We start from the raw sequence: 57,033 nt of genomic DNA, 5'->3' as shown, positions 1-57,033 counted from the left end.
GCCACCAATACCGTGCGCCGCCTCGCCGCGCCGCAGGCGTTCCTGATGCCTGCCGAGACCGCGCTCGGCCATGCGATCGAGGTCGTGGCCGGCCGCGAGGAGGCGCGCCTGGTCTACCTCGGCGTAGCACACGCGCAGCCGCCCAAGAACGACCAGCGCCGGCTGGTGATCGACGTCGGCGGCGGCTCGACCGAATGCATCATCGGCCGCGGATTCACCACCATCGAACGCGAGAGCGTGCAGGTCGGGTCGATCGCCACCACGCGCCGCTTCTTCTCCAACGGCCGCCTGTCACGGCGCAAATGGCGCGATGCCCTGATCGAGGTCTCCGCCGAATTCCAGCAGTTCGCCAGCGCCTACCGCAGCCTCGGCTGGCACGAAGCGATCGGCACATCGGGCACCAGCAAGGCGATCGGCGAGATCTGCGCCACCATGAAGCTCACCAAGGGCGCGATCACCGCCGAGGCCCTGGCCACCGTGCGCGAGCGGCTGCTGCGCGCAGAGCTCATCGACGACATCGACCTGCCGTCGCTGTCGGCCGACCGTCGCCCGATCATCGCCGGCGGACTGCTCGCACTGGAAGCCGCGTTCGACACGCTCGGGCTGCAGCGCATGATGGTCAGCAAAGCCGCGCTGCGCGAGGGCGTGCTGTACGACATGCTGGGACGCGCCGGCGATGCCGATCCGCGCGAGGCGTCGATCGCGGCACTGGTGCTCCGCTATGGCATCGACCAGGCGCAGGGCGCACGGGTCGCGGCCACGGCCCTGGCGTTGTTCGACCAGGTCGCGGCGGCGTGGTCGCTGTCCCCCGACGACCGGCTGATGCTGGACTGGGCCGCACAGCTGCACGAGCTGGGGCTCTCCATCGCGCACAGCCAGTACCAGGTGCACGGCGCCTACGTGGTCGAGTATTCCGACATCGCCGGCTTCTCGCGCCAGGAGCAGCAGTTCCTGGCGGCGCTGGTGCGCACGCATCGGCGCAAGGTCCCGAAGTCGGCGTTCGAGGCACTTCCCGACCGCCTGTTGCCCGAGGCGCGGCGCCTGGCGATCCTGCTGCGCCTGGCGGTCCTGCTGCACCGCGGCCACGAAGAAGCCCATATCCCGGGCCTGCGCGTGGTCGCCGAAGGCAGCATGCTGTCGCTGGACCTCCCGACGCGCTGGCTCGGCGAGCGTCCGCTGCTGCAGGCCGACCTGGACGGCGAGCCGGGCGAGATCGGCGCCCTCGGCATCGTGTTCCGGATGGGCTGAAACGTGGCGCGGGAGCCGCGTGCGGCGCTTGCGCGCCGATCAGTCCTTGGCGCGCGCCGAATAGATGCGCACTTCGGTCCTGCCGTCCGGCTTGGGCACGAACACCATCTGCGTCTGCGACAGCACGTCGCCGCCCGCGGCGGTGATGTAGAACAGGCCCCAGTCCTGGGCATCGCCCATGCGGTCGAAGCTGCCGACGATGCGACAGCTGGCCTTCCTGCACGCGATGTCGACGTTGCCCGGCGTCAGCCCGGTCGCAGCCATGGTGTCCCCGGAGATGGTGGCCACCAGCGTGCGTTCGGTGGACGGCCCGGTCGCCGGATCGGCGACGTCGCGCGCGAACTGCGCCTCGAGCTCGCGCAGCTGCCGGTCGCGCGCCGCCGCCGCCTCTTCTGCTGATTGCGTCCGTCCCATCGCGGTCGCCTCATCGCCATCGCGCGCGCCCATGCCCACGCCCAGACCCGGATCCGGTTGCGCCGGACGGCGTCGCAGCCCGTCGGCGCCACCGGTTTCCAGCGCGGCCATGCGCTCGGTCAATTGCGCGATCGCGTCGGCGTCGGGCTTGGCGCGGTCCTTCGGCCCCCACACCAGTGTGGCCACCAGCGCGATCACCGCGAGCGCCGCGATCATCCACGGCAGGCGTTCCCGGAAACCCTTCTTGTTCGGCTCGACGCTCATCGTTGCTCCTGCGGACCAGGGCCGTGGTGGCCGAGGCAAGGCATGCACTTTAAACGCAAGCGAGCCACGGATTCCGCCACCTCACCAGCCCGCCGCGCCTACCATCCGCTACCGTATCGCCCGATGCTATGCTCGGCGCACCCGTCACAGGAGCATGGAATGACGCATCGCGTTCTGCTCGCACTGGCCTTGGCCTGCCTTGTACTCGCGGGCTGCACCAGCGGCCCGGTGCGCCGGGTCTCCGAGCCCGCCGCCAGCATCCAGCAGCTCACCGTGGCCGCCGACGGGAGCTGGTCGGTGGAGCTGAGGCTGCAGAACTACAGCAGCGTCCCGATGCGCTTCGACAGCCTCACCTTGGATGTCCGTATCGGCGACCAGGCCGCAGGCAAGCTCCTCCACCAGCCGGCGTTGACCGTCGGGCCCGAGTCCGCCGACGTCGTCAGCGTCACGATGCGTCCCGACGCGGGCGCACGCATGGTCCTGGCCGACGCACTCGCCTCGCGGCGCGGCGTGGATTACGCGCTGGAAGGCAGCATCGACGCCGCGCCTGCAGATCGCGGCTCATCCCGCAGCTACAGGATCCTCCGCAAGAGCGCGCTGAGCCCGATGCCGGGCCTGCCCGGCGTGCTGCGCTGAGCGCCTGCGACAGGCACGACGCACCCCACCCAGACCAGGACACCGCGCGAACCCATGAGCAATTACCAGGCCCCGATCGACGATGTGCGTTTCGTGCTCAACGACGTGTTCAACGCCCAGGCGTTGTTCGCGCGCCTCGGATTCCACGATGCCAGCGCGGACGTGGTGGATGCCGTGCTCGAGGAAGCCGCGCGGTTCACCGGCAGCGTGCTCGCCCCGCTCAATGCCGTCGGCGACCAGCAGGGCTGCCACCACGACCCCGCGACGGGCGATGTCAGCACGCCGGACGGCTTCAAGGCGGCCTATGCTCAGTTCATCGACGCCGGCTGGCCGGGCCTCACTGCCGACCCGGCGTTCGGTGGACAGGGAATGCCGCACATGCTCGGGCTGTCGGTCAACGAGATGGTCAACGCGGCCAACCTTGCCTGGGGCAACTTCCCGCTGCTGTCGCACGGCGCGGTGATGGCCATCGAGCGCCACGGCGAGGACTGGCAGCGCGACGTGTTCCTGAAGCCGCTGGTCGAAGGCCGCTGGACCGGCACCATGTGCCTGACCGAACCGCACTGTGGCACCGACCTGGGCCTGCTGCGGACGCGGGCCGAGCCTGCCGCGGACGGCACCTACGCGATCCACGGCACCAAGATCTTCATCACCGCCGGCGAGCACGACTTCACCGACAACATCGTGCACCTGGTGCTGGCGCGGTTGCCCGACGCACCGCCCGGGCCCAAAGGCATCTCGCTGTTCGTGGCGCCCAAGCTCAAGGTCGGCCGCGACGGCAGCATCGGCGCACGCAACGCGCTGCGCTGCGGGTCGATCGAGCACAAGATGGGCATCAAGGGCTCGGCCACCTGCGTCATGAATTTCGACGGCGCAGAAGCCTACCTGGTCGGCGAGGCGCACGGCGGCCTCAAGGCCATGTTCACCATGATGAACTCGGCGCGCATCGGGGTGGGCCTGCAGGGGCTGGGACTCTCCGAGCGCGCGTACCAGAACGCACTGCGCTACTCGCGCGAGCGCCTGCAGTCGCGTTCGCTGTCCGGGGCGAAGTTCCCGGACAAGCCCGCCGACCCGATCATCGTCCACCCCGACGTGCGGCGCATGCTGCTCTCCATCAAGTCGCTGGTGGAAGGCAGCCGCATGCTCGCGCTGCAGGCGGCCAGCCTGCTCGACATCGCCTCGCATTCCAGCGATGCCGACGAGCGCGCGCGCGCCGAGACCCTGGTCGGGTTCCTCACGCCGATCTCCAAGGCCTGCCAGACCGAATGGGGCATCGAAAACACCTACAACGCGCTGCAGTGCTTCGGTGGCCACGGCTACATCGTCGAGCACGGCATGGAGCAGCTCGCGCGCGACGCGCGCATCACCACGCTGTATGAGGGCACCACCGGCATCCAGGCGCTGGACCTGATCGGGCGCAAGACGGCGTCCTCGCAGGGCGCCGGCCTGAAGCTCTTCCTGGCCGAGGTGGAGGCGTTCTGCGCCGCCCATGCCGATGATCCGGAACTGGGCGCCGATGTCGCCATCCTGCGTGCCAAGGCCGCGGAGTGGACGGTGCTGACCAGGAACGTGCTGCAGCGCGCGGCCGAGAATCCGGAGGAGCTTGGCGCGGCCAGCCACGACTACCTGTTCTATTCCGGCTACGTGGTGCTGGCCTACTGGTGGCTGCGCGCCGCCGCCGCGGCGCGTGAGTCGTCGCGGAGCCAGGCGTTCAAGGACGCCAAGCGCGAGACCGCGCGCTTCTATTTCGCGCGCATCCTGCCACGCACCCTGGCGCACGCCGAGGCGATGGCTTCGGGCGCCGCATCGCTGATGACGCTCGAGGCCGACGCCTTCGACGCCTGACCTGCGTCTGCCGCCCCGCCGCCGGCCAGCTCCGGCGGCGCTACACAAGCCGTAGTCGAGGGCGTATAAGCTGTTGTTCCCATGGAACCCGACAGAGCGAAACTTCGCCTCGTCCGCGGCATGGGCCCCGCCCCGCCGGCCGCCGTTGGCCTCCCGGCAGGCGCCGGCCGACATGCGCTTGACCGCGTACGCCTGCTGTCCCTGGATGCCCACGGCCGCGCCCTCGACTGGATGAGCTGGCAGGACGCGACCTGCCTGTACGTGCGCGGCGCCGTGGCCTGGACGCTGGGCGATCCCTGCCTCGCGGTGCGCGGCGGCACCTGCCGCGCCACCGGCCTGCGCAGCCTCGTGGAACTCCATCCGATCGTCGCCGCGCGCAGCCAGGCGCGCTCGCGCGCGCTCAACCCGACGCCCGCGCTGACCAACACCGCGCTGTTCGCCCGCGACCAGCACCTGTGCCTGTACTGCGGGCGCGACGTGGCGCATCGCCACCTGACCCGCGACCATGTGCATCCGCTCTCGCAGGGCGGCGAGGACGCCTGGGAGAACGTGGTCACCGCCTGTTTTCCGTGCAATTCGCGCAAGGGCGGGCGCACGCCGCAGCAGGCGTCGATGCCGCTGCTCGCGGTGCCGTACCGGCCGAGCTGGATCGAGCACCTGATCCTCTCCAACCGCAACATCCTCGCCGACCAGATGGCATTCCTGAAGAGCCAGTTGCCGAAGAAACCGCGCCACTGAGCGACATCCGCGCGTGCCGCCACGAACAAGCGCGACCACGGTCACCAAACGCCCGGCGCAGGTGACGCGCAGCAGCCGCAACTGCCGCAGCGCGCGCGTTGACGCAGCTGCCACGCTCCCGGACACTCGCTCATCACTGTTTCCGGAGCATGTTCGCCCATGTCGCTGACCCTCGGCCTGACCGGCATGGACCCGGCTACAGAAACGGCGTTGAAGGCCGCGTTCGACGATGGCAACGCACGCCTCGGCGGCGCGTGGCGCCTGCTCCCGGAAGCCGAAGCCGACCACGTCGTCGTCGACATGGACAGCATGTACGGTCCGATGAGCTGGCTGCGCCTGCATGCCGCCGGACGCCACGTGATCGGGCTGACGTCGGCGGCGCGGAGCCAGACCGAGTTCCGCCTTGGAAGGCCATTTGATGGCGCCCAGGTCGCAGAGCTGCTGGCCGAAGTCGCGCGCAGCGTCGGTGTCGAGCTTGCCGCCACGCCGGCGCCCGGGATCGGAAGCGCCGCCGCGAATGCGGCTCCCGCGGCCGCGGAACAGCACGAAGCGGTTGCACCCGCACCGGTTGCAGCCAACGCCATGTCCGCGGCACTGGATGCAGTGGAAGCCGCCCCACCACCCGTGGCGCCCGCGCCACCCGCAGCGGTGGCAGCGCTGCCGGAACCTCCCATGCAGGCGGTCCCGCCGGATGAGGATTCCGGCGGCACCGTCGAGATGCTGCCGGTCGAAGAGGCCGAGGAGCTGATTGAGGAAGCTCCACCCGTGCCCGACGACCTCGCCGCGTGGCTCCGTCCCGGCGCGCTGTCCGGCCGCGTGCGATTCCGCCGCGCGTCGGGTCCGACCCTGTTCATCGATGCGGACAACGACAGGTGGCACGGCCCGACGCCCCTGAATCCGCTCGCCGGCTATTTCGAAGGCGCGCTCGAGGCATCCGACTTCGCACCGGTCGACGCCGCCACCTGGGCGCGCGAGACCGCCGCTGCGGGCGCGCCGCAGCCGCTGGCTCGCCTGCGCTGGCTCGGTGGCCTGCTCGCCGGCGGCGGCGCCCTGCTGCCCGGGGAAGACCCCGCCGGGCGGTTTGCACTCACCAAGTGGCCGCAGACCGAGCGCGAATATCCGCGCCACTTCCGCATCGCGACCGCGATGATGAAAGGACCCGCAACGGTGGCCGAGATCGCCGAAGCCAGCGGCATCCCCGAGGCCGACGTCGCCGACTTCATCAATGCCAATCTGGCCACGGGCTACGCCGAGGCCGTGGTAGAGGCACCGCCGGTCGTCGAAGAGCCGGTCAAGGCGCGCGCCGGCGGCTTGCTGGGGCGCCTGCGCAACCGCTGAACGGGGGCCAGCCACGCGGCGCCCCGCCGCCACGCGCCGCGGGGCCCTGCCGTCTTACAATGTGCGGATGATCGACTCCACCCGCCATCCGCGCCTTGCGCGCATCGACAACCCGGCCCGCCTGCGCGAATTCGACGAGGCCGAGCTGCCCGCGATCGCCGACGAGCTGCGCGCCTACCTCATTGAATCCGTCGGCAAGAGCGGCGGCCATTTCGGCGCGGGCCTTGGCGTGGTGGAGGTGACCACCGCCCTGCACTATCTTTACGACACCCCGCGCGACCGCATCGTCTGGGACGTCGGCCACCAGGCGTATCCGCACAAGATCCTGACCGGGCGCCGCGACAGCATCCACACGGTCAAGCAGAAGGACGGCGTTGCGCCGTTCCCCAAGCGCGAGGAAAGCGAGTACGACACGTTCGGCGTCGGTCACTCCTCCACCAGCATCTCGGCCGCGCTGGGCATGGCGATCGCCGCCGCGCGCGCCGGTGACGACCGCAAGGTGGTGGCGGTGATCGGCGACGGCGCAATGACCGCCGGCATGGCCTACGAGGCGCTCAACCACGCCGGCGGCATGGACCCGGAGCCCAACCTGCTGGTGGTGCTCAACGACAACCGCATGTCGATCAGCGAGAACGTCGGCGGGCTGACCAAGATGCTGGGCCGCGCCACCGGCAGCCAGACGCTCAACGCGTTGCGCGAGGGCGGCAAGAAGCTGCTCGGCGACAAGCGCGGCGCGCCGGCGAAATTCGTGCGCCGCTGGGAAGAGCACTGGAAGGGCATGTTCGTGCCGTCCACGCTGTTCGAGGAAATGGGCTTCCACTACACCGGCCCGATCGACGGCAATGACATCAAGGCGCTGGTCTCGGCGCTCAAGGTGGTGCGGGGCATGAAGGGCCCGCAGCTGCTGCACGTCATCACCACCAAGGGCAAGGGCTACGAGCGCGCCGAAGGCGACCAGATCGGCTACCACGCCGTCTCGCCGTTCGACCCCGACCAGGGCCTGGTGTCCAAGCCCGGCGCGGTCAAGAAGCCCACCTACACCGACGTCTTCGGCGACTGGCTGTGCGACATGGCCGCGGCCGACGACACGCTGATGGCGATCACCCCCGCGATGCGCGAAGGCTCGGGCCTGGTGCGCTTCAGCAAGGAGTACCCGGCGCGCTATTTCGATGTCGCCATCGCCGAGCAGCACGCGGTCACGCTGGCCGCGGGCATGGCCTGCGAGGGCGCGAAGCCCGTCGTCGCCATCTATTCGACGTTCCTCCAGCGCGGCTACGACCAGCTTGTGCACGACGTCGCCGTCCAGCAGCTCGACGTGCTGTTCGCGATCGACCGCGGCGGCGTGGTCGGGCCCGATGGCGCCACCCACGCCGGCAACCTCGACCTCAGCTACCTGCGCTGCGTGCCGCACATGGTGGTGATGGCGCCGGCCGACGAACGCGAGTGCCGGCAGATGCTGACCACCGGTTTCCGCCACCCGGGCCCGGCCGCGGTGCGCTATCCGCGTGGCAGTGGCACCGGCATCGCCGCCGGCGACGCACTCGAGACGCTGCCGATCGGCAGGGCCGAACTCCGTCGCGCCGGCACGCGCGTCGCGCTGCTGGCGTTTGGCGCTACGGTGCCGGCGGCCGAAGCGGTCGCCACCGAGCTCGGCCTCACCCTGGTCAACATGCGTTTCATCAAGCCGCTCGACCGCGAACTGCTGCTGCAGCTGGCCGCGAGCCACGAGGGCTTTGTCACCATCGAGGACAACGTGGTGATGGGCGGTGCCGGCTCCGCGGTGTCGGAGCTCCTGGCGGCTGAAAACGTGTTGTTGCCGGTCCTGCACCTCGGCCTGCCGGACGCCTTCCAGCACCACGCCAGCCGCGAGGACCTGCTGGCCGAGGCCGGCATCGACGCCGCGGGCATCCGCGCCGCCGTCCTGGCGCGCTGGCCACAGGCCGAGCAGCCCGCGGCGGCGCCGCGCACCGCCGCCGGCTGACGGCCGCCCGCTGACCGCTGATCGCTGAACGCCGAAGCCGGACTCAGGGTGCCTGGATCTCGTAGCCGCGCTCGCGCAGCTGCGCGAGCAGGCCGTCCTCCGCCAGCAGTTGCGACATCGGCAGCGCGGCGAAGCTCACCGGGTTCTCCGCCAGCGCCTTGTCTGCATTCGCCAGCCACGCCTGGTCGGCCCGCGCGCGCAAGTCGTTGAATCCCAGGCGCCGCGCCAGCGCGCTGGCGGTGAGCGCCTCCATGCAGGTCCGGTAATGGTCGTCGTAGGGAAGCGCGCCGAGCGCTTCAAGGTCGCCGTCGGCCCAGGCATTGGCGCGCGCACGCATGTTGTCGAGGTCGGTCTCGATGCGAGCCATGGTGCCCGCGAAACACTCGCGGTCGGCGAGGTCGCTGTCGTTGAGCTCCTTCAACACGGCCTTGGGATCCTCGAGCGTCAGGGCGACCTTGCTCTCGAGCAGTGGCACGCCGGCGTCCCTCGCCGCCCTGCGCACCACCGGCGTGACCACGCCGCCCATGCGCAACCCCGACTTCTTCAGCGCCGCCTCGTACAACTCCTGCGCGGCCACCAGCGGCCGCCGCTTTTCCACGCCGCGGTCGTGGCCCATGTAACGCGCCTTGAGCAACTGCCAGCGCGCGTAGAGGTCGGCGGAGACCACGTCGCGCAGCGGCCGCTTGGCCGGGTTGTTGCGTGCGCGCAGCATCGCCGGCACCAGTGCCAGGCCCCGGAACATCCCGATGTCGGAATTCACCGCGACGTAAGGCGCCTCGATCACCGCCTGCGAGCGCGCGATGACGGCCTCGACGTCGGCCGAATTCCAGTCCATGCGCCGCGGCAGCGGCGACACCGTGCCGAGGATGTGCAGCACGTGGCCTCCCTTCGACACCTTCCACATGCCGGGACCGGGCCGCGTGCCCGACACCACCAGCGCCTCGAGATCGCGGATGGCCGGTCCGGAAGTCGGGGCGGCGGGCTGGGCGCCTGCGAGCTTGCCGACGGCGACCAGGCACAGCACGCCGGCCACGGCCCATGCCTGGCCGCGCCTGCGGACGGATTGCGAAAGAGTCATGCGCGGTCCCTGCCTGTGGATGCGACACCATTCGAGCGCGCCCGGGGACGAAGGTTCCTGTCGGCGCGCCAGCCGGTCGCGCACTATAATCACGATGCGCCGGGCATCGCCCCGGCCCATGGGGGGGATGCGTTGCAGGACCCACAGACGGCTCGCCCGGGGCCGACACACGCCACGGGTTTCAACTTGACCCGCGCACGTACGGCGCTGCCGCGTCGCATCTACCCGTACCGCGTCCTCGGCATGGCACTTGGTGCGCTGGCGATTGCGACCGTCCTGGCCGAACTGCAGGCGGGGCCGCTGCTCTGGGCGCTGTGCGCGTTCACCGGCGTGGCCTGGCCACAGCTCGCCCATGTGCTGGCGCGGCGCAGCGCTTCGCCCTTCGTTGCCGAGCAACGCAACCTGGTCATGGATTCCGCGCTCGCGGCGCTGTGGGTACCGCTGCTGCACTTCAACCTGTTGCCGGCCGTGCTGCTGATCGCCCTTCCCGCCGCCGACAAGATCAATACCGATATCCCGGGGCTGTACAGGCGCACCTTGCTGCCGACATGTGCCGCGGTGCTCGCGGGCGGCCTCGCGACCGGGTTCGCGTTTGCGCCCGCGTCCAGCACCGGCGTCGTGCTGGCCTGCCTGCCGATGCTGTTGATCCACACGTTCGCCGTCAGCCACGGGCGCCGGCAACTGGTGAGGAAGGTGCTGCGCAAGAACCAGGAACTCGACCTGCTCAGCCGCACCGACATGCTCACCGGGCTGCGCTCGCGCGACCACTGGGAGCGCGAGGTCGCGCGCACGCTGCACGAGGTGCATGCAGGGGCCGGGCCGGCCGTGCTGGTGATGATCGACGTGGACGGCTTCAAGCAGGCCAACGACCGCTACGGCCACATCGCCGGTGACGCGCTGTTGCGCGAGGTGGCCGCGCTGCTGCTGCGCGCCCTGCGACCCGCAGATGTGGCTGGTCGCTTCGGCGGGGACGAGTTCGCGGTGGTGTGCCCGGCGACCGCGCTGCCCGAGGCGGCCGCGCTCGCCGAGGCGTTCCGTGCCGCGGTCGAGAACATCCGCCTGCCACAGGCGCCGGACCTGGCCCACTCGGTGAGCATCGGCATCGCCGCGGCGCGGCCCAACCATGCGCGCATCGAGGACTGGGTCAACGCCGCCGATGCCGCGTTGTACGAGGCCAAGCGCAACGGTCGAAACCGCATGATGCTCGCGCGCAAGTGAGCGCCACTCCACGAGGTGAATAAAAAACGGCCCGCGAGTGATCGCAGGCCGTTGAAGTCACACAGATTTGGTCGGGGTAGCCGGATTTGAACCGACGACCACTTGTCCCCCAGACAAGTGCGCTACCAGGCTGCGCTATACCCCGGATGGGTGCGGATTATAGCCGGCGCAGCGCCTTCATGCGCGCCCTGCCGGCAGGTTGTTCAACGACGCAGGAGCTGCAGGACGTCCTCGAGCTCCATGCGCACCTGGCGGATGATCTGGCTGCTGAGCGCCGACTCCTGCTTGGCGCCCTCGCCTTCGAGCCGCAGGCGGGCGCCGCCGATGGTATAGCCCTGTTCGTACAGCAGGCCACGGATCTGCCGCACCATCAGCACGTCGTGGCGCTGGTAGTAGCGCCGGTTGCCGCGGCGCTTGACCGGGCTGAGGCTCGGGAATTCGGTCTCCCAGTAGCGCAGCACGTGCGGCTTGACGTCGCACAGCTCGCTGACCTCACCAATGGTGAAGTAGCGCTTGGCCGGGATGGGGGGGAGTTCGCGGTTGCTGCCGGGATCAAGCATGGGTGCCTCCGGCGTACGCTTCCACGCGTTCCTTGAGCTTCTGGCCGGGGCGGAAGGTGACCACCGTGCGCGCGGAGATCGGGATCTCCTCCCCGGTCTTGGGGTTGCGGCCGGGGCGCTGGTTCTTGCGGCGCAGGTCGAAGTTTCCGAAGCCCGACAGCTTGACCTGGCGACCACCCTGCAGGGCCTCGCGCAGGGCGACGAAGAACGCGTCCACGAATTCCTTCGCTTCGCGCTTGTTCAGGCCAACCTCTTCGTACAACCGTTCGGCCATTTCCGCCTTCGTCAACGCCATGCCAACTCCCTGCTCAACCCCTGATGCGCGCTCCGTGCGCCGCCGCCACCGCACTGGTGACCGCAACCACCACCGCATCCACATCGCGGTCGGTCAGCGTGCGTGAATCGTCCTGCAGAATCAAGCCCATCGCGACACTCTTGAATCCCGTTTCTACGCCTTTCCCGGCGTAGACGTCGAACAGGCGCAGACCGCGCAGGACCGGTCCAGCGGCACTCCGGGCAGAGGCTTCAAGATCCGCCCAGGCGACCGCGTCGGCGACGATGAATGCGAGGTCGCGGCGCACGGACGGGAACCTGGACTGCGCGCGGGCGCGCGGTACCGCGCGCGCGCGCAGTGCAGCCAGGTCGAGTTCGAACGCCACCACGGGATGGTCGAGCCCCAGCGCCTGCTGCAGGCGCGGGTGCAGTTCGGCGATCGCACCGACCAGCTGCCCGTCGCGCAGCACGTCCGCGGCCCGGCCTGGATGCGCCCAGGGGGGCGTGGCCGGTCGGAACGCCAGCGCGGTACCGGAGAGCGCCGCGAGGCCTTCCAGATCGCCCTTGAGGTCATGGAAGTCGACCCGGCGCGCGGCGGCGCCCCACTGCTCGCCGGCCGCATCGCCACAGGCCACGGCGGCGATGCGCGGCGTCTCCACCGGCGCTTCACCCGCGACCGCAGCGGTGAACACCTTGCCGAGCTCGAACAGGCGCACGCGCACCTGCTGCCGCGCGACATTGCGCGCCAGCGCGTCCACCAGGCCCGGCAGCAGCCGGGGCCGCATCACGCCGAGCTCGGCGCTGAGCGGGTTGGCCAGCGGCACCAGCGCCTCGTCGGCCTGCCACGTGGCAAGCAGGCCGGCATCGACGAAGGCGTAATTGATGGCTTCCAGGTAGCCACGGGCGGCGAGCGCGCGGCGCAGGTCGTGTTCGGGCAACTCGGTTTCCGACGCCGCCACCAGGCGCATCGCGCCGCCGGGCAGCGTGGTGGGGATGGCGTCGTAGCCGTGGATGCGGGCCACCTCCTCGATGAGGTCCTCTTCGATCGCGAGGTCGAAGCGGCGGGTCGGCGCGGTGACGGTCCAGCCTTCATCACCCACCTCCACGCCCAGGCCCAGCGCACGGAGGATGCGCTCCACATCGGCATCGGCAATGGCGATGCCGAGCACGCGTGCAAGACGCGCACGGCGCAGGGGAATCGTCGTCGGCCGCGGCAGGTGCTGCGCATGGTCCACCGCGACCACCGGGCCGGGCACGCCGCCGGCGATGTCGAGGATCAGCCGCGTGGCGTATTCCATGGCGGTGCGCGGCAGTTCCGGATCGACGCCGCGCTCGAAGCGGTGGCCGGCGTCGGTATGCAGGCCCAGCTTGCGGCCACGGCCAATGATCGCGGCCGGCGCGAAATGTGCGGCCTCGAGGAAGACGTCGCGGGTCGCGTCTGTCACGCGCGTGTCGAAGCCGCCCATCAGCCCCGCCAGGCCGATCGCACGGTCCGCGTCGGTGATCACCAGGAAGCCTGCATCCAGTGCGACATCGCGGCCATCGAGCAGCTTCAGCGCCTCGCCGTCGCGCGCGCGGCGCACGCCGACCGGCCCCTGCAGCAGGCTGCGGTCGTAGGCGTGCATCGGCTGGCCGAGTTCGAGCATCACGTACTGGGTGACATCCACCAGCAACGACAGCGGACGGATGCCGCTGCGGCGCAGGCGCTCGGCCATCCAGGGCGGCGTGGCGCGGCCCGCGTCGACACCACCGATCACCCGGCCGACATAGCGCGGCGCATCGGCGCCGGCATCCAGCGTGACCGCGAGCGTGGCGTTGCCCTGCGCGGGTACGGGGGTGGCGTCGAGCTCGACCACCGTGCTGCCGCAGGCCGCCGCCACGTCGTAGGCGATGCCGCGCACGCTGAAGCAGTCGGCGCGGTTGGGCGTCAGCTTGAGTTCGATGCTGGCGTCGGGCAGGCCCAGGTAGTCCGCCAGCGACGCGCCAACCGGGGCATCCGCAGGCAGTTCGAGCAGGCCCGAGGCATCGGCGTCGATGCCGAGCTCTTTCGCCGAACACAGCATGCCGTTGGAGTCGACGCCACGCAGCTTCGCGGCCGTGATGGTCAGCGTGCCGACCTGGGCACCGATGGTGGCCAGCGGCGCGAGCAGGCCGGGGCGCGCATTCGGCGCGCCACACACGATCTGCAGCAGCGCATCGCCACCGGCGTCGACCTGGCAGACCTGCAGGCGGTCGGCTTCGGGATGCTTTTCGGCGGACACGATGCGCGCCACCACCACGCCGTCGAGCGCAGCGCCCAGCGGCGTGAGTTCCTCGACCTCCAGGCCGATCGCGGTCAGCGTGGCCGCGAGCTCATCGCGCGAGGCGGTGGTGGAGACGTGCTGGCGCAGCCAGTTCTCGGAGAATTTCATGCGGCGGCCTCAGGCGAACTGGCGCAGGAAGCGCACGTCGTTGTCGAAGAAACTGCGCAGGTCGTCCACGCCGTAGCGCAGCATCGCGAAGCGCTCCACGCCGAGGCCGAAGGCGAAACCCGTAAAGCGCTCGGGGTCGATGCCGACATTGCGCAGCACGGTGGGGTGGACCATGCCGCAGCCGAGCACTTCCAGCCAGCGGGTGGAGCCGTCCGGCTGGGCCCAGGCGATGTCGACCTCGGCGGAGGGCTCGGTAAACGGGAAATAGCTCGGGCGGAAGCGCATCTCGAAGTCGCGCTCGAAGAACGCGCGCACGAACTCCACCAGCGTGCCCTTGAGGTCGGCGAAGCTCGCGTGCTCGCCGACCAGCAGGCCTTCGCACTGGTGGAACATCGGCGTATGGGTCTGGTCGGAATCGCTGCGGTAGACCTTGCCCAGCGCGATCATCCGCAGCGGCGGCGCGTGTTCCTGCATGTAGCGCACCTGCACGCCCGAGGTATGGGTGCGCAGCAGGCGACCATCGCCGAAGTAGAACGTGTCGTGCATGGCGCGCGCCGGATGGTGCGGCGGGAAGTTCAGCGCCTCGAAGTTGTGGAAGTCGTCCTCGATCTCGGGGCCGTCGGCGAGTGCGTAGCCAAGGCGGCCGAAGATCTCGGCGATGCGCTCCATGGTGCGGCTGACCGGGTGCAGGCCACCGCGGTCGGCATCGCGCCCGGGCAGCGTGACATCAATGGATTCGCCGGCCAGGCGCGCGTCGAGCGCGGCGGCTTCAAGCGCGGCCTTGCGCTCGGCCAGTGCCTCGCCGATCGCGTCGCGGGCCCGGTTGATGGTTTCGCCAGCGGCCTTGCGCTGCTCGCCCGGCAGGGTGCCAAGCGTCTTCAGCAGTGCGGTGATGCTGCCGCTCTTGCCGAGCAGCGCGACGCGCAGCGCTTCCACCGCATCCGGTGCCTGCGCGGCGGCGATGTCGGCGAGCGCCTGCTGGCGGATGTGTTCGATATCGGTCATCAGGGCACCTTCGGGGAGCCAAAACGAAACATGGGGAAGGACTTGCGCCCTTCCCCATGCGTGTACCGCGTTGTCCGCCTGGCCACCGCCGCGCGAACGCGCGGTGGCCGGCGACACACTTACGCTGCGAGCGCGCCCTTCGCCTTCTCGGTCAGCGCGGCAAAACCCGCCGCGTCGTGCACGGCGATGTCCGCCAGCACCTTGCGGTCGAGGGTGATGCCGGCCTTCAGGAGGCCGTTCATGAAGCGGCTGTAGCTCATGCCGTTGATGCGGGCCGCCGCGTTGATGCGGACGATCCACAGCGAGCGGAAATTGCGCTTCTTCTGCTTGCGACCGATATAGGCGTACTGCAGGGCCTTGGTGACGGCCTGCTTGGCAACGCGGAACACCTTGCGGCGCGCGTTGTAGTAACCCTTGGCCTGCTTGAGGACCTTCTTGTGACGGCGGCGCGCCTGCACGCCACGCTTTACTCGTGCCATTGTTCAGTCCTCCTCAGAGATACGGCAGCATGCGATCGAGACGACCGCTGTCGCACGCAGGAATGTGGTTCGTCTGACGGAGGTTGCGCTTCCGCTTCGTCGCCTTCTTGGTGAGGATATGGCTACGGTTCGCGTGGCCTGCCTTGTACTTGCCGGACGCGGTCTTCCTGAAGCGCTTGGCCGCGCCCCGGTGCGTCTTGATCTTGGGCATTGCTGGGATCCCTGTTTGGTTTCTGTCACTGGCCCGGGCGGTGGCTTGCGCCACGCTTTCCGTCCTGCCCCTGCCGGTCTTAGGCCCTGGAATCCACTGCGGATCCAGGACGGGTCCATCCGGCACGCCGCCAAAACGGCACACCGAGCCGCGCATTATGCACGGACTCGGGCACCTCGGGCAAATCACCGGGTTCATGCGCCTTCCCGCGTGCCGCGGCGGGAGGGGTGTCGCGTCACGCGCCGATGGCGCGCGGCATCACTTCTTCTTGGGCGCGATCATCATGACCATCTGCCGGCCTTCAAGGCGCGGCCTGGACTCGATGACGATGTCCTCGCCGAGATCGGTCTCGATCCGGCCGGCCATCTCGCGGCCCAGCTCCTGATGGCTCATCTCGCGGCCACGAAAGCGGATGTTGACCTTGATCTTGTCGCCTTCCTCGAGGAACCCGCGCATCTTGCGCAGCTTGATCTGGTAGTCGCCCTCGTCGGTGACCGGACGGAACTTGACTTCCTTGATCTCGACCTGGCGGGTCTTCTTCTTGGCTTCGTTCGCCTTCTTCTGCGTCTCGAACTTGAACTTGCCGAAGTCCATGACCTTGCACACAGGCGGATCGGCATTGGGCTGGATCTCGACGAGGTCGAGTCCTTCCTCTTCGGCCATGGCGATGGCCTCGTCGCGCGTGAGCACGCCGATCATCTCGCCGTCCGAACCGATCACGCGCACGCGCGGCACGCGGATTTCGCCGTTCCTTCTATTCTGCTTGTCAGGTGTGCTGATGTTGCAATCTCCGTGGGTGAACACTACCGGGCAGGACCCGGATGCCGGGCCCCATGGCGCCTGCCATCTGGCGGGCGCGAGGCTACATGATACTCAGCAAGGGGCCCGTTCTGCATGCACGCGGGCGATGAAGTCCGAAAGCGGCATGCTGCCCAGGTCCTCCCCCGCCAGGGTGCGCACGGCGACCGCCCGGGTCTCCTTCTCGCGGTCGCCCACCACCAGCAGGTAGGGCACCCGCTGCATCGTGTGCTCGCGGATCTTGTAGCCAACCTTCTCGTTGCGCAGGTCGGATTCGACCCGAAGCCCTTGATTGACAAGGATATTCCGCACTTCTTCGACCCAGTCGGCCTGGGCGTCGGTGATGTTCATCACCACCGCCTGCACCGGGGCCAGCCAGGCCGGGAAGCTGCCGGCGTGGTGCTCGATCAGGATGCCGATGAAGCGCTCCATGGAGCCCACGATGGCGCGGTGCAGCATGACCGGCGTCTGCTTCTGGCTGTGCTCGTCGACGTATTCGGCGCCCAGGCGGCCCGGCATCATGAAATCGACCTGCATCGTGCCCAGCTGCCAGGTGCGGCCGATGGCGTCCTTCAGGTGGTACTCGATCTTGGGGCCGTAGAACGCGCCCTCGCCCGGAAGCTCGGTCCACTCCACGCCGGCCGACCGCAGCGCCGAGCGCAGCGCGATCTCGGCCTTGTCCCAGGTGGCGTCGTCGCCGAGCCGCGAATCCGGGCGCAGGGCGAGCTTCACCTGCACCTCCTCGAAGCCGAAGTCGGCGTAGACCTTCATGGCCTGCGCGTGGAACGCGGTCACCTCGGACTCGATCTGGCCCTCGGTGCAGAACACGTGGCCGTCGTCCTGGGTGAAGCCGCGCACGCGCAGGATGCCGTGCAGCGCGCCCGAGGGCTCGTTGCGGTGGCAGGCGCCGAACTCGCCGTAGCGGATCGGCAGGTCGCGGTAGCTGTGCAGGCCCTGGTTGAACACCTGCACGTGGCCCGGGCAGTTCATGGGCTTCACCGCGTAGGTCCGCTTCTCGGACTCGGTGAAGAACATGTTCTCCTTGTAGTTGTCCCAATGGCCGGACTTCTGCCACAGGCTCACGTCCAGCACCTGCGGGCAGCGCACCTCGCCGTAGCCGCTCGTGCGGTACACGCCGCGCATGTACTGCTCCACCACCTGCCAGATGGCCCAGCCCTTGGGGTGCCAGAACACCAGGCCCGGTGCCTCTTCCTGCAGGTGGAACAGCTCCTGCTGCTTGCCGATGCGGCGGTGGTCGCGCTTCTCGGCTTCCTCGATGCGCTGCACGTAGGCCTTGAGCTGCTTGGCATCGGCCCAGGCGGTGCCGTAGATGCGCTGCAGCTGCTCGTTCTTGGAGTCGCCGCGCCAGTAGGCGCCGGACACACGCGTCAGCTTGAACGCCTTCAGGAAGCGCGTGTTGGGCACGTGCGGGCCGCGGCACATGTCCACGTACTCCTGGTGGTGGTACAGGCCCATCTCGGTGACGTCCGGCCCCATGTCCTTGATGAGGCGCAGCTTGTAGTCCTCGCCGCGCGTCTGGAAGACACCGATGACCTCCTCGCGCGGGGTCATGCGCTTGATGACGTCGTACTCGGTATCGATCAGCTCGCGCATGCGGGCTTCGATCGCGGCCATGTCGTCCGGCGTGAAGGGCTGCGCGCGCCAGACGTCGTAGTAGAACCCGTCCTCGATCACCGGCCCGATCACCATCATGGCGTCCGGGTACAGCTGCTTGACCGCGTGGCCCACCAGGTGCGCGCAGGAGTGGCGGATGATCTCCACGCCCTCGGCATCCTTGGGGGTCAGGATCTGCAGGCTGGCGTCGTGGTCGATGAGGTCGGAGGCGTCGACCTGGCGGCCGTCGACCTTGCCGGCCACGGTGGCCTTGGCCAGGCCGGGGCCGATGGACTGCGCGACCTCCATGACGGAGACGGGGTGGTCGAACTCGCGGCGGCTGCCGTCGGGGAGCGTGATCGTGATCATGTATGGGCTGCTGGCTGGGCGGTCGGCAAGGGCTGCAGGCCGCGGACAAGAAAAAAGCGCCACGCGGGCGCCTTCCGTAATCGGCCGCGGGCGGGAATCAGCGGTGGGCGGTGGTAGTGCTCATGTCGCACGCTCGGCCGGCGTTGCCGCGGGCCACCTTTGCGCCAAGGGTGGAGCGCCCGATTCTAGAACAAATCGTCCGCGGCGGCGCCGGGCTACCCGGAATGTCCGGCGGGGCGGATGACATCGACATCGACCTTCGCGGACCGCTGTCCCGCAAGTCGCATCGCCCCCGCCGGGTCGCTGGCCTCCATCGCGGACGCGGCGCCATGCCCTGCGGCGACCGGGGCATGGGCTGCGGCGACGCCGGGAGGCAGTCCGGACCCGGGTGGCGCGCCCTGCCCCGACCCTGGCGACAGGGCGTTGAGCGCGTTGTAGGCGGAGAACTGCCCGAGCACGCCGTTGAAGAAAACGGCGGCCATCGGCGGCGCGCCGATGATGAGCATGGTCAGGATCAATCCCATGCCGCCCTGCTGCATCGCCATCGCGGTCAGGCTCTCCTGGCTGGCACCCGTGGTCCAGCCTGCAACCCAGAATGCAATGCCAACCGCGATCACCATGTCGAGTGCCAGCGTAACCATCACCGTGAGCAGCGCCAGCGAAAACAGCGTGCCGATGCCGTAGTAGAGCCATTTGGTGAACAGCTGCTGCGTTGCGCGGAACAGCAGGCACAGGATGAAGATGGGCCCGAGTCCGACCACCAGCGCGACGGCCACCTTGTTGAGCAGCAGGGTTGCCGCCGCCATGATCGCAGGGCCGCCGAGGCCGACGCCCGTGAACCACAACGCCCGGTCCTTCCGCTTGTCAGTCAGCAGGTCGTCGCCCGAATCCACCGAGTCGATCGCCGCCAACGCCACCTGCATGATCGCCAGCGTCCGGTCGATATCCGCATAGGGCCCGCCATCACCCTCGCCCGTGATTGTCTCCGCGACAACTTCACTGAGGCCCTGCGTGAGCGTGCGGTAGATCGACCCGGAGCCGGCGGCAGCCCCGGTGGCGATCCCGATGACCAGCACCGCCTTGAGTGCGTCGGTGACCAGCGCCATCATCGGCTCGCGCGACTGACCGGTGGCGATCCGGTAACCATGCACGAGTATCCACAGCGTCAGCAGGCTCAGTGCGGCCGTACCCACCACCCGCAACACGCGACCCAGCAGGTTGCCGGCGAATTCGCTGATCTCGTCGTCAAGGAAGCTGCTGATCTCATGGAAAAAGACCATGTTGGGGAGGGCCGCCTGGCCTTGCATCCAGTCGATCATCCCCATGCCAATCCGCAGCGCGTCATCGATGGCCATGGTCGGGGCGCCTTCAGCGCTCGCGCACGCGTGCGGTACGTAGCGCGAGCTTCAAGGCGACGCCTTGCACGAGCTCATCGGCGCCCGAGCTCCTGAAAGTCTTGTTGGCCGCGCGCACCTGGTCGGCCTGCAGGGTCCGCAAGGTGGCGTCGTATGCGCCGAGCAAGGTCTCTGCGTTCTGCACGTCGTTCTGCAGTTGCCCCTGGATCGCAAGGATGCGGTTTGTATTCGAGGCCAGCTTGCCCTGCTCGTCCGCGCCGATGCCAGCGCGCTCGGCGTACGTGGCCCGCAACTCGCCGTCGCGCGCCTCGACATCCTCGAGCATCGCCACCATCGCATTGAACCTGCGGTTCTCTGTGTTGACGATGGCGCTGCAATACATGTGCTGCTCTACGCCGGCAGGATTGTTGCGGGGCTCAGTGCCACAGCGGTCAGCCAGGCCATCATCCAGGCCACGCTCGGCGAACTGTTCGCGGTGTCCGGGACTGCCGTCGTAGGCTGCCCCCGCCACCAGCGCCTGCTGGTACTGCTTTTCCAGGCTGCTCAGCTGGTCGATCTGGCTCTGGTAGTCCTGCCACATCTGCTGGTACTGCGCGATCCAGCCGAGGATCGTCTTGATCGTGTGTGGCATGTCCACCACCGCGACCTGGGCGTTGGCCGGGCCAGCCACCAGCACCGTCGCAAGCAGCATGCCCGCCGCCACCCGCGAGGGGCTCGCTGCCACCCCGCCTCCACGCCCGCCGACTTCCTTGTCGTCCATGTCCCGCTCCTTGGTTGAGTCTTCTATTCCCTGTGCTTCAATTCGCACGCACGTCCCCGCTACTGTCGTGCGGCGTGCTGTCGCCATGCCTGCCGGTGCCACGTCGCGCAGCCTGGAAAGCCTCCAGCCATTGCACCGGACGCAGATCGTCCGCCGGGATGCCGTGGATGCGCGCCTGCTCGGCCAGGACCCGATGCATCACTTCGATGTTGTCGGTCGATGCAGATATCACGGCGAGTGCGTCGTCCAGGCCATCCAGGTCGAGCCGGCAGACGCTGGAGGCATGCCCCTGTTTGACAAGGAAGCACCGTGACCGCTCGTCGAGCGACAGCACCACGCGAAACTCGGCCTCGGTCAGCTTCAAGCCATCCACGTAATCGGCGCGGTTGGCGTTCGGGTTGGGCAACAGGACCAGGGTCGCTGTCTGCTCCACAAGTGCCGCGGCGATGTCGCTGGACAGCGCATCCTCCGGGCTCTGTGTCGCAAAGATGCCCAAGCCATTTTGCTTGCGGATGGTCTTCTGCTTGTTGCGCGCGAAATCCTTGAGCGCACCGCCGCCATCGAGGATCTTCCAGAACTCGTCCATCACGTAGATCAGCCGGCGCCCGTCGATCAACCCCTCGAGGCGATGCAGCAGGTAGCGCACCACCGGAACCCGCACCTCCGCGTTGTCGACGACGTCGGTGTAATCGAAACCGATGATGTTGGCGCGCGAAAGATCGACCGTGTCGACCGGATTGTCGAACACCCAGCCAAGGCTGTGGCCGGTGGTCCACTTGCGCAGGCGCGCATAGAGGCCGTCGTCACCCATGTTGGGCAGGCTCTTCTGGAAGTTGGCCATGCTGCGCAGTGGCGGCGGCGTGTCGAGGATGCCCTCCACGGCCCGGTGGATGTCATCGTCCTCGCGCGCGGTGTACGAGGCTTTCCCGGCGAGGATCCGGGTCAGTTCGGCGAGGAACTGCACGTTGGCCTCCGTGCGCTCGCACTGGAAGGGATTGAACCCGGTTGCGCGGCCGTTTTCCAGCGCCAGGTAGTTGCCGCCGCACGCCCTCACGAAGATCTCGGCGCCACGGTCCTTGTCGAAAAAGAAGATCGTCGGTGCCGGCTCAAGTTTCTGCACCTGGCTGAGAAGGAAGTTCACGAGCGCCGTCTTCCCGGTCCCGGACTTGCCGATGACCATGGTGTTTCCGAGGGCCTTCTCGCCACGCGAATCCTCTGCGGCGAGGGTTGCGTGGAAGTTGAAGAAGTACGGCTGACCGTTGGTGGCCTGCAGGGTGGTCACGCACTCTCCCCAAGGATTCCTGGCCCGCTTCCCACTGGCGAAGTTGTGCAGCGGCGAGAGGCCCAGGAAGTTCAACGAGCTGACGTTGGCCAGTCGAGTGCGATACCGCCAGTTGCCGGGAAGCTGGGCATAGAATGCCGAAGCCACCGCCAAGTCCTCCTTGGCGGACACGAATCCTGCGTTTGAAAGCTCCGCCCGCGCCGCCGCGATGTTGTGCGACAGCGCCTGCTGGTTTGCGGCATGCACGGCGAGCGAGAAATGGAACTCGCCGAGCACGAAGTTGCCGGACGCCAACTGGTCCATTGCATGGTCCAGTTCGGCGATCTGGCTGACCGCCTTGTCTCCCGAAGACACCATCATGCCCTTGGTGCGCTCCAGCACCCGGAGTGCGTCCTGGCGACCCATCGGGCTGAACGACTGGGTCATGACATATTCGAAATCCAGGTATTTCAGGCCGTTCAGGATCCCGGGCCAGGTGGCGTCGCAATACTCCTTGATGTTGAGGATGGCGCCGTACTCGTGTCGCCCGCACGGGGTGGCCACCACGAAATCGCCCGTCCGTGCGGAGAACGTGTGCCGACTGACCGGCAGGTAGTCGGCGATCGGTGCCGCCAGCACCGGCACCGGCTCGTCGAGGCGGTTGAGGATGTAGCCGTAAAACTCCAGGACTTCGGAAAACAGGACGCCGTTGTCGGCTTCGTACATCCCGAGGCGCTGCGGGGCGTAGTCGGCCAGCACCGCCTCGACGTTGCCTGCCAGCTCCTGCAGGCGCGCCACCGCCTGTTCCTGTTCCGCGCGCAGGCGCCGCAGGTCGGAACTGTGCTCCGACATCCGTCTTCCCGACACGACCGGTCGGTACAGCATGCCGAGGTACAGCTCGTTCTGCAGCGCATCGTGCTCCGAAAGACGCGCGAAGTAGGCATCCGACAAGGCCTGGTTGAACGCCTGTGCGAACCGTCCGCCACCCTTGATGGCACGCCTGCGTCGGATGTCGTGCGCCCAGAAGGCCACATTGCTGGAATCCGGCGCGCGCAGCGACTGCAACAGCCGATTGAACGTGGCATGGCGGTGTTCCAGGTCCCACGCCTCGCGACCGACGAATGGCAGGCCGGCCAGGCGCCATGCCACCAGGAAATCGCCACCCGTGGTCTTCACCACCGTGGGTGACACGTGCGACGACAGCGGCACGAACTCCGCCACTGTCGCATCGGCGGCGGCGCCCATCACGAGGCTCCACGCACACGACAGTTGCTCGGCGCGAACGACCACGCCCCACCGCGCAGCTGGAGGTTGCGCACGCCCAGGCGCATGCGCCAGCGCAATCCCAGCAGGCGGAACACCATCTCGTCGCGACGCGCCATCTGTCGCATTGCCAACACCGCTGGCGGCAGCAGGACAAGCAGCAGCAGGTTCACGTAGACCGCCAGCAGCAGGCACGCGCCGGCACCGATGAAGAACGGCACGTACGGCACGCCCAGGAACATGGCAGGGCGCGTGCAGCCGCGAAAGAGCACATCCCTATGCATGCGACACCGGAAGCATCGCTCCCAGCATGGCCGTGCACTCGCCCGCTTCCGGGCCGAGCAGCATCCTCGCGATCTGCGCGGCCGCGCCGATCAGCAGGCCACCGATCAGGATTGGCGCGACGTCTGCAATGCGCTTGTGCGCGAACGCGATCTGGTAGCCGGCGAAGATGATGGCGATCGTGACCACGGCGATCGACGCCATGTTCAACAGGCCATTGACGTTTTCGAAGAAGCCGCAGACCTTGGTGTCCGCCCCGCCAAACCCCTGGGCGAGCGCCAGGTACGGCGCTGGAGCCAGCGCCACGATCGTGGCGGCAGAAACCCGCCGGCGCATGCCGAAATGCCGCTGGTGTCCCCTGCCTTGCTTGCGTGCGTTCATGGTGCGTCCTTGCGTGGGTGATGGATGCCCGCCATCCCGGCGGGGGCGATTCTCAGAAGACGAGTGCGGTGTCGCGCCCGGCAGGCGCCGCCACGGATAGGTCAGCGGCCGTTGCAACCGCCGGCTGCGAAGTCGAAACCGGCGGTGGCGGAACGGCTTGCGCACCCGGCTCCACTGCGCCAGGTGCTGATGCCCCCCTGCGACCCGCGAGACTCTGGCGATGGGGCTGGGCGGGACTGTCGTTTCCTGGCCTGCGTGGTGGCGAGGGGGGGGCCGCCACGGCAATCGCGAGCGCGGCGGGCGCAGCGGCGTCCCGCGCGATCGACGCGCGGATCTTCCGCACGTAGCCGTCGCGGAAGCCGGTGCTGAAGTTTCCGGAGTAGTAGCAGCTGAACGCCTTGTCCCAGTCCCCCCCGGCGCGCACATGGCAGTCGGCGAGGATGCGGGAGCCGGCGACCAGGTTGGGGCACGGGTCGAATGCCAGCGCGTAGTCCGCAAGCCCCTGCTTCGCGAGGTTGTGCAGGTTCACCTGCGCCAGGCCGAGTGAGAAGTTGAAGCCGTCGCGTTCCAGCTGCCTGGCGGTCGCTATCGCCTCGGCCAGGTTGCGGGGCTGGCGGGCCAGGCGCGTGCCGACCACGCCAATCGCATACGGGTTGTACGACGACTCGACGCGCACGATGTGGTGCATCACCTCAGCCGGCACGGCCAGGTCCTGGCAGGCGAGTGCCTCGATGCCCGGGATCATGGTCCGCCCCCGGCTTGTCCGGCCGTCATGCGCATCGGCTCGAAGTCGATACCGGTGACATGCCGCCGCCCGCCGCGTGCGCTGATGTGGACGAGGATGTCGATCGTCGACATGAGCAGGCGCTGGATGGTGGCGAACTCCAGCCCCGCGCCTTCGGGGGAGCCCTTGACCATGAGTGCGAGCTGGTCCCAGGCCTGCGCGGTGCTTCCGGCATGACAGCTGGTGATCGAGCCGGGGTGTCCGGATGCGCAATTTCGTATGAAGTAGAAGGCTTCGTCGCCGCGCAGTTCGGCGAGGATGATCCGGTCCGGCTTCATCCGCAGGCAGGCTTCCATGCAGCCCTTTGCGGTGATATTGGCCGTGCCTTGCCCCCCCTTGGAATACAGCAGGTGGACGACGTTCGGCTGGCTGATGAACAGTTCGCGGGCATCCTCGATGGTCACCAGGCGCTCATCGGGGTCAATGTGCTCGACCAGCGACTTCATGAAGGTGGTCTTGCCACTCCCCGTCGCGCCTGCGACCACGATGTTCCTGCGCTGCTGGACGGCGCACCGGAAGAAATCGACGTACCTGCCCGCGGCGCGCAGCGACAGGAGCTCGCGGTCGCCGGCATCGAGCGCGCCGGTCACCGGCTGCACCGCATCGAAGAATCCGTCGGACCGGTACGCGTCGAGGCTGCGGGTGCCCCGGGACGGCAGGCGGATGGTGATCGACACCTTGCCGGCGTCACAGGCGGGGGGCATCACGAACTGTGCGCGCTGGCCGGTCGGGAAGGTCAGCGAGACCACGGGATCGGCATCGGTAATGCGCTGGCCGGTACCGCTTTCGTTGACCACCGCCGTGCAGAACTGGCGGGCGCGCTCGAACGTGAGGCCGGGAACCTGGACGCGCTGCCATTTGCCGCGCAGCTCGAGCCAGACCTCGCCCGGACGGTTGATGCAGATTTCCGTGACGTCGGGGGAGGTCATGTAGCCGATGATGCCCAGCACTTCGTACTGGTACTCGAGGAAGCCGCCAGGCGCGCCACCGCGCGGGGGCTCGTGCGGCATCGCTGGCACGGAGCTGCCATCGGCCATCACAGCTTCGCCACCACGGCGGAGAAATCGACGTCGCGGGCGACGTACACGTTCACCACGGTGCCATGCTGGATCGTCACCGTCGGCGGCCTGCGGCTGTCCAGTGCCTGGTTTGCGAGTCGCTCCATGGTCCTTCCGGTCGCGCTCTCGTAAGGCGACTGGACAACCACGCCTGCCGGGCCGATGGTCGACGATGTCGGCCCTTCCTCTGCAGCCGCGTATTTGAAGGCGTCACTCAGCAGGCTGATCAGGAGCGCCGAGGCGACCCGGCTGCCCCAATGCGCGCTGTAATCGCCCGGATGCCCGGCCCCGCCGAGGTTGTCGACGCCAGGACTCGCCATCGCGACGTCCAGCCCGCCAGGCGTCGAGATGCGGTCCCAGACGACTGCCACGCGCGGACCCGTCGGCTCCGTGTCGTAGCGCCCAAGCACCTTTGAACCGCGTGGCAGCAGCAGTTGCCGGCCGTTGATCGAATACACAGGTTCGGTGACAACGCAGGAGGTGAATCCGGGGATGTCAGTGATGATGCGCGTCTCAAGCACGCAGCGGATGTAGGTGCCACGGACCAGCAGCGCGTCCGGCCGCGTGATGTGTCGCGCACGCGAGGTGGTGGTCGGCTCAGCCTCGACCTGGGCGGACTCTGCCGCTGGAAGGCCGGCGAGCATGGCCTGCATGTATGCGTCCGGTCCCTTCGGCAGCCTGTCGCCATCGCCCGACTGCATCCTCCGTTCGCGCAGCGACGGACCTGCGGGAGCACGGGGGATGGCGAAGGTGGGCAATGCCGGCGCCGCTTGCTGGCCAGTGCTGGGCATCACCGGGATCGGCATGGCGGGCATTGGCGGTATCGTCTCGACGTTCGGCTCGCGTGGTGCTGCCGTCCGTGGCAGTTCGGGAATGACGAGTGCCTGCTCACGCGGTCCGGCAGGCGTGGCCGCTTCGCCACTCACGGCGCGCAGCGTCCATACGACGGCAAGCACCAGCAGCAGCACGATCCCGGCCAGGAACACCAGCGCCTTGCGATTCAGGCGGCGCATGTCCTCGGTGCGCAGGACTGGCGCGGAGGCGTCCAGGTCGGGGCTTGCCTGGCGCGCCGCATAGTGGCCGGCGCGGCCGTCCGGCGACCGGATGTCACGCTCGCTCATCGGGGGTTCCTCCTCAGGCCGACGACGTTGCGCCCGTGGCGGACCACGAGATACGGATAGGTGCCATGCACCACCACCGTGCTGCCTTCGACGGTCGTATTGACGACGAAGTCCTCACCATCCTCGCGCTCGCGGCCGAACACCACCGGGAAACCCCCGGTTGGCAACCTCGCCTGATCGCCCATTCGCACGTAGGTGAAGCTGCCGTCGTCGTACACATTGGCGGGCACCAGCCACGCCTGCCCGCGCCGCACGGCATAGTCGTAGTCGTAGTTGTACTGCCGCGTCCTGTCGAGAGTAATGCTCAGGCCCGCGGTAGGCGATTCCTCGGCGGGCGCCTTGAAGCTTTCGTCGGGCGGGTAACGGAACGCGATCTTGTACTGCACGCCAGCACGCCGTGCCTGCTCGAGGGAGGTCCAGTCACTTGCCACGACCTTGAGCTCGAAAATGTAGGCGTGCGACTGCGTGCGCACCAGCATGTTGGTGTCGACGTCGGCATCCCGCGGCCGGAGATAGAACACGGTACCGCGCCGGGTCAGGTCCCAGCCGCTGCTGAAGCCGGTGCTGTAGTCGAGGATCTCCTCGGCGGGATCGAGCTCGATCTGGGTGGCGATGCCGAGTGCGGTATGCACCGGGTAGACCTGGTCTGGCTCGTACTCGTAGACGTCGACTTGCTGGGCGTGCACGGGTCCCGCGACAAGCCAGCAGGCCAGTGACATGACGACCAGTGCGGTGGCCAGGCTTCTGGTCACGGGCCAGCCTCCCGTTGTTCGCCCGGCGCGGCCTGGGGATCGCTGTTGTCCGCCACCGCGTCATCGGACACGGGCTCGAGCGCTGCGTCCGCCGCCTCCGATTCAGCGGGCGGCAACGCGGCGTAGTCGTTGTCGGCCCGGTAACTCGTCACCTGGAATCCAAGCGGGTTTTCGAGGCGATCAGGCTCATCCATCTTCAGGGCCAGGTTGTATGTGAAGCCGAGCGTTGCAATGCGGCTGTCCAATGGACGGGTCGCACCGGATGATTTTTCGTAGACGCTGCGCTGGAAGCGCACCGTGGCCCCGCCGGGCTGTCCGTCTGGCCCATCGAGAAGCTGGATGCTGAGGATGCGCACACGGATCGCGCGCATCCGTCCAAGCGTGTTGAACGGGCTGCGGGGATTGTTGGCGGCGTGGAGCGCCGCGTACTCGCGTCCGACCTCCGGCACCGTCATCGCATGCACCGCGCGCCAGTCGCGCAGGTTCATCATCGCGACGTCATAGGATTCACGCAGCCCCACGAAGCGCGCGACGTTCGCGCGGTTGATGGCTTCGCTGGCGGTCAGCGCGCGATGACGGAAGTCTTCATCGAGGCGGGCGATGGTGGCATTGCCACTGTAGGCATCGGCCATCACCAGGAACGGCACGCGTTCCTTCAAGGGCAGGATGCGGAAGTAGCCGGCGCCCAGCAGGAGCGCGGTCACCGCGGCGACGAGCGCGACCAGCCACGCGCGGCGTTCGCTGCGACGCGCGAGGTCGACGATGGTGATTTCGTAGTCTGTCGCCTTGGCGATCGCTTCCTCGATCGCCGGCGACGCCAGTTTCCTTCCGAACATGATGCAATCCGTGCAAGGTTCGTGTTGGTTGGTTCTGTCGCCCGCGGTCAGCCCGGGTCCGCCTCCCGTCTCGTCACCACCAGCCGGTCCCCATCGACCGCCACCAGGACATCATGCGCGGCATAGACCTCGCTCAACTGCGCGGCGGCGTCTTCGAGGCGCTGCGCACGGAGCGCCTGCACCGGCAGGTGCAGCGTGAAATCGGCATGGTGGCGATAATCGAGCGTCATCTGGGTATCGCGTGCCCAGCGCGCCAGCAGGCTGCGCAGGGTGCGATCGAGCGGAGAGGCCTGGAACACGTACGCCCCGCGCAGCGGGATGGCGTGCGTCGTATCGGCGTATCGGTTGACCGGCTGCCAGCGACCGCGGACGTCGGGCGCATCGCGCGTTGCGCAGGCACTGAGCATCAACGCCACGAGGGCGGCACTGCAGCACCCGACCACGTCATCCTTGACGTCCATGTCCCCCTCCCCGGCGACAAGCTTGAATTAGAGGCCGGAACGATCCTTGTCCTCGGCCGTGGAACTCCGTGTGTGTCGTGGCCCCCTGGCTACGACGCGAGCGCTGCGGTGGACTACATGCGCCATGAGCTGACGCTACGGGTCGATCGGTGACCGGTCAATACACGCAAGCGAGCATTTCTGTGATCGCGTCCAGAAAATGGACAAGTCTCATAGGGACTTCGGATATCTCCGGTGCAGTCCGGAATGCAATACAGGCGCATTACCATGGACGCATGCATGCAGCCACAAGAACCGCCTCCCTGTTTGCCGCACTCGCCTTCGCTCTGCTGGCATCCGCCTGCTCGACGCCGACGGCGCTGCAGCCTGTCGTCGATGCCGGGGGGACTGCCCCCGCAACTGCGTCCGATACGCTGCTGCTGATCTCCATCGACGGCCTGCACCCGGACCGCATCAACGCAGACGACTCGCCGAATCTCTTCCGCCTCGCCGCCAACGGCGTGCAGGCGCGCTGGATGACGCCCTCCTACCCGTCGCTCACCTTCCCCAACCACTACACCATCGCCACCGGGCTGCGGCCCGACCGCCACGGCATCGTCCACAACTCCATGCACGACGCGGAACTCGGCACGTTCCGCCTGTCCGACCGCGACGCGGTGGGCACCAGCGGCTGGTGGGGCGGCGAGCCGATCTGGGTAGGCGCCGAAAACGCCGGCCTGCGCACCGCCACCATGTTCTGGCCGGGCTCCGAGGCCGAGGTGGCCGGCGTGCGGCCCACGCGCTGGCATGTGTATGACGAATCCGCATCCGCCGCCCAGCGCGCGGCCACCGTAGCCGGCTGGCTGCTGGAGCCGGACGCCACGCGCCCGCGCCTGGCCACGCTGTACTTCCACGATGTCGACACCGCGGCCCACACCTACGGCCCGGGCTCGGCGGAGGCGCGCGCGGCGCTCGTGGGCGTCGACGCCGCGTTCGGCAGCCTGCTGGACGCGTTGCAGCGCGAGGGGCGCCTGGAGCACACCAACATCGTGCTGGTCTCCGACCACGGCATGGCCGAGGTGCCGCCCGGCCACCAGCTGTCCATCGACGACCTGGTGACCATGGAGCAGGCGCGCGTGGTGAGCATCGGCCAGGTACTCCAGGTGCAACCGAACGCGGGCCATGAATCCGAAGTGGCCACGCGCCTGCTGGGGCAGCATGCGCACCACGAATGCTGGCGCCGCGAGGACCTGCCGGCACGCTGGCACTACGGCACGCACCCGCGCGTGCCGGCGATCGTCTGCCAGATGGACGAGGGCTGGGACGCGGTGCTGCCGCGGATTATTGAAGCCCGTGCACAGGGCGGCATGCGCGGCTCGCACGGTTACGACCCGGCGCTGCCGTCGATGCGCGCGGTGTTCATCGCCAGCGGCCCGGCGTTCCGCCGTGGCGCGGTGATCGATGCGATCGACAACGTCGACGTGTATCCGTTGCTGACGCGGCTCCTGGGCATAGCGGCCGCCGACAACGACGGCGATCCCGAGGCGCTGCTGCCGGCCCTGGTGCCAGCCGTCGCAAGGCCCTGAACCGCGCCGGAAAGGCTCGGGCCCTGATGTCCGAAAGCGGCGAGTCCGGCGCGCCGGCCGGTGCTAGCCTGCGTCCATGGCCTCCCCCGCCCTCCCCGATGTGCAGGTCTGCGAACAGGCGCGACGCAGCCGCGACCCACGCTTCGACGGACTGTTCTTCACCGCCGTGCACAGCACGCGCATCTATTGCCGGCCGGTGTGCCCGGCGCCGTTCGCAACGCGTGTCTCGTACTTCGCCAACGCCGCGGCCGCCGAAGCTGCGGGTTTCCGCCCCTGCCTGCGCTGCCGGCCCGAGCTGTCGCCGCACGACGGCGCGTGGCGACGCGGCGATGCGGCGCTGGCGCGCGCGCTCACGCTGATCGACCAGGGCGCGCTGGCCGACGCGCCGCTGGCGGCCTTGGCCGCGCGGGTCGGCATCGGCGAGCGGCAGCTGCGGCGGCTGTTCGTGGAGCGCCTCGGCGCGCCGCCGGTGGGCGTGCACGGCACGCGTCGGCTGCTGTTCGCCAAGCAGCTGCTGACCGAGACCGCGCTGCCGATCACCGATGTAGCGCTTGCGGCCGGCTTCGGCAGCCTGCGGCGCTTCAACACGACGTTCAAGGACGCCTACCGGATGGCGCCGCGCGACTTGCGCCGGCAGCCCGGCGCGGCGCGCAACACCGGGGCCGATTCGCTGGTGCTGCGCCTCGGCTACCGGCCGCCGTACGACTTCGCGGCGATGCTCGCGTTCCTGCGCGGGCGCGCGCTGCCGGGCGTGGAAGTGGTGGACGCGTCCGGCTATGCGCGCGTGATCGCCGGCAGCAACGGCGGCCCGGACGGCTGGCTGCGCGTCAGCGCCTGGCCGGGCGGCGAACACGCGCTGAAGCTGGAGCTGCACGCGCCGCTGGCTGCACGCCTGCTCGACATCGTGCAACGCCTGCGGCGCATGTTCGACCTCGACGCGGACCCGCAGGCCATCGCAAGCACGCTGTCAGGCGACCCGCACCTGCGACCGCTGCTGCGCGCGCATCCCGGGCTGCGCCTGCCGAGCGGCTGGGACGGGTTCGAGATCGCGGTGCGTGCGGTGCTCGGCCAGCAGGTGAGCGTGGCCGCGGCACGCACGCTCGCCACGCGCATGGCGCGGCAGTTCGGCACCACGCTGGCCACGCCGTTCGCCAGCGGCCTCGAGCACCTGTTCCCGACGCCCGAAGCACTCGCCGATGCCGACCTCGCCGCCATCGGCCTGACCCGCGCGCGCGCCGACACGGTGCGCGGCGTGGCGCGGGCGCTGCTCGACGCCCGTGTGGACTTCCGCCCGGAGCGCACGCTTGCCGATTTCACCGAACGCTGGGTCGCGCTGCCGGGAATCGGCCCGTGGACCGCGCAGTACATCGCCATGCGTGCGCTCGGCCATCCCGATGCGTTCCCGGCCGAAGACCTGGTGCTGCAGAAGGCCGCGGCGCCCGACGACGGCCGGCTCACCGCCAAGGCACTCGGCCTGCGCGCCGAGGCGTGGCGGCCCTGGCGCGCCTACGCCGTCATCCACCTCTGGCGCGACGCGGCGGCAACGGCAACCGCGGCCAAGGTCCAGGTGTCCACTCACGCGCGCCGTCGCGCGCGTCCATCCATCGCAGAGGCTCCGCGCCCATGACACTCGTCTACCAGCACTTCGACACGCCGATCGGCGTGCTCACCCTCGCCGCGGACGACACCGGGCTGCAGCGCATCGACTTCCCGCCGCCCAGGCAGCCGCCGGCCGGTTCCGCATGGCGCGAAGGCAGCAACGCGGTGATCGCGGAGACCCGCAGGCAGCTGGAGGAATACTTCGCTGGCCGCCGGCGCAGCTTCGACCTGCCGCTGTCGCCGCAGGGCACGGAATTCCAGCGCAGCGTGTGGACCGAACTCGCCGCGATCCCCTACGGGCACACCTGGAGCTACCGCGACCTCGCGCAGCGCATCGGCAAGCCCAGCGCGATGCGCGCGGTGGGCGCCGCCAACGGCCGCAATCCGCTGCCGATCGTGCTGCCCTGCCATCGCGTGATCGGCGCCGACGGCTCGCTCACCGGCTTCGGCGGCGGGCTGCCGACCAAGGCGTTCCTGCTTCGGCTGGAAGGTGCCCTGCCACCGGGCGATGACGACCTGTTCGCCGCCGCCGCGCAGGCATCGCCGGCGGCCACGCTGTCGCGCTGAGGCTCAGTCCAGCAGCCGCACCATCGCCCGGCGATAGCGGCCGGCCACCGCGTCGCGGTCGCGGTGGCGGCCTTCGCTCACCAGCGTCACGCCCGCCACTTCGACCTCGCGCACGCAGGGCACGTTGCCGCTGAAGATCCAGCGGTCGGCGACATCCGACGCCGTGGCACCGGCGAAGACCGCGGCCTCGCCGTCCAGCAGCACATGATCGTCGCCAGGCTCGAACCCGGTGGATCTGGCGGCACTTGCCATCACCCCATGCAGCAAGGTCTCGCCGACACTGGTCGAAGCCGCGGACACCGCGATGTTGCGATGGCGCGTATCCAGGCGCTGCCCATATTCAAGCCAGCGCAGCTCCTCCACCGGCGACACCGAGATGTGCGAATCGGAACCGATGCCCCAGCTGCCGCCGGCATCCAGGTAGTCGCGCAGCCGGAACAGGCCGTCGCCGAGATTGGCCTCGGTGGTCGGGCAGATCGCGACCGTGGCGCCGCTGGCGGCAATGCCGGCGAGTTCCGCGTTGTCCAAGTGGGTGGCATGCACAAGCGTCCAGCGCTCATCGACATCGGCGTGGCCGAGCAGCCATTCCACCGGCCGCGCGTCGCGCAGCGCCAGGCAGTCCTGCACCTCGCCGACCTGCTCGGCGACGTGGATGTGGATACGCGCATCGGCCGGCAGCCCGGCCAGCACCTCGCGCATCGCCACCTCGGGCACCGCGCGCAGGCTGTGCAGCGCGCAGCCGATCCGCACGCCGTCGCCTGTGTGCGCGCGCAGGGCGTCGAACAGGCGCAGGTAGCTGTCGACGTCGTGCCCGAAGCGCCTCTGCCGCTCGCCCAGCGCGTGGCCGTCGAAGCCCCCGGTCATGTACAGCACGGGCAGCAGGGTGATGCGGATCCCGGTGTCGCGCGCGGCGGCAAGCAGTGCGTCGGCCATCGCCGTGTGCACCGCGTACGGCCGGCCGTCAGGCTGGTGGTGCACGTAGTGGAACTCGCAGACGCTGCCGTAGCCGGCTTCCAGCATCTCGACGTACAGCTGCGAGGCGACGGCGTGCAGCAGGTCGGGATCGAAGCGCGCGGCCATCCGGTACATGGTTTCGCGCCAGGTCCAGAACGAATCCTCGGGATGCGTCTGGCGCTCGGCCATGCCGGCCATCGCGCGCTGGAAGGCGTGCGAATGCAGGTTGGCGATCGCGGGCACGCGCCAGCCGCCTGCAACCGGCTGGACGAGCGGCGGGAGTGGAGTCGCGGTGGCAGGCATGGCAGCAGGTGTGCGTCGGGAGTGCGCTAGGCTACCGCGTCGCCACCTTGCCGACAGGCCCGCCATGCCTCGCGCTCCTGAACACCGTCCGGATGTCCAACATGCCTGAGCGCTGGGACGGGCTGCTGCACAACGCCACGCTCGCCACGCTGGACGGCGACGCCGGCTACGGCCTGGTGCCTGACGGCGCGCTGGCCTGGCGCGACGGCCGCATCGTCTTCGCTGGGCCGGCCTTGTCGCTGCCCGCCGCGGTGGACACGCTGGCCGAAGACGTCATCGATGCGGGCGGCGACCTGGTCACTCCCGCGCTGGTCGACTGCCACACCCATCTGGTGTTCGCCGGCGACCGCGCCGCGGAGTTCGAGCAGCGGCTGAATGGCGCGAGTTACGAGGACATCGCGCGCGCCGGCGGCGGCATCGTGTCCACGGTGCGCGCCACCCGCGCCGCCGACGAGGACGCGCTCCTTGCCGAGTCGCTGCCGCGCGCCCGTGCCCTGCTGCGCGACGGCGTGGCGACGCTGGAGATCAAGTCCGGCTACGGCCTGGACTTCGCCAATGAACGCAAGATGCTGCGCGTGGCGCGACGCATCGGCGACACGCTCGGCATCGGCGTGCGCACCACCTTCCTCGGCGCGCACGCGCTGCCGCCGGAGTTCGCCGGCAACCCCGACGGCTACATCGACGCTGTGCTCGACTGGCTGCCGCGCCTGCACGCCGAGGGCCTGGTGGATACGGTGGACGCGTTCTGCGAGCGCATCGCGTTCACCGCGGCGCAGACGCGGCGCGTGTTCGAAGCCGCGCGCGCCCTCGGCCTGCCGGTGAAGCTGCACGCCGACCAGCTGAGCGACGGCGACGGTGCGGCGCTGGTGGCGGAGTTCGGTGGCCTGTCGGCCGACCACGTCGAGCACACCTCGCCCGACGGCGTGGCGGCGATGGCCGCTGCCGGCACCGTGGCGGTCCTGCTGCCTGGCGCCTTCCACGTGCTGCGCGAAACCCGGCTGCCGCCCATCGAAGCGTTCCGCGCCGCGCGCGTGGCGATGGCCGTGGCCACCGACTGCAACCCCGGCACCTCGCCACTGCAGTCGCTGCGCCAGGCGATGCAGCTGGCCTGCACGCACTTCAGGCTGTCGCCCGAGGACGCGCTGCGCGGCGCCACGGTCAATGGCGCAAAGGCGCTGGGCCTCGACGACCGCGGCACGCTGCGCGCCGGGCTGCGCGCGGACTTCGTGCGCTGGCGCGTGCGCGAGCCCGCGGCACTCTGTTACTGGCTGGGCGGCGATCTTGCCGCCTCCGTCCACTGCGGCGGCCGCCGCGTCGCCTGATCCTGGAGATCCGAATGAAGCACGTGTTGAACCGCGCCCTGCCCCGCTGCCTGCTCGCCATCGCACTTGCCGCGCCCACGCTGGCGCTGGCCCAGGCCACCGACGCCGCACGCGCGCTTGCGCAGGACGCGGTCATCGTCGACACCCACATCGATGCGCCCGGCATCCTGGTCGACACCTGGGCCGACCTCGGCGTCAGCGCGCCGGACCGCGAGTTCGACTACCCGCGCGCCCGCGCAGGCGGCCTGGACGTCGCCTTCATGTCCATCTACACCTCGCCGCGCGAGGACGACGGCGGCAGCGCCTGGCAGTCGGCCAACGCGCAGATCGACGCCGTGGAGGCGCTGGTGGCGCGGCACCCGGACCGCTTTGCGATCGTCACCTCGCCGCGCGATGTCGAACAGCTGCGCCAGGGCGGCCGCGTGCTGCTGCCGCTGGGCATGGAGAACGGCGCACCGATCGGCGACGACCTCGCACAGGTCGCCTTCTTCCACGACCGCGGCGTGCGCTACATCACCCTCGCGCACAGCGCCAACAACCGCATCAGCGATTCGTCGTACACCATCGAAAAAAAGTGGGACGGCCTGAGCCCGTTCGGCCGCGACGTGGTGGCCGAGATGAACCGCCTCGGCATGATGGTCGACGTCTCGCACCTGTCCGATGCCGCCGTCGCGCAGGCGGTGGCGTTGAGCAGCGTACCGGTGATCGCCAGCCATTCGGCTCTGCGCCACTTCACCCCGGGTTTCGAGCGCAACCTGAGCGACGAACTCGCGCTGGCGATCGCCGCGAAGGGCGGCGTCGTACAGATCCCGTTCGGCATCGCCTTCGTCACCCCGGCAGCGGCGGCGAAGACGCAGGCCTACTTCCGCGCATCCGACGCCTTCAACCGCGCCAACGCCGAACGCGTGGCCGCCGGGCAGCCGCCGGCAGACCGCGCCGCGTTCGAAAAGGACTGGGAGGCCGCCAACCCACCGTTGGAGGCGCCGATCACGGACGTGCTCGACCAGATCGACTACGCGGTGAAACTGCTTGGCGTCGAACACGTCGGCATCGGCTCCGATTTCGACGGGGTCAGCGGCGAGTTGCCCGAGGGCCTGCGCACGGTTGCCGACTACCCCAACCTCATCGCCGGCCTGCAGGCGCGCGGCCATTCGGATGCCGACATCCGCGCGATCCTCGGTGGCAACCTGCTGCGCGTGTGGGCGCAGGTGGAGGCGGGGGCGGCGTCGCGCTGACAGGCGGCCGGCCCGAAACGAAGAAAGCCCCGCGCAGGCGGGGCTTCTCTCGATCGCGCTGACAGGGCGCGTTATTCCTTGGCGACGGTCTTCTTGGCCACGGCCTTCTTGGCCGGCGCCTTGGCAACGGTCTTGCTGGCAGCCTTCTTCGCGACCGGCGCGGCAGCGGTGCCCGCGGCCTTGGTGGTCACCTGGCTACGGGAATTGCCGTAGCTGGAGTTGAAGCGCTTGCCCTTGGCGGTCTTGCGGTCGCCCTTGCCCATGTGATGCTCCTGGAGGTTGTTCGATCCGGCGCGCGCATGCACGCCGCAGGGCGCGAATCCTAGCACGCATGCGGGTTTACGGCGCTGGACCGGTGCTGGCCGCGGCGTGTGTTAGGCGCAGGTTGACGAGGTGGGCCGTTGCCAGCAACAGCCCGCCGGAGACCATTACCGCCGCATGGGCCACACCGTGCGTGTGCAGCGCCGTGAACGCGCCCGCCCAGACCAGTCCCAGCCCCGGCAGCAGCAACGCCCACGCCCGGAACGCGCGATGCCGGCGGTAGCCCAGCGACAACGTGGTGGCACCGAGCAGCGTGGCGAACACCACGAATGCCTGGTCGATGTCCACCCAGCCCACGGCCGTGAAGCCAAGCGCCGGCAACAGCGCCAGTGCGACCGGCAGCAGCGCGCAGTGGATCGCGCACAGGAACGATGCGGCAAAGCCGACGCGGTCTGCGTTGCGGATGGCGGACGGTGAAGCCATGACTTCCGTAAGGGTTGCGTCAGTGATGAAATGTTATAACACTTCCCGCCGCCATCCAAGCCCAGATTGTTCATGTCCCCCCAGCGCTTCCGCCCGACCCCGCTCTGCCTCGCCCTGGCTTTCGCTCTCGGCGGCCTGCCCACCGTGGCCACCGCCGCCCAGGACGATCCCCGGCACGACGAAGAGATCGCCGATCTCAGCGGCATCGTGGTGCGCGCCAACCCCCTGGCCCGCACGGCCGAGGACCTGGCGCGCCCGGTGGCGGTGCTGGCCGGAGAGCAGCTGGACGAGGCCAAGGCCGCCTCGCTGGGCGAAACCGTGTCGCGCCTGCCGGGCGTGCAGTCTTCGTTCTTCGGCGCCGGCGTCGGCCGCCCGGTCATCCGCGGCCTCGAGGGCGCGCGCGTGCAGGTGCTGAGCGATGGCCTGTCGGCCGGCGACGTGTCCACGGTCAGCGCCGACCATGCGGTCAGCATCGAGCCGTTCCTCGCCAACCAGATCGAAGTGCTGAAGGGGCCGGCGACGCTGCTGTACGGCAGCGGCGCCATCGGCGGCGCGGTCAACGTGATCGACGGCCGTATCCCGGAAACGGCCACGTCGTCGCCGCTCGAGGGCCGTGCCGAGCTGCGCGCCGGCAGCGTCAACGACGAGCGCACCGGCATGGTGCGCCTCGACGGCACCTCGGCATCCGGGCGTGTGGTGTTCCATTTCGACGCGCTGCATCGCGAGACCGGCAACTATGACATCCCCGGGTATGCCGAGCGCGCAGACCTGCACCACGACGATCATGACGATCACGACCACCACGAGGAAGACGAGGCCGTCCGTGGCTACCTGCCCAACAGCTTCGTGCGCACCGACAGCGGCGCGCTGGGCGTGTCGTACATCGGCGACGGTGGTTTCCTGGGTATTGGCCACAGCCTGTTCAACACGCGCTATGGGGTGCCGGGCCACAACCATGCAAGCGCGGATGGCGACGGACATGCCCACGAAGAAGCCGACGCGCACGCGGACGCCGACGCCGACGGCGCCGTGCACGTCGTGATGGACCAGCGCCGCAACGAGGTCCGCGGCGGGCTGGACGACATCGGCGCGTTCGAGAGCCTGCGCGTCAAGCTCGCCCACACCGACTACACGCATACCGAGTACGAAGGCGATGCGGTGGGCACGGTGTTCGACAACACCACGCTGGAGGGCCGTGTCGAGCTCGTGCACCGCCCGCTGGGCGGCTGGCAGGGCGCGTTCGGACTGCAGTGGTCGCAACGCGATTTCAGCGCGCTCGGCGACGAGGCCTTCGTGCCCGATTCCAAGGCGCGCGACGGCGGCCTGTTCTGGATCGGCGAGCGCGATTTCGGCGCATTCGGCGTCGAACTCGGCCTGCGCCACGACCGCAACAGGATCGATGTGGCGCCGGCGGACGCGATCGGCCCCTCGCGTGATTTCGACGCCACCAGCGCCTCGCTCGCCATGCGCTGGGACGTCTCGCCGGACCTGCATCTCTCGTTCGGACTGGACAGCGCGCAGCGCACCCCGACCGCCGAGGAACTGTATTCCAGCGGCATGCACGTCGCCACGCAGAGCTTCGAGTTCGGCAACCCCGACCTCGATCCGGAGACCGCGAACCGCGCCGAGATTGGCCTGCACTGGCACCACGGCCCGCTGCGCCTGGGCGCGTCGCTGTTCCAGGTGCGCTATGACGATTTCATCTACCTGGCCGACACAGGCCTGGAAGACGACGGCCTCGCGCTGCGCGCCTGGCACCAGGGCGACGCGCGCTTCCACGGCGGCGAAGTCGAGGCGCAGTGGGATTTCGCCGAGGGCGACCACGGCGCATGGAGCCTGCGGACGTTCGCCGACGTGGTGCGCGGACGCCTCGACGGTGGCGCCAGCCACATGTTCAACGCCAGCATCGCGCACGGCGACCACGCCCACGAATACACCGCCGAACTGGTGCCCGAAGGCAACCTGCCGCGCATCGCGCCGCGCCGCCTCGGCAGCGAACTGCGCTGGCAGGGCGCGCAGTGGCGGGCATCGCTGGGCGCGGTGCGTTACGCGCGCCAGGACCACGTTGCGCAGTTCGAGACCACGTCGCCCGGTTACACGCTGGTGCATGCCAGCGTCGCCTGGCACCGCGACGGCGCCAACGGCAACGCGATGGAACTCTTCGTCGACGGCCGCAACCTGCTGAACGAAGAAGCACGCGTGCATACCTCGGTGCTCAAGGACCTCGCGCCGCTGGCCGGCCGCGGCGTGACCGCGGGCGTGCGCGTGTTCTTCTAGGCGGTCACGGCCGGCAACGGCCAGCGCGGGAGCGCGCCGTCAGGCCTCGCCCGCCGCGTCACCGCTGGCCAGGCACTGCGCACAGGTGCCATGCACTTCCAGCGTCTGCGCGCGCGGCCGGAAGCCGAGCGCCAGCGCGCGATCGCGCAGTGCGCCGACCACCTGCAGGTCTTCGAGCTCGATCGCGGCGTGGCAGCTGTCGCAGATCAGGAACGGCACCGAGTGCTGCGCCGTGCTGGGATGGTGGCAGGCCACGAACGCGTTCACCGACTGCAGCTTGTGGATGAAGCCGTTGGCGAGCAGGAAATCCAGCGCGCGGTAAACGGTGGGCGGCGCGGCGGCACCCGGGCCCTTGCCGTCGCGCACGCGATCAAGCAGGTCGTAGGCCTTGATGGGCTGCCCGGCCTCGGCGATCAGGCCAAGCACGTGGGCGCGGATCGGCGTCAGGCGCAGGCCGCGCTCACGGCACGCATCTTCGACCGCGGCCACGAAGGCCTTGCCGTCGTGGACGTGGTGCGTGGGATGCGTACAGGCGTGAACGTGCTCGGACATGACCCCATGATGGTGGCCATGGCGCACCGACTCAAGCCGGCGCACCGAGAACGCGCTTTCAGCCGGTGCGTGCGATGGCGGCGTCGATGCGCTTCAGCGCTTCGTCGCGCCCCGCCAGGTACACGGTGTGCGCGATGTCCGGGCTCACCTGCGTGCCGGTGATCGCCACGCGCATCGGCTGCGCCACCTTGCCCATGCCGATGCCGAGCGCCTCGGCCACCGCCTGCAGCGCGCCATGGATCGCCTCGGCGCTCCACTCCGGTAGCGCGTCGAAGCGCGCGCGCGCCTCGGCCAGCGGCATGCCGGCGGCTGCGGTCAGGTGCTTGGCCACGGCCGCGGCATCGTATTCCGTCAGCGGCTGGTACCAGACGGCGGCGCGCTCGGCCATGTCCTTGAGCGTCTGCACGCGGTCGCGCAGCGCCAGCACCACGTCGGCCGGCACGGGCCCGGCCGCGAGGTCGTAACCCGCGGCCTGCAGGTGCCACTCGAGATGTTTCGCGATGTCCGCCGGCGCATCGCTCTTCAGGTACTGCTGGTTGAGCCAGCCGAGCTTGGCCATGTCCAGGCGCGCGGCCTTGGCGTTGACGTCCTTGAGGTCGAACAGCGCCTTCAGCTCGTCGATGGAGAAGATCTCCTGGTCGCCGTGCGACCAGCCCAGGCGCGCCAGGTAGTTGAGCAGTGCGTGCGGCAGGTAGCCGGCGTCGCGGTACTGCATGACGTCGGCCGCGCCGGTGCGCTTGGAAAGCTTGGCGCCCTGTTCGTCGAGGATCATCGGCAGGTGCGAGAACGCCGGCACCTCGGCACCCAGCGCGCGGTAGATGTTGATCTGGCGCGGCGTGTTGTTGACATGGTCGTCGCCGCGCACCACGTCGCTGATGCGCATGTCGAGGTCGTCGACGACCACCGCGAAGTTGTAGGTCGGGTAGCCGTCGGGGCGGAAGATCACCAGGTCGTCGAGTTCGGTGTTGCTGATCTCGATGCGGCCCTTGACCTTGTCCTCCCACGCGACCACGCCATCCAGCGGGTTCTTCAGGCGGATGACGCGGTTGGGATCGTCGCGGTACGGCGCGCCCTGCTCGCGGTAGGCGCCGTTGTAGCGCGGCTTCTCGCCCTTGGCCATCGCGGCTTCGCGCATCGCGTCGAGCTCGTCCTTCGACTCGTAGGCGTAATAGGCCTGCCCGGCCGCGACCAGTTGCTCGGCCACTTCGCGGTACCGGTCGACGCGCGCGGTCTGGTAGATCGGGCCCTCGTCGTAATCGAGGCCCAGCCATTCCATCGCCTCGAGGATCGCGTCGATCGCGCCCTGGGTGCTGCGCTCGCGGTCGGTGTCCTCGATGCGCAGGACGAACTGGCCGCCGCGGCGACGCGCCTCCAGCCAGCAGTACAGGGCGGTGCGGGCGCCGCCGATGTGCAGGTAGCCGGTGGGGCTGGGGGCGAAGCGGGTGCGGACGGTCATGGCGTTTGCAGTGATCCAGGAGAACGTGGATTTTAGCCTCGTAGGCCGCCGACGCGCCGTGCCATGGCCGGCGTCGCGATGTCTCACCCTACAATCCTCCGCATGGCCACCCTCTTCGTCTCCGACCTGCACCTCGATCCGGCGCGCCCGGACATTACCCGCCTGTTCGGCGGGTTCCTCGACGGAGAAGTCCGCAGCGCCGACGCCCTTTACATCCTCGGCGACCTGTTCGAAGCCTGGGTGGGCGATGACGACCCGTCGGAGACCGGCGCGTTCGTGGCCGAGCGCCTCGCCGCGCTCGCCGCGTCGGGCGTGCCGGTGCATTTCATGCACGGCAACCGCGATTTTCTGCTGGGCACCGCCTACGCGCGCCGTGCCGGCATGCACCTGCTGGACGACCCGACCGTCATCGACCTGCACGGACGGCGCGCGCTCCTGATGCACGGCGACACCCTGTGCACCGAAGACCTCGCCTACCAGCAGTTCCGCGCCCAGACCCGCGACCCGGCGTGGCAGGCGCAGTTCCTGGCGCAGCCGCTGTCCGTCAGACTCGCCTTCGCCCACCAGGCACGCGCCGCAAGCCAGGCGCGCCAGGGCGAACTGCGCGACGCCGGCACCATGGAAACGATCACCGACGTTGCGCCCGAAGCCGTCGCCGCCGCGTTCGGCGGGCATGGCGTGGACCTCCTGATCCACGGCCACACGCACCGCCCGGCGGTGCACGCGCTGGAGCTCGAAGACCGCGCCTGCACCCGCGTGGTGCTCGGCGACTGGTACGAGCAGGGATCGGTGCTGCGCGTGGACGCCGATGCCATGCGCCTGGACAGCCTGCAGGCCTGACCACACCACCGCCAGCGATCAGCCGGAAATCTGGACCAGCGCCGCCAACTCGTCCTCGCTGAAACCCGCCGCACTGCGCGCATCGACGTTGAACGGCCCGTGCAGCACCGCGCGCGCGTACTCGACCAGCAATTCGCGGAAACGCGGCTCCGGATCGATGCCGTCGCGCTCGCAGCACCAGCGGAACCACCGGCTTCCTGCGGCCACGTGCGCGATCTCCTCGCGCAGGATCACCTCCAGGATGTCGGCCGTCGCATGGTCGCCCAGCGCGCGCAGCTTCACGATCATCCCAGGCGTCACGTCCAGCCCGCGCGCCTCGAGCACCCGCGGCACCAGCGCCATGCGCGCCAGCACGTCGTGCGCAGTCTTCTCGGCCATCTCCCACAGCCCGTTGTGCGCGCCGAAATCGCCGTAGTCGAAGCCCATCGCCTGCAGGCGCGTGCGCAGCATCGTGAAGTGCCGCGCCTCGTCGTCGGCCACCATCACCCAGTCGGCGTAGTACTGCGCCGGCATGCCGCGGAAGCGGTAGACCGCATCCCAACCGAGGTCGATGGCGTTGAACTCGATGTGCGCGATCGCGTGGATGAACGCCGCACGCCCCTCATCGCTGCCGAAGCCCCTGCGCGGCAACTCGCGCGGGTGCACCAGGTGCGGGCGCGGCGGGCGGCCGGGCATCGCGATGGGCCGTGGCGCTGGCGCGTCGGCATCGATCACGAGTCCACCGCGCCGGAACGCATCGGCCGCCACATGCGTCGCCGCCACCTTGTCATCCGGGGAGGCCGCGGCGAGGCAGGCGCGCGCGGCATCGATCAGCGAGGCGGCCACGCTCAGGTGCCGACGCGGCGCTTCTTCTTCGCCTCGTCGGAGCGCAGCTGGCGCAGGCGCTCGAAATAGCCCGGCTCGATGCCGGTGACGTACTCGCCGCTGAAGCACGAACTGTCGAATTTCTTGCCGGGGAACTTGTGCCCGGCCACCGCGACCTCGAGGTCGGCGAGGTCCTGGTAGACCAGCCAGTCGCAGCCCAGCAATTCCTCGATCTCCTTCTCGCTGCGGCCATTCGCCACCAGCTCCTCGACCGACGGCATGTCGATGCCGTAGATGTTCGGATAGCGCACCGGCGGCGCCGCGGAGGCCAGGTAGACCTTGCGCGCGCCGGCATCGCGCGCCATCTGCACGATCTGCCTGGACGTGGTGCCGCGCACGATGGAATCGTCCACCAGCAGCACCACGCGGTTGCGGAACTCGAGCGGGATGGGATTGAGCTTGCGGCGCACGGATTTCGCCCGCTCCACCTGCCCCGGCATGATGAAGGTGCGGCCCACGTAGCGGTTCTTGATGAAGCCCTCGCGGTACTTCACGTTGAGCACGTTGGCGAGCTCGAGCGCGGAATCGCGCGAGGTGTCGGGGATCGGGATCACCACGTCGATGTCGTGGTCGGGCCGCTCGCGCAGGATCTTCTCGCCCAGCGTCACGCCCATGCGCATGCGCGCCTTGTGCACCGAGATGTTCTCGATCATCGAATCCGGGCGCGCGAAGTACACGTACTCGAAGATGCACGGCGCGTGCTCGGCCGGCTCCGCGCACTGCCGCGCATGCAGCTCGCCGCGCGCGGTGATCACGATGCCCTCGCCCGGCGCCACGTCGCGCAGGTGCTCGAAGCCGAGGATGTCGAGCGCCACGGATTCCGAGGCCACGCAGTACTCGGTGCCTTCCGCGGTCTCCCGCTTGCCGAGCACCAGCGGGCGGATGCCGTTGCGGTCGCGGAACGCCACCAGGCCCAGCCCGAGCACCACCGCCACCACGGAAAACCCGCCCTTCGCACGGCGCATCACGCCTTCCACGGCGTCGAACGCCGTCTCCGGCGACAGCGCGCGGCTGCGGTCGAGCTCATGCGCGAACACGTTGAGCAGGACCTCGGAATCGGACTGGGTGTTGACGTTGCGCCGGTCGGTCTCGAACACCTCGCGGCGCAGCGCGTCGGTGTTGACCAGGTTGCCGTTGTGCGCCAGCGCGATGCCGAACGGCGAATTGACGTAGAACGGCTGCGCCTCGTCGCTGCCCTCCGAGCCCGCGGTCGGGTAGCGGCAGTGGCCGATGCCCACGCGGCCATCCAGCAGCGCCATGGCGCGCGCATCGAAGACATCGCGCACCAGGCCGTTGCCCTTGTGCACGCGCAGCTGGGTGCCCACCGCGGTGGCAATGCCCGCGGCGTCCTGGCCGCGGTGCTGGAGCACGGTCAGGCCGTCATACAGCGCGGGTGCGACTTCAGTGGTGCCAACGATGCCGACGATGCCGCACATGGGGTCCTGCCAAGGTCTGGAATGGAGCGATGGAAAGGATCAGCCGAAGGGTCGACCGCAGGGCTCAGGGATGCGCGCGCACCAGGCCGTCGATGCCCTGCGAAGACTTGATCCGCGCCTTGAGCTGGTCCGCTTCGGCGCGGGTGAGCACCGGACCGGCCTTGACGCGCGTGAGTGCGCCCTTGTCGGTCTGCACGGTGTCGGTGAATGCACCGATGCCGGCAGCCCGAAGGCGGTCACGCAGCGCCTGCGCATCCGCGGCGTTGCCGAACGCGCCGAGCTGCACGGCGAAACCGGTGCCGGCGGCGGCGGGTGGCGTGGCGGCGGGCGCGGGCACCGCGGAAACTGTGGAGGGCGTGCTGGCCGCCGGCTTCGCCGGTGCCGGAGCCGTGGCGACTGGCCGGGCCGCGGGCGTGGCGGACGGGCGCGCGTCGAGCGCGACCACCTGCGCCTGCGCACGCGAACCGATGCCGCCGGCGGTGATGCGCGCCGATTCGGCGTCCGCGCGCGAGGCGTAGGGACCGATGCGCACGCGCCAGGCGTCGCGACCGTTGACCGTGGTTTCCTCCACGTAGCCCGGCAGGCTGGCCTTGCGCAGGCGATCGACGACCGCGCCGGCGTCGGCGCGCGTGGCGTAGGCGCCGAAGCTCACCACGTAGTCGCCACCGGCAGTGGCGGCCGGCAGGCGCTGCGCGGGCGCGGCGGCGACGGGCTTTGGCGCATCCACGGGCTTCGCTGCTGCGACTGCAGGGGTTACAGCTGGCGCGGGAGCCACAGCCGCGGCTGGCGCTGCGGCAGCGAGCGCGGGCGCGGGATCGGGCGGCAGCGGCGTAGCCACCACGCCGTCTTCCTCGACCAGCGGCTGCGCGCTGGACAGGTCGGCGGCGTCGTCGGAGCGTGCGCCCGCGGGCGTCGGCGCAGTGGCGGTGTCGACCGTCGCCAGGCTGCCGTCATCGGCGAGCAGGCCTGCGCTGCTGGTGGCATTGGGCACCACCAGCGGCAGGTCGCGCGTTTCGTACTGGCCGCCGGGCGCCGACGGCACCTGCAGCGACAGGTCGGACACGCCGCTGTCCGGGGCCGGGCCCTGGACAAGCATCGGCAGGAAGATCACCGCAAGCGCGATCAGCACCGCGGCGCCGATCAGGCGCTGTTTCAGTCCGGAATCCATATGCGCTCGAAGCGACAAGGGGGCGTGCGAATTATACGCCGCCACCCGCGCGGGCTTCTGAACCCGTGCCCGCCAGCCATGCCAGCGCGGCCGCGGCGACATGGAACGAGCCGAAGGCCAGCACGCGATCGCCGGGGGAGGCATGGGCGATTGCGGCGGACAATGCGGCGGCGACATCGGCATGGTGCGTGCCGTCGATGGCCGCGGTGCCGACAAGGCGCGCGGCGAGCGCATCCGCATCGCCACCGCGAGGGCCTGCCTCGGCAAGTCCGGCGAGGTACCAGGCATCGACCTGCGACGCCAGCGCATCCACCACCCCGGCGGCGTCCTTGTCGACGAGCGCGCCATATACCGCGTGCGTGCGCCCACCCTGCCCGGCCTGCGTGCGCAGCCAGTCGTCCAGCGCGCGCGCCGCCTGCGGGTTGTGGCCCACGTCCACCAGCACCGTCACGCCGCCGCGTCCGAACCGCTGCAGCCGCCCGGGAATATCGGCCGCTGCGACGCCGCGTGCCCAGGCGTCATCGTCGATGTCCACGTCCAGCGCGCGCAGTGCCGCGATCGCGGTCGCGGCATTGCGCAGCTGTGTCGGCGCCGCCAGCCGCGGCATCGGCAGCGCGAGCTCGAAGCCGGGCTCGCGCCACCACCAGCCCGGGCTGCCGTCGTCGTGCAGGCCGAAGCGGAAGTCGCTGCCGCCGCGGATCGCCGAGGCGCCGATGGCGTAGGCATGGCCGAGCACACTGGACGGCGGATCGTCCTCGCCCAGCACCAGGGGCTTCCATGCGCGGGCGATGCCGGCCTTCTCGCGCCCGATCGCCTCGCGGTCGGCGCCCAGCCAATCCTGGTGGTCGAGATCGACGGTGGTGACCACGGCCACGTCGGGGTCGACGATATTGACCGCGTCGAGCCGGCCACCCAGGCCGACCTCGAGCACCGCGAGGTCCAGGCCGGCGCGCTCGAACAGCCACAGCGCCGCCAGGGTGCCGTACTCGAAATAGGTCAGCGTGGTGTCGTGGCGCGCGGCCTCGACCGCCTCGAACGCCCGCACCAGCGCGGCATCGCCGGCATCGGCACCGTCGATGCGCACGCGTTCGTTGTAGGCGAGCAGGTGCGGCGACGTGTAGGCGCCGACGCGCAGGCCGCTGGCGCGCGCGATGGCCTCGATGAACGCCACCGTGGAGCCCTTGCCGTTGCTGCCGGCGACGGTGACGACGTGCGTGGCCGGACGCCCCAGCTGCATATGTGCCGCGACCGCGCGCACGCGGTCCAGTCCCATGTCGACGGCCTGCGGGTGCTGGCCCTCGATATACCGGAGCCAGTCACCCAGGCTGCGCGTAGTGGTCATCGCGGGGTGCTCAGAGGGCGCGGTGCACCGCTTCGCCGAACAGCAGCGTGTGATGCGCGCAGTCGTTCAGGCGCACCACGTCGAGATGCTCGACGTCCGGGCCTTCGAGGAGGTTGAGCGTGGCCGGCGCCTGGCGGAACGTCCACAGCCGGAACAGCGGCAGGCCGAGCACGCGGCACAGCAGCACGCGGTTCACCGCGTCGTGCGACACCACCAGCAGCGTGTCCTCCGGGCCGAGGCCCTCGCAGGCATTCGCCAGCGCCGGCCAGGCGCGCGCAAGCACCTGCTTGAGCGACTCGCCGCCCGGCATCTGCACCTTGTCGGGGGTGTCACGCCAGGCAGCGAGGCGTTCGGGATCGGACTCGCGGATCTCGCTTGCCAGCTTGCCTTCCCAGCTGCCGTGGGCGATTTCCATCAGGTCGTTGTCGACCTCCAGCATGTCCGCGCGCGCGTCGCCGAGCGCGAGGCGCGCGGTGTCGTAGGCGCGCCCGAGCGGCGACGCCACGGCGCGCGCGATGCGCACGTCGTGCAGGCGCTCGCCCAGGCGCAGCGCCTGCTTGGCGCCGGCATCGGACAGCGGGATGTCTTCCTGGCCCTGGTAGCGGCCTTCCCGGTTCCAGGTGGTTTCGCCGTGGCGGGCGAGCAGGATCCTCACGGCTTGGGCGTCAGGCCGAGCTCCGCCAGCACGCGCGGCGCGGGATAGACCTCCTGCATCACCCAGCGCATGTAGCGCTGGTCCACCGAGATCATCCGCGTCATCACCGGATCGAACACCCAGTTGGACGCCACCGACTCCCAGTTGCCGTCGAACGCCAAACCCACCAGCTGGCCGCGTGCATCCAGCACCGGCGACCCGGAGTTGCCACCGGTGATGTCGAGGTCGGAGAGGAAATTCACCGGGACGGTCTTCAGGCGACGGTCGGCCAAGCCGCCATAGCGCTTCTCCGCGATCGCCTCGAGCAGCGCGGGGGGCGCGTCGAAGGGCTCCTCGCCGGTCGCCTTGGCGGCCACTTCTTCCAGCTTCGTGAAGGGCTGCTGCGGCGTGCCGTCAAGCTTGGTGTATGGCTTGACGTTGCCGAACGTGATGCGCAGCGAGGAGTTGGCATCGGGATAGACAAACTCGCCCTTGCTGGCCTTGTAGTCGGCGATCGCCTGCAGGAACACCGGGCGCGCCTGCAGGGCGTCGCCGGCCTGCGTCTTGCGCTCCGCCTCGAGCGCGAGCAGCGTGGGCATGACCGCCACCGCGTAGCGGATCGCGGGATCCTTGCTGCGCTCGAAGGTCTTGCGATCGGCCTTCAGCCAGGTCATGCGCGCATCGGCATTGGTCAGCTCGCTGCGGTTGACACGGTCCAGCGTGCGCGTGATCGCCTTGGCGTCGGTGCCGCCCAGCCAGGTATCGAGCGCCTCGACGTGCTGGTCGGCCGGCAGCTTCACGTATGCGTCCAGCCAGTACTGCTGCAAAGCACGATCCATGCTGGTCACGTAGCGGCGATCCATCTGCCGGATGGCGCCCTCCAGCGTCGGCAGGTCACGCTCCTGGTAGCCCTGCTCGCGCTCGGCGTCGGGCTTCTCGCGCTCGATCGCCAGGCGGTAGCTGCGGATCGCCGCCGACAGCAGGCCGGTGCCGTTGAACTGGCCGAACACCAGGTCGCGCTCGCGCGTGGCATTGCTTGCGGCCTCGAGCTCGAGCAGGCGCGCGTGGGCGTCGATGGCCGGCTTGCCGGCCTCGCCCTGTGCGGCGGCCCATGCCAGTACCCCGGCCTCGGCCGCCTGCTTGGTGGCCAGCGCGCCGGTGCGCTCGAAGCCGGCCAGCTGGCCGTCGTAATTCTTGTAGACGTTTTCCCAGCCGCGCATGGTGCTGGCGTACTTCACCTCGATGTCCGGGTCCGACTCGCCGGCCTTGGCCACCAGCGCCTGCAGCGCCTTGTAGTGGCGGCTGATGGTCGGGTACGTCCAGTCCTGCGTGGCCTGGAACTCGCTGGCCAGCGCATAGCGCGCGGTGCGGCCCGGGTAGCCGGCCACCATCACGAAATCACCCGCGCCCAGCGGCTTGTCCGCGAACTTCAGCCAGCGCTTGGGCTGGAACGGCACGTTGTCCTCGGCGTAGGCCGCCGGCTTGCCGTCCTTGCCGACGTAGGCGCGATAGAACGCGAAGTCGCCGGTGTGGCGCGGCCACATCCAGTTGTCGATCTCGCCGCCGTAGGCGCCGATGCTGCCCTGCGGCGCGTACACCAGGCGCACGTCGCGGATCTCGAGGTTCTTGAACAGGCGGTAGGTATTGCCGCCGGCAAAGCTGTAGAGGCGGCAGCGGTAGCCGGCGTCGGCTTCGCAGGCGGCGACCAGCGACTTTTCAATCGCATCCAGCGCCCTGGTGCGGCCGATGGCGTCCGGCGCGGCGGCCACGGCAGCCTGGACGCGGTCGGTGACGTCCTCGATCGCCTCCAGCGCGTAGATGCGCGAGGTCGGGCCCGCGCTCAGCTCGTCACCGAGGGCGGCGGCGTAGAAGCCGTCGCGCATCAGGTTGTTCTCGGGCGTCGAGTTGAGCTGGATCGCGCCGTAGGCACAGTGGTGGTTGGTGGCGACCAGGCCCTGCGGGGAAACGAAGCTCGCGGTGCAGCCGCCCAGCGAGACCACCGCGCCCAGCGGGTCACCGGTCAGGTCGGCGAGCTGGTTGGCATTGAGCTTCAGCCCGGCCTTCTTCAGCGGTCCGGCGATCTCCGGCAGTTGCTGCGGCACCCACATGCCCTCGCCCGAATGCACGGGGAAGGCGACGGCGGCCGTGGCGGCTGCGGCGGCCGCCGCGAGGAAGGTCTTGCGCATGGATGGATCCCGGATAGCCAGTGAAGGGGGGAGTTTAGCCTCCCCCGCGGCAGCCTGGACCCTGCCGGTTGGCCCGGTTGCCCGCGCCGGGTCGATGGCGGCCCGGCCGGCCCGCTCAGTCCGCCTGGTCGAGTGGAAGCCCCATCTCGCGCAACAGCTGCGGCGCCGGGTAGACGCGCGCCATCAGCCAGCGCATGTAGCGCGCATCCACGTGGATCGCGCGCTTGTAGCGTGGATCGAACATCCAGCTGGCGCTGACCGCCTCCCAGTTGCTGTCGAAGTTCAGGCCGATCAGGCGGCCCTTGGCGTCCATCACCGGCGACCCCGAGTTGCCGCCCGTGGTGTCGAGGTTGGTCAGGAAATTGACGGTCTGCGTGCCCAGCACCGGATCGACGGTGGCGCCGAAGTCACGCCGTGTGATGGCGGCCAGCAGCGGCGCGGGCGCGTCGAACGGCGCCTCGCCGGTGTGCTTCTCGACGATGCCGTCCACGGTGGTGAGCGGCGTGTAGTGCACCGCGTCGCGCGGTGCCAGGGCGCTGACCCGGCCGTAGCTCACGCGCAGCGTGGAGTTGGCGTCCGGGTACAGCGCCCTGCCCTGCGCCGCGGCATGGCCGGCCAGCGCACGCATGTACGCCGGGCGCAGGCGCAGCAGCTCGCCCTCGCGCGCCTTGGCTTCGTCTTCCAGACGCAGCTCGGCCGTGAGCAGCGTCGCCGCGGCCCGCATCAGCGCATCGGTCGATGCCTGCACCTCGGCCGGCGGCGCCGCCAGCAGCTGCAGGCGCACGGCTTCGGCACCGAGCGTGGTGCCTGTGTACAGCGCGTCGAGGGCCTTCGCCGCGGCGGCATCGTTGCCACCGAACACCGTATCCACCTCGACAATGCGCTGGTCAGCCGGCAGCGCGTGATAGCGCGCCAGCAAGGTGGCCAGGATGGCGCGCTCCACCGCCGGGTCGTAGCGCCGCTGCGCCTGCTTCAACGCGGCCTCGACCAGCGCTTCGTCGCGCTGCTGGTAACCGCTCTCGCGCTCCGGGTCGGGCTTGCCGCGCTCCAGTGCCAGGCGTTGCAGCTGCAGCGCGGACTTCAGCAGCTGGGTCTGGCTGCGCAGCATGCCGAACAGCTGGTCGCGCTCGCGGGTGGCGCGCGCCTGCGCGATGACCTGCATGGCCGCTTCGATGTCGTCGCGGCTGGACTTGGCATCCGGCTGCTGCGCCAGCCAACCGAGTACCGCCGCCTCCTCCGCGCGCCGCACCGCGACGGCGTCGCTGCGCTGCAGGCCGTCGAGTTCACCCTGCGCGCGCTTCAGCGTGTTCTTGATGCCGGCAACATGCGCGGCGTAGCGTACGGTGGCCTCGGCGTTGCCCGCGCTGGCGCGTTCGATGGTCTCCAGCAGGGCCGCGTTGAGCGCGACCCGCGAAGGAAGCTGCCACTCCACCTGGTCGGCGAACTCGGCGGCGGTGCGGTGGCGGAACGTCCGACCCGGGTAGCCGGCGAGCATGGCGAAATCGCCCTCGGCGATCGGATCGGTGGACACCTCCAGCCACGCGGCCGGCGTGTACGGCACGTTGTCCACCGCGTACGGCGCGGGCTTGCCGTCCCGGCCGACATAGGCGCGGTAGAAGGCGAAATCACCGCTGTGGCGCGGCCACATGAAGTTGTCGATCTCGTCGCCGTAGCTGCCGATCGCGTCCGGCGGTGCATACGCAAGGCGGATGTCCTTCAGTTCCAGCTGGCGCACCAGGTGGAACTCGCTGCCGTTGTACATGTTGGCCACGCTGCAGCGGTAGCCGGGCTCGGCCTCGCACTCGGCGACAACGGCCTTGCTGGCGGCGTCGATGGCATCGTAGTACGCGCGTCCGCGCAGGCCGCTGGCCGCGCCCAGGATCCGCTCGGTGACCGGCTCGAAGCGGTCGGTCACCAGCACCCGCGCGCCCGGGCCGGCGGACACCTCGTCGGCGGGCGTCGCGGCATTGAAGCCGTTGACGATCAGGTTGTTCTCCGGCGTCGAATTCAGCTGGATGGCGCCGTGCGCGCAATGGTGGTTGGTGACCACCAGGCCGCGCGGCGAAACGAAGCTCGCGGTGCAGCCGCCCAGCGACACCACCGCGCTCATCGGATGCTTGCCGAGGTCGGCGAGGTCCCGTGGATCGCCCTTGAAGCCGGCGGCCTCCATCTGCGCGGCCACCTGCGGCAGCTGCGACGGCATCCACATGCCTTCGTCGGCCAGGGCGGCGGCGGGAAACAGGGCGGCGGCAAGTGCGACGGGCAGCAGGCGCAGGATCACGGGCATTCCTCGGAGCAGGCATAAAGCCCGCGACCTTAGGCGCTGGCACCCGCGGTGGCAAATCCCGCACACGCGTCGCTGCATGTGCCGGCGGTACAATCGCGCTTTCGATCGCACGCCACAGGCCCGACATGTCGCAGACCGCACCCGCCGTCATCCCCACCACCATGAAGGCGCTGGTCAAGCGCGAAGCCGGCAAGGGCATCTGGATGGACGAGGTGCCCGTGCCCGTCCCGGGCGCGAACGAGGTGCTGATCAAGCTCGAGAAGACCGCGATCTGCGGCACCGACCTGCACATCTACCTGTGGGACGAGTGGAGCCAGCGCACCATCAAGCCCGGCCTGGTGATCGGCCACGAGTTCGTCGGCCGCATCGTGCAGATCGGTCCGGGCGTGGGCGGCTACACCCTCGGCCAGCGGGTGTCGGCCGAGGGCCACATCGTCTGTGGACACTGCCGCAACTGCCGGGCCGGAAAGCAGCACCTGTGCCCGAACACCGTCGGCATCGGCGTGACCCGCGACGGCGCGTTCGCCGAATACATCGTCATGCCGGCCACCAACCTGTGGCCGATCCCCGACCAGGTGCCCAGCGAACTCGCTGCGTTCTTCGACCCCTACGGCAACGCCGCGCACTGCGCGCTCGAGTTCGACGTGGTCGGCGAGGACGTGCTGATCACCGGCGCCGGCCCGATCGGGGTCATGGCGGCCGGCATCTGCAAGCACATCGGCGCGCGCAACGTGGTGGTCACCGACGTCAACGACTACCGCCTGAAGCTCGCCGCCGACATGGGCGCCACGCGCGTCGTGAACGTGGCCCAGCAGTCGCTCAAGGAGGTCATGGCCGACCTGCACCTCGAAGGCTTCGACGTAGGCCTGGAAATGAGTGGCAATCCACGTGCTTTCAACGACATGCTCGACTGCATGTACCACGGCGGCAAGGTCGCCCTGCTCGGCATCCTGCCGCAGGGCGCGGGCATCGACTGGGACCGCATCATCTTCAAGGGGCTCACCGTGCAGGGCATCTACGGCCGGAAGATGTACGAGACCTGGTACAAGATGACGCAGCTCGTGCTGTCGGGGTTCCCGCTGCACAAGGTGCTCAGCCACCAGCTGCCGGTCGACGAGTTCCAGAAGGGCTTCGACCTGATGGAATCGGGCAAGTCGGGCAAGGTCGTACTGAGCTGGTAACCGGCATTGTGTCGCGCGAGACAGGCGGCACTGCCGCGCCAGCGCGACCTGCATCCCCAACATCGAGGAGTGTCCCGTGTCACTCACCGCACGCTACAGCGAAACCCTGGCCGAGATCCGCGAGCAGGGCCTGTTCAAGGCCGAGCGCATCATCACAAGCCCGCAGTCGGCCGAGATCGAACTCGAAGACGGCCGCACTGTGCTGAACTTCTGCGCCAACAACTACCTGGGCCTGGCCGACCACCCGGACATCATCGCCGTGGCCAAGGATGCGCTCGACACGCACGGCTTCGGCATGGCCTCGGTGCGCTTCATCTGCGGCACGCAGGACCTGCACAAGCGGCTCGAGAAGACGATCGCGGACTTCTTCGGCAAGGAGGACACGATCCTCTATGCAGCCTGCTTCGACGCCAATGGCGGTCTGTTCGAGCCGCTGCTGGGCGAGGAGGACGCGGTCATCTCCGATGCGCTCAACCACGCCTCGATCATCGACGGCGTGCGCCTGTGCAAGGCGAAGCGCTACCGCTTCGCCAACTGCGACATGGGCGATCTTGAAACCCAGCTGAAGCAGGCCCGCGCCGATGGCGCGCGCACCATCATGATCACCACCGACGGTGTGTTCTCGATGGACGGCTTCATCGCGCCGCTCGACCAGATCACCGCACTGGCGGCGAAGTACGACGCACTGGTGCACATCGACGAGTGCCATGCGACCGGCTTCCTGGGTGCGACCGGCCGCGGCTCCGCCGAGGTCAAGGGCGTGCTGGACCGGATCGACATCATCACCGGCACGCTGGGCAAGGCGATGGGCGGCGCTCTGGGTGGCTTCACCACCGCGAAGGCCGAAGTGGTGGAGATGCTGCGCCAGCGCTCGCGGCCCTACCTGTTCTCCAACTCGCTGCCGCCGCACGTGGTCGCGGCCGGCACCAAGGCGTTCGACATGCTGGCAGCGGCCGGCGACCTGCGCGAACGCCTGGTCGACAACACGTGCTACTTCCGCGAAAAGATGATCGCCGCGGGTTTCGACGTGCGGCCGGGGACGCACCCGATCAGCCCGGTGATGCTGTACGACGCCAAGCTTGCGCAACGCTTCGCCGAGCGGCTGCTGGAGGAAGGCATCTACGCGATCGGCTTTTTCTTCCCGGTGGTGCCCAAGGACCAGGCGCGCATCCGCACGCAGATCTCCGCGGCGCACACGCGCGAGCACCTTGATCGTGCAATCGACGCGTTCACCCGCATCGGGCGCGAGCTTGGCGTTCTGAAGACCTGAACGCCGCCGCGGGCGACGCCCGCGATCAGTCGGGGGTAGCGCTGCCTTCGGCCGCTTCGGGCGGAGGCGGTTCGACCACGGGAGCCGCCGCGCCACCGCGCGCAACGCGCACGCCACGCGACTTCATCCAGGCGTCGAACTCATCGGCGGTCATGCGCTTGCCGTTCTGGTTCATGTCGAACCGCCACGGCGTGTTGTCGAATTCGGTCTTCGGCTTGTACGCGCCGGGATCATCGGGGTTGGCGACGCTGGGCGCGGGCACCGCGATGGCCACGTTCCGGCAGCCCTCGATGCGCTGGCGGAGCAGCACTTCCTCGACTGTCTGCGATTCGTCGTAGGCATAGGACAGCACGCCGCTGTTGCCTCCGAGGAGATAGGACGGCGCGACCAGTTCCTGCGCGAGCGGCGCGAGTACGGTGATGCGCGACGTGGACGGGTTCGACGCCGCCAGGCTGGCGCAATCGATCGCCGCATGGGCCATCCCGGGGACGGCCAGGCCGGCCACCAACAACATTGCTGCACGCTTCATGTGGGCTTTCCTCCTGCTGCGACGCGAAGTGTAGCAGTCCCTGAAAGCACGAAGCCCGGCACTGGGCCGGGCTTCGTGGGACTACTGGTGCCGACGTCCTCAGTTCTGGACGTTCAGCTCCGTGCGGCGGTTGCGCGCGCGGCCTTCCGGATTGTCCGAACCGTCATCGTTGGTGTTCGGCGCGATCGGGCGGCTCTCGCCGTAACCGTTCGGGCCCACCATGCGGCCGGAGTCGATGCCGTTGCTGGTCAGGTAGTCATAGACCGTGGTGGCACGACGCTCGGACAGCGACTGGTTGTACGCGTCGGTGCCCTTCGAGTCGGTGTGGCCAGCCACTTCGACCTTCAGCTGCGGGTAACGCTTCAGGATCTCGATCGCCTCGTTGAGGATCGCCACCGCGTCAGGACGCAGGGTCGCCTTGTCGAAGTCGAAGTTGACGCCCTTCAGGTCGATCGACACGGGCACCGGGCAGCCGTCCGGACCGATGGTCTGGCCAGCCTGCGAACCGGGGCACTTGTCGTCGCAATCGTTCACGCCGTCGCCGTCGCTGTCCATGTCGGCGCAGCTCGGGGCCACCGGGGCCGGGGCGACCGGCGCGGTCGGCTCCGGGCCGAGCGGGATCACGACGCCGACCGAGGCCAGCACGTCGCCGAACCAGCTCTCGTCCGGTGCGGCAACGCTGGTGTCGTCGAAGTCTGCACGGTAGGCAAGCTCGGTACGGATACCGACGCGGCCCAGGTCGCCCTGCAGGCCCACGCCGACCTTGGCGGCGAAGTTGCCGTCTTCACGCTGACCGGGGGAATTCGGGTTCGGGAAGTTGTTGTACTCTTCCTCGGAGCGCTGGTAACCGACGCCAAACAGCGCGTAGGGGTTCCAGCTGCGCCCCTCGGTGATGAAGTGGCGACGGGCATCGAGCGACACGCCGTACTGGCTCCAGTTGAGGTTCTGGTTGGCGTCATTGTTGGGGTTCTGGTAGTTCAGCTCGCCGTCCAGAGACCAGTCCGGGCTGATGAACTTGCCGAGGCCCAAGGTGCCGAACGGCGCATTGCGCGTTCCGCGGTCGTTGTCCTGCAGGTTGAAGCCTGCGCTACCGGTGATGTACCAGCGATCGTCGAAATCCTGCGCGACCGCAGCCTGCGACACAGCGAGACCGGCCAGCAGGGCGGTGCTCAACAACTTAATCTTCATATACGTACTCCTAGTCAGGAACGAAATCGGGGCGGCGGGACTACTGGGGGGATCGACCACTCGGGCACCCTGTCGCCTGCCAGTGGCGCCGCCGATAGTACACATTCAGGTGAATGTTAACAATTAATTAAAGCAACGCCCGGGATGTACCCGGGCGTCGGTATACCTATTCAGGGACGACTCAGTTCTGGACGTTCAGCTCCGTGCGGCGGTTGCGCGCGCGGCCTTCCGGATTGTCCGAACCGTCATCGTTGGTGTTCGGCGCGATCGGGCGGCTCTCGCCGTAACCGTTCGGGCCCACCATGCGGCCGGAGTCGATGCCGTTGCTGGTCAGGTAGTCATAGACCGTGGTGGCACGACGCTCGGACAGCGACTGGTTGTACGCGTCGGTGCCCTTCGAGTCGGTGTGGCCAGCCACTTCGACCTTCAGCTGCGGGTAACGCTTCAGGATCTCGATCGCCTCGTTGAGGATCGCCACCGCGTCAGGACGCAGGGTCGCCTTGTCGAAGTCGAAGTTGACGCCCTTCAGGTCGATCGACACGGGCACCGGGCAGCCGTCCGGACCGATGGTCTGGCCAGCCTGCGAACCGGGGCACTTGTCGTCGCAATCGTTCACGCCGTCGCCGTCGCTGTCCATGTCGGCGCAGCTCGGGGCCACCGGGGCCGGGGCGACCGGCGCGGTCGGCTCCGGGCCGAGCGGGATCACGACGCCGACCGAGGCCAGCACGTCGCCGAACCAG

Annotated in this window: 51 protein-coding genes, 1 tRNA gene and 1 pseudogene (1 of these 53 only partly in view); 16 read left to right on the top strand and 37 right to left on the bottom strand. The window is 69.3% G+C overall.

What is annotated here, in order from left to right; genetic code table 11:
- On the top strand, positions 1-1,248 hold the 3' portion of the coding sequence (locus H5368_RS00265) for a Ppx/GppA phosphatase family protein (protein WP_182820432.1). The gene continues 288 nt to the left of window position 1, outside the view; 1,248 of the gene's 1,536 nt are visible here — the last part of the coding sequence; its start codon lies beyond the left edge, outside the window; its stop codon occupies positions 1,246-1,248.
- 39 nt (positions 1,249-1,287) lie between these two features.
- Here H5368_RS00265 and H5368_RS00260 read toward each other — a convergent pair whose 3' ends face one another.
- The gene (locus tag H5368_RS00260; protein WP_182820431.1) at positions 1,288-1,926 is read right to left on the bottom strand and encodes a hypothetical protein; all 639 of its coding nucleotides are present in this window, start codon (positions 1,924-1,926) and stop codon (positions 1,288-1,290) included.
- 159 nt (positions 1,927-2,085) lie between these two features.
- Here H5368_RS00260 and H5368_RS00255 point away from each other — a divergent pair, with 159 nt between their 5' ends.
- From H5368_RS00255 to dxs, 5 genes are all read left to right on the top strand, one after another.
- Entirely contained in the window at positions 2,086-2,562 is a 477-nt protein-coding gene (locus H5368_RS00255) for an LEA type 2 family protein (protein WP_182820430.1), read from the top strand.
- 54 nt (positions 2,563-2,616) lie between these two features.
- Positions 2,617-4,407 (top strand): acyl-CoA dehydrogenase C-terminal domain-containing protein, encoded by a 1,791-nt coding sequence (locus H5368_RS00250; protein ID WP_182820429.1) that lies wholly within the window; start codon positions 2,617-2,619, stop codon positions 4,405-4,407.
- Positions 4,408-4,488: 81 nt separating this feature from the next.
- The gene (locus tag H5368_RS00245; protein ID WP_182820428.1) at positions 4,489-5,145 is read left to right on the top strand and encodes an HNH endonuclease; all 657 of its coding nucleotides are present in this window, start codon (positions 4,489-4,491) and stop codon (positions 5,143-5,145) included.
- Between the two features lie 159 nt (positions 5,146-5,304).
- Positions 5,305-6,483 (top strand): hypothetical protein, encoded by a 1,179-nt coding sequence (locus H5368_RS00240; protein ID WP_182820427.1) that lies wholly within the window; start codon positions 5,305-5,307, stop codon positions 6,481-6,483.
- A 67-nt stretch (positions 6,484-6,550) separates the two neighbouring features.
- Positions 6,551-8,464: a 1-deoxy-D-xylulose-5-phosphate synthase gene (dxs, locus tag H5368_RS00235; RefSeq protein WP_182820426.1), complete on the top strand. Its 1,914-nt coding sequence runs from the start codon at positions 6,551-6,553 to the stop codon at positions 8,462-8,464.
- 43 nt (positions 8,465-8,507) lie between these two features.
- Here the strand turns inward: dxs and H5368_RS00230 are convergent, their stop codons facing one another.
- Complete coding sequence (locus H5368_RS00230; protein WP_182820425.1) at positions 8,508-9,542, bottom strand: TraB/GumN family protein; 1,035 nt, start codon at positions 9,540-9,542, stop codon at positions 8,508-8,510.
- Between the two features lie 186 nt (positions 9,543-9,728).
- On the opposite strand from H5368_RS00230, the gene H5368_RS00225 reads away from it, so the two are divergent.
- Positions 9,729-10,760 (top strand): sensor domain-containing diguanylate cyclase, encoded by a 1,032-nt coding sequence (locus H5368_RS00225; RefSeq protein ID WP_182820424.1) that lies wholly within the window; start codon positions 9,729-9,731, stop codon positions 10,758-10,760.
- 68 nt (positions 10,761-10,828) lie between these two features.
- Here H5368_RS00225 and H5368_RS00220 read toward each other — a convergent pair.
- The 20 genes and pseudogenes from H5368_RS00220 to H5368_RS00125 form a co-directional block, all read right to left on the bottom strand.
- Positions 10,829-10,905, bottom strand: a tRNA-Pro gene (locus H5368_RS00220).
- Positions 10,906-10,963: 58 nt separating this feature from the next.
- Positions 10,964-11,320, bottom strand: a complete 357-nt coding sequence (locus tag H5368_RS00215) for a MerR family transcriptional regulator (protein ID WP_182820423.1) — start codon at positions 11,318-11,320, stop codon at positions 10,964-10,966.
- The gene (gene ihfA / locus H5368_RS00210; protein WP_182820422.1) at positions 11,313-11,615 is read right to left on the bottom strand and encodes an integration host factor subunit alpha; all 303 of its coding nucleotides are present in this window, start codon (positions 11,613-11,615) and stop codon (positions 11,313-11,315) included. The genes H5368_RS00215 and ihfA overlap by 8 nt, the downstream gene beginning before the upstream one ends.
- A 13-nt stretch (positions 11,616-11,628) precedes the next feature.
- The gene (gene pheT, locus H5368_RS00205; protein ID WP_182820421.1) at positions 11,629-14,004 is read right to left on the bottom strand and encodes a phenylalanine--tRNA ligase subunit beta; all 2,376 of its coding nucleotides are present in this window, start codon (positions 14,002-14,004) and stop codon (positions 11,629-11,631) included.
- A 9-nt stretch (positions 14,005-14,013) separates the two neighbouring features.
- Positions 14,014-15,009, bottom strand: a complete 996-nt coding sequence (pheS, locus tag H5368_RS00200; RefSeq protein WP_182820420.1) for a phenylalanine--tRNA ligase subunit alpha — start codon at positions 15,007-15,009, stop codon at positions 14,014-14,016.
- Positions 15,010-15,128: 119 nt separating this feature from the next.
- Complete coding sequence (rplT, locus tag H5368_RS00195) at positions 15,129-15,488, bottom strand: 50S ribosomal protein L20 (RefSeq protein WP_182820419.1); 360 nt, start codon at positions 15,486-15,488, stop codon at positions 15,129-15,131.
- A gap of 13 nt (positions 15,489-15,501) precedes the next feature.
- Positions 15,502-15,699, bottom strand: coding sequence for a 50S ribosomal protein L35 (gene rpmI, locus H5368_RS00190; RefSeq protein ID WP_055249161.1), 198 nt, complete (start codon positions 15,697-15,699; stop codon positions 15,502-15,504).
- A 258-nt stretch (positions 15,700-15,957) separates the two neighbouring features.
- Positions 15,958-16,503, bottom strand: coding sequence for a translation initiation factor IF-3 (gene infC / locus H5368_RS00185; RefSeq protein ID WP_182820418.1), 546 nt, complete (start codon positions 16,501-16,503; stop codon positions 15,958-15,960).
- 69 nt (positions 16,504-16,572) lie between these two features.
- Complete coding sequence (gene thrS / locus H5368_RS00180; RefSeq protein ID WP_182820417.1) at positions 16,573-18,480, bottom strand: threonine--tRNA ligase; 1,908 nt, start codon at positions 18,478-18,480, stop codon at positions 16,573-16,575.
- A gap of 215 nt (positions 18,481-18,695) precedes the next feature.
- The gene (locus tag H5368_RS00175; protein ID WP_182820416.1) at positions 18,696-19,835 is read right to left on the bottom strand and encodes a type IV secretion system protein; all 1,140 of its coding nucleotides are present in this window, start codon (positions 19,833-19,835) and stop codon (positions 18,696-18,698) included.
- Between the two features lie 13 nt (positions 19,836-19,848).
- Entirely contained in the window at positions 19,849-20,595 is a 747-nt protein-coding gene (locus H5368_RS00170; protein ID WP_182820415.1) for a hypothetical protein, read from the bottom strand.
- A gap of 37 nt (positions 20,596-20,632) precedes the next feature.
- On the bottom strand, positions 20,633-23,101 hold the full coding sequence (locus H5368_RS00165; RefSeq protein ID WP_182823610.1) for a VirB4 family type IV secretion/conjugal transfer ATPase: 2,469 nt from the start codon (positions 23,099-23,101) through the stop codon (positions 20,633-20,635).
- Complete coding sequence (locus H5368_RS00160) at positions 23,101-23,403, bottom strand: VirB3 family type IV secretion system protein (RefSeq protein ID WP_182820414.1); 303 nt, start codon at positions 23,401-23,403, stop codon at positions 23,101-23,103. The genes H5368_RS00165 and H5368_RS00160 overlap by 1 nt, the downstream gene beginning before the upstream one ends.
- Positions 23,396-23,737, bottom strand: a complete 342-nt coding sequence (locus H5368_RS00155; RefSeq protein WP_223878068.1) for a TrbC/VirB2 family protein — start codon at positions 23,735-23,737, stop codon at positions 23,396-23,398. The genes H5368_RS00160 and H5368_RS00155 overlap by 8 nt, the downstream gene beginning before the upstream one ends.
- A 322-nt stretch (positions 23,738-24,059) precedes the next feature.
- A pseudogene (locus tag H5368_RS00150) lies at positions 24,060-24,515 on the bottom strand (lytic transglycosylase domain-containing protein); the annotation flags it as partial.
- A gap of 8 nt (positions 24,516-24,523) precedes the next feature.
- On the bottom strand, positions 24,524-25,576 hold the full coding sequence (gene virB11 / locus H5368_RS00145; protein WP_182820412.1) for a P-type DNA transfer ATPase VirB11: 1,053 nt from the start codon (positions 25,574-25,576) through the stop codon (positions 24,524-24,526).
- A 26-nt stretch (positions 25,577-25,602) separates the two neighbouring features.
- Positions 25,603-26,745, bottom strand: a complete 1,143-nt coding sequence (locus H5368_RS00140) for a TrbI/VirB10 family protein (protein ID WP_182820411.1) — start codon at positions 26,743-26,745, stop codon at positions 25,603-25,605.
- Positions 26,742-27,464, bottom strand: coding sequence for a TrbG/VirB9 family P-type conjugative transfer protein (locus tag H5368_RS00135; RefSeq protein WP_182823606.1), 723 nt, complete (start codon positions 27,462-27,464; stop codon positions 26,742-26,744). Before H5368_RS00135 ends, H5368_RS00140 begins: the two co-directional genes overlap by 4 nt.
- 29 nt (positions 27,465-27,493) lie before the next feature.
- Positions 27,494-28,333: a type IV secretion system protein gene (locus H5368_RS00130; RefSeq protein ID WP_182820410.1), complete on the bottom strand. Its 840-nt coding sequence runs from the start codon at positions 28,331-28,333 to the stop codon at positions 27,494-27,496.
- 47 nt (positions 28,334-28,380) lie between these two features.
- Positions 28,381-28,794: a hypothetical protein gene (locus tag H5368_RS00125; RefSeq protein WP_182820409.1), complete on the bottom strand. Its 414-nt coding sequence runs from the start codon at positions 28,792-28,794 to the stop codon at positions 28,381-28,383.
- A 275-nt stretch (positions 28,795-29,069) separates the two neighbouring features.
- Here H5368_RS00125 and H5368_RS00120 point away from each other — a divergent pair, with 275 nt between their 5' ends.
- The 3 genes from H5368_RS00120 to H5368_RS00110 all read left to right on the top strand — a co-directional run bounded on the left by H5368_RS00120 (position 29,070) and on the right by H5368_RS00110 (position 32,525).
- Positions 29,070-30,359, top strand: a complete 1,290-nt coding sequence (locus H5368_RS00120; RefSeq protein ID WP_182820408.1) for an ectonucleotide pyrophosphatase/phosphodiesterase — start codon at positions 29,070-29,072, stop codon at positions 30,357-30,359.
- 76 nt (positions 30,360-30,435) lie between these two features.
- The gene (locus tag H5368_RS00115; RefSeq protein ID WP_182820407.1) at positions 30,436-31,986 is read left to right on the top strand and encodes a DNA-3-methyladenine glycosylase 2; all 1,551 of its coding nucleotides are present in this window, start codon (positions 30,436-30,438) and stop codon (positions 31,984-31,986) included.
- Positions 31,983-32,525, top strand: a complete 543-nt coding sequence (locus H5368_RS00110; protein WP_182820406.1) for a methylated-DNA--[protein]-cysteine S-methyltransferase — start codon at positions 31,983-31,985, stop codon at positions 32,523-32,525. The genes H5368_RS00115 and H5368_RS00110 overlap by 4 nt, the downstream gene beginning before the upstream one ends.
- 3 nt (positions 32,526-32,528) lie before the next feature.
- Here H5368_RS00110 and H5368_RS00105 read toward each other — a convergent pair whose 3' ends face one another.
- A complete protein-coding gene (locus tag H5368_RS00105) occupies positions 32,529-33,782 on the bottom strand; it encodes a formimidoylglutamate deiminase (RefSeq protein WP_255486259.1) in 1,254 nt (417 codons plus the stop codon).
- 101 nt (positions 33,783-33,883) lie between these two features.
- Here H5368_RS00105 and hutI point away from each other — a divergent pair, with 101 nt between their 5' ends.
- Both hutI and H5368_RS00095 read left to right on the top strand, forming a co-directional pair.
- The gene (gene hutI / locus H5368_RS00100) at positions 33,884-35,104 is read left to right on the top strand and encodes an imidazolonepropionase (protein WP_182820404.1); all 1,221 of its coding nucleotides are present in this window, start codon (positions 33,884-33,886) and stop codon (positions 35,102-35,104) included.
- 14 nt (positions 35,105-35,118) lie between these two features.
- Positions 35,119-36,339, top strand: coding sequence for a dipeptidase (locus H5368_RS00095; RefSeq protein WP_182820403.1), 1,221 nt, complete (start codon positions 35,119-35,121; stop codon positions 36,337-36,339).
- 71 nt (positions 36,340-36,410) lie between these two features.
- On the opposite strand, the gene H5368_RS00090 is transcribed toward H5368_RS00095, so the two are convergent.
- Positions 36,411-36,644 (bottom strand): 30S ribosomal protein THX, encoded by a 234-nt coding sequence (locus H5368_RS00090; protein WP_223877950.1) that lies wholly within the window; start codon positions 36,642-36,644, stop codon positions 36,411-36,413.
- Between the two features lie 34 nt (positions 36,645-36,678).
- Entirely contained in the window at positions 36,679-37,083 is a 405-nt protein-coding gene (locus tag H5368_RS00085; RefSeq protein ID WP_182820401.1) for a MerC domain-containing protein, read from the bottom strand.
- A 72-nt stretch (positions 37,084-37,155) separates the two neighbouring features.
- On the opposite strand from H5368_RS00085, the gene H5368_RS00080 reads away from it, so the two are divergent.
- Positions 37,156-39,360, top strand: a complete 2,205-nt coding sequence (locus H5368_RS00080) for a TonB-dependent receptor (RefSeq protein ID WP_182820400.1) — start codon at positions 37,156-37,158, stop codon at positions 39,358-39,360.
- Positions 39,361-39,399: 39 nt separating this feature from the next.
- Here H5368_RS00080 and H5368_RS00075 read toward each other — a convergent pair whose 3' ends face one another.
- The gene (locus tag H5368_RS00075) at positions 39,400-39,912 is read right to left on the bottom strand and encodes a transcriptional repressor (protein WP_182820399.1); all 513 of its coding nucleotides are present in this window, start codon (positions 39,910-39,912) and stop codon (positions 39,400-39,402) included.
- Positions 39,913-39,970: 58 nt separating this feature from the next.
- On the bottom strand, positions 39,971-41,368 hold the full coding sequence (gltX, locus tag H5368_RS00070; protein WP_182820398.1) for a glutamate--tRNA ligase: 1,398 nt from the start codon (positions 41,366-41,368) through the stop codon (positions 39,971-39,973).
- Positions 41,369-41,470: 102 nt separating this feature from the next.
- Here gltX and lpxH point away from each other — a divergent pair, with 102 nt between their 5' ends.
- Entirely contained in the window at positions 41,471-42,208 is a 738-nt protein-coding gene (gene lpxH, locus H5368_RS00065; protein ID WP_182820397.1) for a UDP-2,3-diacylglucosamine diphosphatase, read from the top strand.
- An 18-nt stretch (positions 42,209-42,226) separates the two neighbouring features.
- Here lpxH and H5368_RS00060 read toward each other — a convergent pair whose 3' ends face one another.
- The 7 genes from H5368_RS00060 to H5368_RS00030 all read right to left on the bottom strand — a co-directional run bounded on the left by H5368_RS00060 (position 42,227) and on the right by H5368_RS00030 (position 52,047).
- Positions 42,227-43,033, bottom strand: a complete 807-nt coding sequence (locus H5368_RS00060) for a ferritin-like domain-containing protein (RefSeq protein WP_343203866.1) — start codon at positions 43,031-43,033, stop codon at positions 42,227-42,229.
- Positions 43,034-43,035: 2 nt separating this feature from the next.
- Positions 43,036-44,508 carry an amidophosphoribosyltransferase gene (gene purF, locus H5368_RS00055; RefSeq protein ID WP_182820396.1) on the bottom strand — a complete coding sequence of 491 codons (1,473 nt, stop codon included), beginning with the start codon at positions 44,506-44,508 and terminating at the stop codon, positions 43,036-43,038.
- Positions 44,509-44,572: 64 nt separating this feature from the next.
- A complete protein-coding gene (locus H5368_RS00050; RefSeq protein WP_182820395.1) occupies positions 44,573-45,676 on the bottom strand; it encodes an SPOR domain-containing protein in 1,104 nt (367 codons plus the stop codon).
- 31 nt (positions 45,677-45,707) lie between these two features.
- The gene (gene folC, locus H5368_RS00045) at positions 45,708-47,018 is read right to left on the bottom strand and encodes a bifunctional tetrahydrofolate synthase/dihydrofolate synthase (RefSeq protein ID WP_182820394.1); all 1,311 of its coding nucleotides are present in this window, start codon (positions 47,016-47,018) and stop codon (positions 45,708-45,710) included.
- A 10-nt stretch (positions 47,019-47,028) separates the two neighbouring features.
- Positions 47,029-47,673 (bottom strand): histidine phosphatase family protein, encoded by a 645-nt coding sequence (locus tag H5368_RS00040; protein WP_182820393.1) that lies wholly within the window; start codon positions 47,671-47,673, stop codon positions 47,029-47,031.
- Complete coding sequence (locus H5368_RS00035; protein ID WP_223878069.1) at positions 47,670-49,760, bottom strand: S46 family peptidase; 2,091 nt, start codon at positions 49,758-49,760, stop codon at positions 47,670-47,672. The genes H5368_RS00040 and H5368_RS00035 overlap by 4 nt, the downstream gene beginning before the upstream one ends.
- Positions 49,761-49,953: 193 nt before the next feature.
- Positions 49,954-52,047, bottom strand: a complete 2,094-nt coding sequence (locus H5368_RS00030; protein ID WP_182823602.1) for a S46 family peptidase — start codon at positions 52,045-52,047, stop codon at positions 49,954-49,956.
- Positions 52,048-52,274: 227 nt separating this feature from the next.
- Here H5368_RS00030 and tdh point away from each other — a divergent pair, with 227 nt between their 5' ends.
- Both tdh and kbl read left to right on the top strand, forming a co-directional pair.
- Positions 52,275-53,306, top strand: a complete 1,032-nt coding sequence (gene tdh / locus H5368_RS00025) for an L-threonine 3-dehydrogenase (protein ID WP_182823600.1) — start codon at positions 52,275-52,277, stop codon at positions 53,304-53,306.
- Between the two features lie 76 nt (positions 53,307-53,382).
- The gene (gene kbl / locus H5368_RS00020; protein ID WP_343203865.1) at positions 53,383-54,576 is read left to right on the top strand and encodes a glycine C-acetyltransferase; all 1,194 of its coding nucleotides are present in this window, start codon (positions 53,383-53,385) and stop codon (positions 54,574-54,576) included.
- Positions 54,577-54,601: 25 nt separating this feature from the next.
- Here the strand turns inward: kbl and H5368_RS00015 are convergent, their stop codons facing one another.
- The 3 genes from H5368_RS00015 to H5368_RS00005 all read right to left on the bottom strand — a co-directional run.
- A complete protein-coding gene (locus H5368_RS00015; protein WP_182820391.1) occupies positions 54,602-55,105 on the bottom strand; it encodes a hypothetical protein in 504 nt (167 codons plus the stop codon).
- A gap of 99 nt (positions 55,106-55,204) precedes the next feature.
- Positions 55,205-56,293: an OmpA family protein gene (locus tag H5368_RS00010; protein WP_182820390.1), complete on the bottom strand. Its 1,089-nt coding sequence runs from the start codon at positions 56,291-56,293 to the stop codon at positions 55,205-55,207.
- Positions 56,294-56,474: 181 nt separating this feature from the next.
- Positions 56,475-57,033, bottom strand: a 559-nt coding sequence (locus H5368_RS00005) for an OmpA family protein (protein ID WP_182820389.1), incomplete at its 5' end; no start/stop codon positions are given.

Origin of the sequence: Luteimonas sp. MC1782 (genome assembly GCF_014164605.1) — a bacterium.
Classification (GTDB): Bacteria; Pseudomonadota; Gammaproteobacteria; order Xanthomonadales; family Xanthomonadaceae; genus Luteimonas.
The sequence above is the reverse complement of the archived record's forward strand: the minus strand, read 5'-3'. Positions and strand labels throughout refer to the sequence as shown.

Coding starts and splice junctions, on each gene's coding strand:
- dxs (WP_182820426.1), top strand. CDS start 6,551: ATGATCGACTCCACCCGCCATCCGCGCCTTGCGCGCATCGACAACCCG.
- folC (WP_182820394.1), bottom strand. CDS start 47,018: ATGACCACTACGCGCAGCCTGGGTGACTGGCTCCGGTATATCGAGGGC.
- H5368_RS00175 (WP_182820416.1), bottom strand. CDS start 19,835: ATGGCCATCGATGACGCGCTGCGGATTGGCATGGGGATGATCGACTGG.
- H5368_RS00130 (WP_182820410.1), bottom strand. CDS start 28,333: ATGTTCGGAAGGAAACTGGCGTCGCCGGCGATCGAGGAAGCGATCGCC.
- H5368_RS00140 (WP_182820411.1), bottom strand. CDS start 26,745: ATGAGCGAGCGTGACATCCGGTCGCCGGACGGCCGCGCCGGCCACTAT.
- H5368_RS00030 (WP_182823602.1), bottom strand. CDS start 52,047: ATGTGGATGCCGTCGCAGCTGCCGCAGGTGGCCGCGCAGATGGAGGCC.
- H5368_RS00125 (WP_182820409.1), bottom strand. CDS start 28,794: ATGGACGTCAAGGATGACGTGGTCGGGTGCTGCAGTGCCGCCCTCGTG.
- H5368_RS00245 (WP_182820428.1), top strand. CDS start 4,489: ATGGAACCCGACAGAGCGAAACTTCGCCTCGTCCGCGGCATGGGCCCC.
- H5368_RS00085 (WP_182820401.1), bottom strand. CDS start 37,083: ATGGCTTCACCGTCCGCCATCCGCAACGCAGACCGCGTCGGCTTTGCC.
- ihfA (WP_182820422.1), bottom strand. CDS start 11,615: ATGGCGTTGACGAAGGCGGAAATGGCCGAACGGTTGTACGAAGAGGTT.
- H5368_RS00095 (WP_182820403.1), top strand. CDS start 35,119: ATGAAGCACGTGTTGAACCGCGCCCTGCCCCGCTGCCTGCTCGCCATC.
- H5368_RS00075 (WP_182820399.1), bottom strand. CDS start 39,912: ATGTCCGAGCACGTTCACGCCTGTACGCATCCCACGCACCACGTCCAC.
- rplT (WP_182820419.1), bottom strand. CDS start 15,488: ATGGCACGAGTAAAGCGTGGCGTGCAGGCGCGCCGCCGTCACAAGAAG.
- H5368_RS00230 (WP_182820425.1), bottom strand. CDS start 9,542: ATGACTCTTTCGCAATCCGTCCGCAGGCGCGGCCAGGCATGGGCCGTG.
- H5368_RS00050 (WP_182820395.1), bottom strand. CDS start 45,676: ATGGATTCCGGACTGAAACAGCGCCTGATCGGCGCCGCGGTGCTGATC.
- thrS (WP_182820417.1), bottom strand. CDS start 18,480: ATGATCACGATCACGCTCCCCGACGGCAGCCGCCGCGAGTTCGACCAC.
- H5368_RS00110 (WP_182820406.1), top strand. CDS start 31,983: ATGACACTCGTCTACCAGCACTTCGACACGCCGATCGGCGTGCTCACC.
- purF (WP_182820396.1), bottom strand. CDS start 44,508: ATGTGCGGCATCGTCGGCATCGTTGGCACCACTGAAGTCGCACCCGCG.
- H5368_RS00215 (WP_182820423.1), bottom strand. CDS start 11,320: ATGCTTGATCCCGGCAGCAACCGCGAACTCCCCCCCATCCCGGCCAAG.
- pheS (WP_182820420.1), bottom strand. CDS start 15,009: ATGACCGATATCGAACACATCCGCCAGCAGGCGCTCGCCGACATCGCC.
- H5368_RS00160 (WP_182820414.1), bottom strand. CDS start 23,403: ATGCATAGGGATGTGCTCTTTCGCGGCTGCACGCGCCCTGCCATGTTC.
- H5368_RS00260 (WP_182820431.1), bottom strand. CDS start 1,926: ATGAGCGTCGAGCCGAACAAGAAGGGTTTCCGGGAACGCCTGCCGTGG.
- H5368_RS00135 (WP_182823606.1), bottom strand. CDS start 27,464: ATGTCACTGGCCTGCTGGCTTGTCGCGGGACCCGTGCACGCCCAGCAA.
- H5368_RS00165 (WP_182823610.1), bottom strand. CDS start 23,101: ATGGGCGCCGCCGCCGATGCGACAGTGGCGGAGTTCGTGCCGCTGTCG.
- H5368_RS00170 (WP_182820415.1), bottom strand. CDS start 20,595: ATGGACGACAAGGAAGTCGGCGGGCGTGGAGGCGGGGTGGCAGCGAGC.
- pheT (WP_182820421.1), bottom strand. CDS start 14,004: ATGAAATTCTCCGAGAACTGGCTGCGCCAGCACGTCTCCACCACCGCC.
- H5368_RS00155 (WP_223878068.1), bottom strand. CDS start 23,737: ATGCGCCGGCGGGTTTCTGCCGCCACGATCGTGGCGCTGGCTCCAGCG.
- H5368_RS00120 (WP_182820408.1), top strand. CDS start 29,070: ATGCATGCAGCCACAAGAACCGCCTCCCTGTTTGCCGCACTCGCCTTC.
- H5368_RS00010 (WP_182820390.1), bottom strand. CDS start 56,293: ATGAAGATTAAGTTGTTGAGCACCGCCCTGCTGGCCGGTCTCGCTGTG.
- H5368_RS00035 (WP_223878069.1), bottom strand. CDS start 49,760: ATGTGGGTGCCGCAGCAACTGCCGGAGATCGCCGGACCGCTGAAGAAG.
- H5368_RS00115 (WP_182820407.1), top strand. CDS start 30,436: ATGGCCTCCCCCGCCCTCCCCGATGTGCAGGTCTGCGAACAGGCGCGA.
- gltX (WP_182820398.1), bottom strand. CDS start 41,368: ATGACCGTCCGCACCCGCTTCGCCCCCAGCCCCACCGGCTACCTGCAC.
- rpmI (WP_055249161.1), bottom strand. CDS start 15,699: ATGCCCAAGATCAAGACGCACCGGGGCGCGGCCAAGCGCTTCAGGAAG.
- virB11 (WP_182820412.1), bottom strand. CDS start 25,576: ATGCCGCACGAGCCCCCGCGCGGTGGCGCGCCTGGCGGCTTCCTCGAG.
- H5368_RS00255 (WP_182820430.1), top strand. CDS start 2,086: ATGACGCATCGCGTTCTGCTCGCACTGGCCTTGGCCTGCCTTGTACTC.
- H5368_RS00105 (WP_255486259.1), bottom strand. CDS start 33,782: ATGCCTGCCACCGCGACTCCACTCCCGCCGCTCGTCCAGCCGGTTGCA.
- lpxH (WP_182820397.1), top strand. CDS start 41,471: ATGGCCACCCTCTTCGTCTCCGACCTGCACCTCGATCCGGCGCGCCCG.
- H5368_RS00080 (WP_182820400.1), top strand. CDS start 37,156: ATGTCCCCCCAGCGCTTCCGCCCGACCCCGCTCTGCCTCGCCCTGGCT.
- hutI (WP_182820404.1), top strand. CDS start 33,884: ATGCCTGAGCGCTGGGACGGGCTGCTGCACAACGCCACGCTCGCCACG.
- H5368_RS00240 (WP_182820427.1), top strand. CDS start 5,305: ATGTCGCTGACCCTCGGCCTGACCGGCATGGACCCGGCTACAGAAACG.
- H5368_RS00250 (WP_182820429.1), top strand. CDS start 2,617: ATGAGCAATTACCAGGCCCCGATCGACGATGTGCGTTTCGTGCTCAAC.
- H5368_RS00015 (WP_182820391.1), bottom strand. CDS start 55,105: ATGAAGCGTGCAGCAATGTTGTTGGTGGCCGGCCTGGCCGTCCCCGGG.